This window comes from Nostoc sp. DSM 114160 (genome assembly GCF_053470305.1).
Map to the genome: position 1 here is coordinate 922,844 of NZ_JBPFGO010000004.1, position 57,671 is coordinate 980,514.

24 protein-coding genes and 5 pseudogenes (2 of these 29 running past the window's edge) are annotated in these 57,671 nt (G+C 41.4%); 10 read left to right on the plus strand and 19 right to left on the minus strand.

Going from position 1 to position 57,671, the window contains the following annotated elements; translation table 11 throughout:
- The 7 genes and pseudogenes from NSTCB13_RS35885 to NSTCB13_RS35915 form a co-directional block, all read right to left on the minus strand.
- Positions 1 to 4,517, minus strand: partial view of a trifunctional serine/threonine-protein kinase/ATP-binding protein/sensor histidine kinase gene (locus NSTCB13_RS35885; protein ID WP_448275756.1) — the 5' portion only. It extends 1,354 nt beyond the left edge of the window; the window shows 4,517 of its 5,871 coding nt (coding positions 1-4,517); it begins with the start codon at positions 4,515 to 4,517; the stop codon falls past the left edge of the window.
- Positions 4,518 to 4,590: 73 nt separating this feature from the next.
- Positions 4,591 to 10,419, minus strand: a complete 5,829-nt coding sequence (locus tag NSTCB13_RS35890) for an AAA family ATPase (protein ID WP_448275758.1) — start codon at positions 10,417 to 10,419, stop codon at positions 4,591 to 4,593.
- Positions 10,420 to 10,494: 75 nt separating this feature from the next.
- Positions 10,495 to 16,303 (minus strand): annotated as a pseudogene (locus NSTCB13_RS35895) (AAA family ATPase).
- Positions 16,304 to 16,378: 75 nt separating this feature from the next.
- Positions 16,379 to 17,215 (minus strand): annotated as a pseudogene (locus NSTCB13_RS35900) (sensor histidine kinase); the annotation flags it as partial.
- Positions 17,181 to 22,169 (minus strand): AAA family ATPase, encoded by a 4,989-nt coding sequence (locus NSTCB13_RS35905; protein WP_448275760.1) that lies wholly within the window; start codon positions 22,167 to 22,169, stop codon positions 17,181 to 17,183. The pseudogene NSTCB13_RS35900 and the gene NSTCB13_RS35905, both read right to left, overlap by 35 nt.
- A gap of 75 nt (positions 22,170 to 22,244) precedes the next feature.
- Positions 22,245 to 27,725 (minus strand): annotated as a pseudogene (locus NSTCB13_RS35910) (protein kinase domain-containing protein).
- 78 nt (positions 27,726 to 27,803) lie between these two features.
- Positions 27,804 to 27,991 (minus strand): annotated as a pseudogene (locus NSTCB13_RS35915) (ATP-binding protein); the annotation flags it as partial.
- 611 nt (positions 27,992 to 28,602) lie between these two features.
- Between NSTCB13_RS35915 and NSTCB13_RS35920 the strand changes: the two are divergent.
- A pseudogene (locus NSTCB13_RS35920) lies at positions 28,603 to 29,689 on the plus strand (ABC transporter substrate-binding protein).
- Between the two features lie 81 nt (positions 29,690 to 29,770).
- Positions 29,771 to 30,664 (plus strand): ABC transporter permease, encoded by an 894-nt coding sequence (locus tag NSTCB13_RS35925; RefSeq protein WP_445632130.1) that lies wholly within the window; start codon positions 29,771 to 29,773, stop codon positions 30,662 to 30,664.
- 88 nt (positions 30,665 to 30,752) lie between these two features.
- On the opposite strand, the gene NSTCB13_RS35930 is transcribed toward NSTCB13_RS35925, so the two are convergent.
- The 9 genes from NSTCB13_RS35930 to NSTCB13_RS35970 form a co-directional block, all read right to left on the minus strand.
- Entirely contained in the window at positions 30,753 to 30,890 is a 138-nt protein-coding gene (locus NSTCB13_RS35930) for a hypothetical protein (protein WP_448275761.1), read from the minus strand.
- Positions 30,891 to 30,974: 84 nt separating this feature from the next.
- Complete coding sequence (locus NSTCB13_RS35935) at positions 30,975 to 34,595, minus strand: response regulator (RefSeq protein ID WP_448275763.1); 3,621 nt, start codon at positions 34,593 to 34,595, stop codon at positions 30,975 to 30,977.
- A gap of 3 nt (positions 34,596 to 34,598) precedes the next feature.
- A complete protein-coding gene (locus NSTCB13_RS35940; RefSeq protein WP_445632131.1) occupies positions 34,599 to 34,928 on the minus strand; it encodes a four helix bundle protein in 330 nt (109 codons plus the stop codon).
- A gap of 77 nt (positions 34,929 to 35,005) precedes the next feature.
- On the minus strand, positions 35,006 to 38,314 hold the full coding sequence (locus tag NSTCB13_RS35945; RefSeq protein ID WP_448275765.1) for a GAF domain-containing protein: 3,309 nt from the start codon (positions 38,312 to 38,314) through the stop codon (positions 35,006 to 35,008).
- A gap of 115 nt (positions 38,315 to 38,429) precedes the next feature.
- Positions 38,430 to 38,903, minus strand: coding sequence for a chemotaxis protein CheW (locus NSTCB13_RS35950; RefSeq protein WP_448275766.1), 474 nt, complete (start codon positions 38,901 to 38,903; stop codon positions 38,430 to 38,432).
- 124 nt (positions 38,904 to 39,027) lie between these two features.
- Positions 39,028 to 39,390 carry a response regulator transcription factor gene (locus NSTCB13_RS35955; RefSeq protein ID WP_322664528.1) on the minus strand — a complete coding sequence of 121 codons (363 nt, stop codon included), beginning with the start codon at positions 39,388 to 39,390 and terminating at the stop codon, positions 39,028 to 39,030.
- Positions 39,391 to 39,883: 493 nt separating this feature from the next.
- Positions 39,884 to 41,083 carry a response regulator gene (locus NSTCB13_RS35960; protein ID WP_445626401.1) on the minus strand — a complete coding sequence of 400 codons (1,200 nt, stop codon included), beginning with the start codon at positions 41,081 to 41,083 and terminating at the stop codon, positions 39,884 to 39,886.
- A gap of 598 nt (positions 41,084 to 41,681) precedes the next feature.
- On the minus strand, positions 41,682 to 42,608 hold the full coding sequence (gene murQ, locus NSTCB13_RS35965; RefSeq protein ID WP_445626402.1) for an N-acetylmuramic acid 6-phosphate etherase: 927 nt from the start codon (positions 42,606 to 42,608) through the stop codon (positions 41,682 to 41,684).
- Positions 42,609 to 42,781: 173 nt separating this feature from the next.
- Positions 42,782 to 43,228 (minus strand): DUF3110 domain-containing protein, encoded by a 447-nt coding sequence (locus tag NSTCB13_RS35970; protein WP_289795635.1) that lies wholly within the window; start codon positions 43,226 to 43,228, stop codon positions 42,782 to 42,784.
- A gap of 260 nt (positions 43,229 to 43,488) precedes the next feature.
- Here NSTCB13_RS35970 and NSTCB13_RS35975 point away from each other — a divergent pair, with 260 nt between their 5' ends.
- On the plus strand, positions 43,489 to 48,759 hold the full coding sequence (locus tag NSTCB13_RS35975) for a translocation/assembly module TamB domain-containing protein (protein ID WP_448275768.1): 5,271 nt from the start codon (positions 43,489 to 43,491) through the stop codon (positions 48,757 to 48,759).
- Positions 48,725 to 49,495: a translocation/assembly module TamB domain-containing protein gene (locus NSTCB13_RS35980; RefSeq protein ID WP_448275770.1), complete on the plus strand. Its 771-nt coding sequence runs from the start codon at positions 48,725 to 48,727 to the stop codon at positions 49,493 to 49,495. Before NSTCB13_RS35975 ends, NSTCB13_RS35980 begins: the two co-directional genes overlap by 35 nt.
- Positions 49,496 to 49,509: 14 nt before the next feature.
- Here the strand turns inward: NSTCB13_RS35980 and NSTCB13_RS35985 are convergent, their stop codons facing one another.
- Together NSTCB13_RS35985 and NSTCB13_RS35990 are read right to left on the minus strand one after the other, a co-directional pair.
- The gene (locus tag NSTCB13_RS35985; protein WP_445626404.1) at positions 49,510 to 50,337 is read right to left on the minus strand and encodes an Rpn family recombination-promoting nuclease/putative transposase; all 828 of its coding nucleotides are present in this window, start codon (positions 50,335 to 50,337) and stop codon (positions 49,510 to 49,512) included.
- 65 nt (positions 50,338 to 50,402) lie between these two features.
- A complete protein-coding gene (locus NSTCB13_RS35990; RefSeq protein ID WP_448266618.1) occupies positions 50,403 to 51,329 on the minus strand; it encodes a carbohydrate ABC transporter permease in 927 nt (308 codons plus the stop codon).
- A 168-nt stretch (positions 51,330 to 51,497) separates the two neighbouring features.
- On the opposite strand from NSTCB13_RS35990, the gene NSTCB13_RS35995 reads away from it, so the two are divergent.
- The 3 genes from NSTCB13_RS35995 to rtcA all read left to right on the plus strand — a co-directional run bounded on the left by NSTCB13_RS35995 (position 51,498) and on the right by rtcA (position 54,878).
- The gene (locus tag NSTCB13_RS35995) at positions 51,498 to 52,160 is read left to right on the plus strand and encodes a GIY-YIG nuclease family protein (RefSeq protein WP_448275771.1); all 663 of its coding nucleotides are present in this window, start codon (positions 51,498 to 51,500) and stop codon (positions 52,158 to 52,160) included.
- Between the two features lie 177 nt (positions 52,161 to 52,337).
- Positions 52,338 to 53,684: an FAD-binding oxidoreductase gene (locus NSTCB13_RS36000; protein ID WP_445626407.1), complete on the plus strand. Its 1,347-nt coding sequence runs from the start codon at positions 52,338 to 52,340 to the stop codon at positions 53,682 to 53,684.
- 144 nt (positions 53,685 to 53,828) lie between these two features.
- The gene (gene rtcA / locus NSTCB13_RS36005) at positions 53,829 to 54,878 is read left to right on the plus strand and encodes an RNA 3'-terminal phosphate cyclase (RefSeq protein WP_448266615.1); all 1,050 of its coding nucleotides are present in this window, start codon (positions 53,829 to 53,831) and stop codon (positions 54,876 to 54,878) included.
- Positions 54,879 to 55,383: 505 nt separating this feature from the next.
- Here the strand turns inward: rtcA and NSTCB13_RS36010 are convergent.
- Entirely contained in the window at positions 55,384 to 55,764 is a 381-nt protein-coding gene (locus tag NSTCB13_RS36010) for a hypothetical protein (protein ID WP_448275772.1), read from the minus strand.
- Between the two features lie 91 nt (positions 55,765 to 55,855).
- On the opposite strand from NSTCB13_RS36010, the gene NSTCB13_RS36015 reads away from it, so the two are divergent.
- The 3 genes from NSTCB13_RS36015 to NSTCB13_RS36025 form a co-directional block, all read left to right on the plus strand.
- Positions 55,856 to 56,104 carry a hypothetical protein gene (locus NSTCB13_RS36015; protein WP_448275774.1) on the plus strand — a complete coding sequence of 83 codons (249 nt, stop codon included), beginning with the start codon at positions 55,856 to 55,858 and terminating at the stop codon, positions 56,102 to 56,104.
- Positions 56,101 to 56,445, plus strand: a complete 345-nt coding sequence (locus tag NSTCB13_RS36020) for a hypothetical protein (RefSeq protein ID WP_448275775.1) — start codon at positions 56,101 to 56,103, stop codon at positions 56,443 to 56,445. Before NSTCB13_RS36015 ends, NSTCB13_RS36020 begins: the two co-directional genes overlap by 4 nt.
- A gap of 326 nt (positions 56,446 to 56,771) precedes the next feature.
- Positions 56,772 to 57,671 carry the 5' end (the start) of an ATP-binding protein gene (locus tag NSTCB13_RS36025; protein ID WP_448275776.1) on the plus strand. 3,384 nt of this gene lie beyond the right edge of the window, so the window shows 900 of its 4,284 coding nt (coding positions 1-900); its start codon is at positions 56,772 to 56,774; its stop codon lies off the right edge, out of view.

The following is a 57,671-nucleotide window of genomic DNA, read 5'->3' on the forward strand; positions in this document are numbered from 1 at the left end:
CGGGCATTTTCTAAAGAAATTGCCGCTTGGGCGCAGAGTAAATTCAGCAGTTCGACGCGATCTTTTGTGAACGCCCCCGTTGCTAGATTATTTTCTAGATATAAAATGCCCATCAATTTACCTTGATGCAAAATCGGGGTACACAAGATACTTTTTGGCTGCTGACGCATGATATAGGGGTCGTTGGCTAAGGTCGGATCGGCACTCGCATCAAATATTACAGCAGTCTGTCTATCGTGCTTCACTTTGTAAATCAGCTTCAGGGGAATGTCTTGACTGTCCTCAACGGGAAGGCGTTGCAACACTACTGGCTGCATCCCCACGGTAATTGACCCTTTAATTAGCAGATGTTCGCCTTTGGTATCGCCTAGCGAATCGTTTCGCAACAGCATAAACACGCATTTATCAGCCCCAGCATTTTCAATGACGATTTCAAGCAACGATGAAAGCAGTTTTTCAAATTCGATTTCGCCGGAAAGAGTGTGAGAGGCTTTGAGAATAGCAGCTAAATCTAAAGCAACAGAAACACTACTACTGTGGGAAGTGCCGGAATTCGTTGGTGTAACACTTGCTAACGAGAAGATTGTTTCGTTAGTGGAGAAAGGAGAATGGGTTGGCTGGAGGATAGGGGCTAGCAGTTGCGGATAGCGTCTTTCCAGATCGGCAATTTTGGCTTTTGCCCCCCAACGTGCGTAACAGTAATATGCTTCTTGCATATATGCTTGGGCGAGTTTTTCTTTCCCCCAGTTGAGGTAAAATTTGCCAGCAAGTTCATTCGCTAGTGCTTCTTCTTGGATATATGCGTTTTCTTTGGCAGAAGCGATCGCGCGATCGTAGTAATCCATTGCTTCATACATCCGCCCCAATACCTGATACTGCTCTGCTTCAACCAAATAAAATTTGTGTAAATGGTTTTTGGGTACATGGTTTGCCCATTGTTCGAGCTTTTTCTGGTTGTCAACAACTTGCTGGGGGAGGCATTCTTTACCTTGAGCGTTGGGTAACATCGCTAGATGAGTCAATGAATCGTAAAAGTGAAACACCGGAACCATAAAACAGCCGGATACTCCACTTAAATATTGTTTGGCATCAGCCGCCACTTTGATAGCTTGTTCCCACTCATTAAACAAGTAACAAAGAATTAATTTATTGATATACAGTGTTCCCATTGCGTAAAGATCGTTTGCCTTTTGATGCAAGGGCAACATGATTTGTTCGTCATAGATTACACCTTGAATTTCCCAAGGGCACTTGCTCTCGGCGAGTAAATTTAAAACGGATTGGTAAAAGACTCTCAAATAATTATGAGCAACTTCCTGTTTGAGTTGAGCCAATGCCTGATTGTAAACCTTCATCTCTGGTTCTAAGATTGACAAATCTTTTCCGAGAAAATAGGAAAGCGAACAGTAATTGTAGGCACAGTAGGCAGCATATTCTAAAGTACCCATTTCCAGACCGCTGTGGTATCCGTCGAGTAAAGGAGCGAGTGAATTTTGAATATGATGTTTCCAAGGCTTCACGAAGGGATAAACCATGTTAATCGTGCTGGCTTTAAATTCTTTGCTTTGGAAGCGTGATAGTAGTCCCATTGCCAGTTCGCCAATGCGATCGCCTAAATCTATTTCTCCAATACCACACAAAATGACTCCATACCAAGCATAAGCCTGTGCTGATACCGCAGCATTACCGTATTCTACTGATAACCTAATCTGCTTACACACGATTAATGGCAGTAATTCTGGAACCGCTTGATAAACTGCTGCTGTCACCGCCGCTAAAATTCGGATTGTTGCCAGGGCTTGGAAGTCTGTCATTTCCGGCAGTTCCAAGAAATCTTCTAAATGTTTTCCTTTTAAGACATCTTGAGTCTGCTGCAAACTTTCAGTAATATCTGCGTCAGTCGGCTGTTCTGGAAACAATACTCCAAATAATTCCAAAGTCGAAAGAGCGGTTTTAATAGCTTTGGGCTGTTGACTCTGGGCCACCTCGGCCAAAATTCTTACTTCATAGACCTTCACTTTATCTAGTAATTGACGGGCATTTTGCACTACTTCGTCAACTATCTGCTCCATTTGCCTAAAATCACCGCTCAGACAGGCTACTTCTGCGGCTAAATCATGCAGAGCTAACGTTAGTTCATAGCATTGCTGCCAACAATTTGTTGTGAGAAGTTGTATCCCTTTAGTGGCGTATTCAATTGCTGCGACGTAAGCGGTTGCAGATTTAGCTCTTTGGGCAGCAACTAGATTTAGCTTTGCTAATTCCTCACGTTCAATTTCTGCAACAATTAAATCGGCTCCTTTATTTAATTGATTGACAATCTCAAAGATTTTTTCCTCTTTTTCCGTCTCGCTCATTACACTTAAAAGCAATTGCCCAATTTTTAAGTGCGTCAATTGTTTTTGGTCATCGGGAATCAGAGAATAAGCGGCTTGTTGGACGCGATCGTGTAAAAATTTATATGTAACAGTCTGAATATTTTCCGGTGTACGTGCAAGACTTTCTTGCCCAATATAAAATTTATAAACATCACCGTTCGGTAAAATCAACCCTTCTTGTAATCCTTTCCACAAAGTCGCAGCCGTTTCGATTTGAGATTGTTTAGAAACAATTGCCAAACTTGCTAAATCAAACTGATTCCCAATACAAGCAGCTAACTGTAACACCTGTTGAGTTGATAGCGGTAGTTTTCGCAATTGAAAACCCATAAAGGCAACAACATCATCTGTAACGGCTTGAGTCATCACTTGGGTAATGTCACATTGCCAACAGCCTAACTCAATATTAAATTGAATAAGATTTTCTTGATGTAATGCTTTGAGAAACTGGATTGCAAAAAACGGATTTCCTTGAGTTTTCTGATAAATTAATTGAGAAAGAGTCCATGCCGAAGTTTCTGTACATTTAAGTGTGTCACCAACTAACTGATTCACTTTTAGTTGACTCAGTGGTGCTAACGTAATTGTATTAATCGTCGCTTTGTTTTTTTTGATTTCACTCAAAGCCAACATTAATGAATGTGCTGCATTTACTTCATTATCGCGGTACGCACCAATTAACAAAAGATGACCTGTATCAGCCATTAATAGCTGCATTAACTTCAATGATGCCGAATCTGCCCATTGCAAGTCATCTAAAAACATCACTAATGGATGTTTAACACTGGTAAAAACTTGGGTAAATTGTTGAAATAATAAATTAAATCTGTTTTGCGCCGCCGTTCCTGATAATTCTATAGCGGGTGGTTGTTCGCCAATAATTTTTGATAATTCGGGGATGACTTCAATAATTACCTGTCCATTTTCCCCAACAGCATCTAAAATCTTGCTTTTCCATTCCTGAATTTGTGCATCACTTTCGGTTAATAATTGCCTCATTAAATCTCGGAATGCTTGTACAAATGCACTGAAGGGAATATTTCGTTGAAATTGGTCGTATTTGCCTTTGATAAAATAACCGCGTTGGCGAACAATTGGTTTATGAACTTCGTTAACAACCGCAGTTTTGCCAATTCCCGAAAAACCTGCTACCAGCATCATTTCTGTTGCACCAAGGCTGACTCTCTCAAAGGCTTGGAGTAAAGTTGATATTTCGGTTTCTCGTCCATAAAGTTTATCAGGAATGATGAAGCGATCGCACACATCCCTACGAGCAATTTCAAAACACTGAATTTCGCCATCAACTTGTAGCTGATGTAAGCAATTTTCTAAATCAAACTTGACTCCCAAGGCACTTTGATATCGATCTTCGGCATTTTTTGCCATCAATTTCATCACAATATCGCAAATAACTTGGGGAATATCTTCTCTATTTTTTAAAATTTGTGGAAGTTTAGCAATATGACAATGCACCAATTCCATTGGCTCGTTTGATGCAAAAGGTAAATTTCCTGTAAGTAACTCGTAAAATGTCACACCCAAAGAATAAAAATCAGTTCGGTAATCAATCCCCCGATTCATTCTGCCTGTTTGTTCTGGGGAAATATAAGCGAGTGTTCCTTCTAAGATATTGGGATTGACTAGCGTTTGGGTTTCTCGTGGTAGTAAAGATGCAATACTAAAATCGATTAATTTAACTTGTTTGGTTTCGGGATTAATGAGAATATTGCTAGGTTTTATGTCTTTATGAATAATCCGCTCGTGGTAGAGTATATCTAAGGTGTCACACAGGGCGATCGCAATTTCTAAAAACTCTTGTAGAGATTGTCGCCTTCCCTTGATTCCCCATTCCTTGAGAGAAATCCCGCCAAAGTCTTCCATCACTAGCGCATAGCCATTTTGATAGGGTTCTAGGCTATAAGTTTGGACTATTAGCGGTGAGTTGAGATTTTTAGCTATGGTGTACTGATTCCGAAACGACAAGAGTTCGCCAAAACTCGGATGAGGATTTTTCAGGAGTTTAATAACTATAGGTAATGAGTCAGTCTCTCGATACCCTCGATAAACAATGGTTCTAGAACCATTGTAGAGTTCTTCGCTAACCTTGTATCCAGGAATATTGACAAGAGTGCTAACCATACTGCTAAATCTTTAAGACTTCCGGATTTAGTATTCCCAGATGTCTGAAGTTGTTTACTAAACGAGCCAAAAATTACACTGGAAATTCAATCACAAATTCTGTACCTTCACCAAGAACAGAGTTGCAACTCAATTTACCGCCGTGGGTTGATTCAACGATTTGTCGAGCGATCGCCAACCCCAACCCCGTTCCTTTCCCCACAGCTTTTGTAGTAAATAAATGGTCAAAAATCTTTTGTTTAACTGATTCACTTATTCCTTTGCCATTATCAGCAATGGTAATTTTTACAACACTATCTGCAAGTGAAGTATTAATTGTAATGCAATTAGGGTTGGTTTGAATTTCTTGAAAACTGCGTCCAATATTCGACTCTTCTAAAGCATCAATAGCATTGGCAATAATATTCATAAATACCTGATTTAATTGGCCAGGAAAACATTCAATTTGCGGTAAATTACCGTAGTTAGTTATCACTTCAATAGCTGGACGTTGTTGATTAGCTTTGAGGCGATGTTTGAGAATAAGAAGGGTACTATCAATACCTTCGTGAAGATTAAATTGCACTTTATAATCTCGATCGGCACGAGAAAAAGTGCAGAGTGAAGTGCTGATTTTTTTCAGCCTGTTGCACGCCATCGCCATCGATTCAATTACCTTAGATACGTCTTCTAAGCTATATTCCAAATCAATTTGCTCGGCATGGTCAATAATTTCCTCACTGCTATTTGGGAAAGTTTTTTGATAGAGTTTCAGGTGTTCGGTAAGATCGGCAATAACGGGTTTAGTTTGTTGCAGGCTAGCAGCAATAAAGCCCAAAGGATTATTCATTTCGTGAGCAACACCAGCAACTAAGTTACCCAAAGCAGACATTTTCTCACTTTGGATCGTTTGTAATTGGGCGTTTTGCAAATCGGTTAGCGCCTGTTGTAATAAGAGCGATTTTTCCTCTAAAGCAAGTTCTGCTTTTCGGCGTTCGCTAATATCCAACAAGAATCCATCCCAAACTATAGTTCCATCGGCTTTTTGTTCTATTCGGGCTTGGCAGTGAATCCATTTAATCATCCCAGATGGTGTAATAATTCGCCCTGACCAGTCAAAATCAGTTAAGGTTTGCATTGAGTCAATAACAGACTGCTGGTAGCTTGCGACATCATCTGGATGCATTCTCTCCAAGAGCAGCTGCACATTAGCGATCGCTTGTTCGGCTGTAATTTCGTATAGTTCATAACATTCTCTACTCATATAGGTGAGAGACATTGCACCATTAGCAGATATCTGGTACTGATAAACAACCCCAGGCACGTTGTCTACAAGTTTCTCAAAGCGAGAGTTACTCGTACTCAATTCGACAAGCGATCGCTCTAACTGTTGAGCATATTCTAAGGAACGTTCGTAGAGTCGAGCATTTTCCAGAGAAATGGCGGCTTGAGCGCAGATTAAATTCAGCAGTTCGACGCGATCGCTGGTAAATGCTCCCATTGCTAAATTATTTTCTAGATATAAAATGCCCATCAACTTGCTTTGATGCAAAATTGGACTGCACAAGATACTTTTCGGCTGTTGACGAACAATATACGGATCGTTGGCCAAGGTGGGATCTGCTGTCGCATCCACTAGGACAACAGTCTGCCTGTTGTGCTTGACTTTGTAAATCAGCTTCAGGGGAATATCCTGGCTTTCTTCAATGGGAATGCGCTGCAATACAATTGGTTGTGACCCCTCAACAATCAACCCTTTGACCAACAAGCGATCGTCTCGCAACAGCATTAACACGCATTTATCGGCCCCTGCATCTTCGATGACGATTCTCAGCAACGATGAAAGCAGTTTTTCAAGTTCGATTTGCTCTGAGAGAGTTTGGGAAGCTTTGAGAATAGCGGCTAAATCTAGGGAATCAGAACTGCTGCTAGAAGTGGCCGAACTGGTGTATGTAACGCTCCCCAAAGCGAAAATGGTTTCGTTAATTGAAACGGGAGAACGGGTTTGCTGTAATATCGCAGCAAGTAGTTGAGGATAGCATTTTTCTAAATCAGCGACTTTGGCTTTGGCTCCCCAACGAACATAGCCATAGTAAGCTTGAATCATATACTCCTGAGCAATCCGCTCCTTATCCCATTCCAGGTAAAACTTTGCTGCTAGTTCGTTGGCAAGAGCTTCAATTTGGGTAAAGTGATTTTCTTTGGCGGCGATAATGGCGCGATCGTAACAGGCGATCGCATCTGCGTAATTACCAGAAACTCTTGCCATTTCAGCCCCAAGCAACAGCGATTGATGCAAAAAGTTCTCTGGACAGGTCTTAGTCCAGGTTTCTAGAAGCTGGCGGTGCTGCTGCATCACATCCCAGTAGTGCTGTTGATTCTCTGGGGTTGCTTGGGGATAAAGCGCGGCTAAATTCAGCGGGTAATAGAAGTGGAATAAAATAATCGGAAACAGACCAAGATTAGAAGCCAGGGTTTTTTCAGCAATCGCAGCAACTTCCAGGGCATCAGCATAGCGACCGTACAAGTACAATAGCTGGAGTTTCAAGAAGCAATACCAATTGATCCCAGCTTCAAAATTATTCTTCTGCCAAGCATCAAGACAGACAATCTGGCGATCGCCGCGATCGACTAGCAGATCGGGTTCGGCCAACAAACCTTGCAGGTGCAACAGAAATTGCTGCTGGAGGTTAAATGTCAGCGTCATGTTCGCGTTATTTACTTGTTGCACATAGCTCAAGTATTTCTCGGTTTCGGCATACACCTCTGATAAGCAATCACCCTTCAACAGCATCGTCCAAATCAGACATACTACTGCCCAGATGCCAAATCCAATATCACCTGTTTCATAACTAATCTGAAGAGATTGTTGGTAAACTGCGAGGTTTTCAACCAGTGGCCTGTTGTAGGGATTGATTGTATGACCAAAAACGTTATTGGTTTTGGGAATGAACTTGGCGCTATTGAATTGGCGATCGAGCTTTCGCCCCAAGGTAGCGAATTCATAAGCACTGCGATAGTCTCCTTGAATTGTCAGCATCATCCCATACAAACAGTAAGCGCAGCCCGAACTTTCGGCATTGCCATAGGTGAAGGAAGTCTGAACCATTAACAGGATACTGAGAATTGTTAGCGCTTGATTGCCACCGACATAAGCAGCCCCCCAGAGATCGGGGAGGATTGACATACATACCTTCTTCGCCGGATCGGTCATCGCAGGCAGATCGAATAAATCTGCGGGTTGTACAGTTTCCAGTTTGACGCGGATCTCCTTGAGTATGCTTTCAATCAGCGCTTGCTGACCTGCATCAGTTGCCGGAATGCTCATCCCCATAACACTCAAGCCACTCAGTGCAGCCTCATAAGCGGCGAGTAAATTCTCTCCCTGATTGGATCTCAGGGCTAATTGCAGTCCATAAATCTCTGCTAGCTCGAATTTATTCTCGACGTACTGTAATGCCTGATGGAAGAGTCGTTCTGCTTCGTCAAAGCGTCCTGTAATGTATTCGCACTCTGCACATTCCCGATAAAGCTGAAATGTGAGATCGTAGGCAGTCTGCCAACTATCTTCCGGAAGGATTTCCATGCCGATCGCACAGTATTTAATGGCTGCCTTATAAGCTGTGGAAACTTTTGCTTTTTTGCCAGCGATCAGATTCAACTGCGCTAACTCATAGCGATCGCCGATCCGATCGATCAGAGCAATTCCATTGTTCAACTGATTAACAATATCAAAAACATTCAGTTCTATGGCTTCAGGTGCGGTATTTTGCAACAGCAATTGCCCAATTTTGAGATGAGTCGCTTGCTTTCGATCGTCAGGAATCAGAGAATAAGCAGCTTGCTGGACGCGATCGTGCAGGAACCGATAGGTCGGATTAACTGTCTCCCCTTGGGACTTTTGGGCATCCTGAAAAAACTTGTAAATCTGACTCGTGGGTAAAATTAAGCCTAACTGCAAAGCTTTCCACAATGCTGTGGCTGCATTGGTTGGCGATCGTTCGGAAACGATCGCCAATGTTTCCAAATCGAACTGTGCCCCCACACAAGCAGCCAGCTTCAGTATCTCTTGAGTGGCTTGTGGCAACTTTTGTAATTGCTGCGCCATGAATTCAACCACATCATCAGTAAGCGAGAGCAATTTCACCGACACCATATCGCACTGCCAGTGTCCAACTTCCAGGTTATATGTAATGTAGTTCTCCTGATGCAAAGCTCTGAGAAATTGGGTAGCAAAGAAGGGATTGCCTTTGGTTTTTTGATAGACTAACTCTGCTAGGGGTTGTGCTAGAACTGTGGAACAACTGAGGGTGTCGGCAACCAAACAATCGATCTGAGATTGACTTAACGGGGCGAGGGTAAGGGTACTGATAGTTGCCTCAGCTTTCTTCATCTCCTCCAGTGTCAGCATTAGGGGATGGCTGGGAAAGACTTCGTTATCTCGGTATGCCCCGATTGTTAGCAGGGAATCCACCTCGCTTTGACTCATCAACACTTGCATGAGCTTCAATGAGGCTGAATCTGCCCACTGCAAGTCATCGAAGAACATCACTAACGGATGTTCTAGTGTAGCTAACGCGGCAATGAATTTCACAAATACCAAGTTGAAGCGGTTCTGGGCGGCACTACCATTGAGTTCTGGGGCTACTGATTGTTTGCCGATAATCTGCTCTAGTTCGGGAATAACTTCAATTAGGACTTGCCCATTTTCACCTAAAGCACAGAGGATTTTCTCTTTCCACTGCGCCAGTTGCTCATCAGTTTCGCTTAACAATTGTTCCATTAAATCTCGGAATGCCTGTACAAAGGCACTCAACGGGATATTGCGGTTAAACTGGTCAAATTTGCCTTTGATAAAGTAGCCGCGTTGTCTGACAATCGGCTTATGCACTTCGTTGACAATAGCAGTTTTGCCAATCCCCGAAAACCCAGCAACCAGCATCATTTCTGTTGCGCCAAGACTGACTCGCTCAAATGCTTGCAGGAGAGTTTGAACCTCCATGTCTCTGCCATAAAGTTTATCGGGAATGATGAAGCGATCGCACACATCCCTAGTTGCTATTTCAAACTTGTGAATTTCCCCAGTTTCTTGCAGTTGTTCTAAACAATTTTCTAAATCAAACTTTAATCCCAACGCACTCTGATATCGATTTTCGGCGTTTTTCGCCATTAATTTCTTGACAATCTCCGAGAGTACAAATGGGATTTGTGGGTTAATGTCATATACTAGCGGTGGAAGTTTTGCAATATGACAATGCACCAACTCCATCGGATCGTTTGATGCAAAAGGTAATTCTCCCGTCAGTAATTCGTAGAAAGTTACGCCGAGTGAATATAAGTCTGTGCGGTAGTCAATCCCCCGATTCATTCTGCCTGTTTGTTCGGGGGAAATATAAGTAAGTGTCCCTTCTAATACATTAGGATTGATTACTGTCTGCGTTTCTTGTGGTAGCAAAGATGCAATACTAAAGTCGATTAATTTAATTTGTTTGGTTTCGGGATTAATTAATATATTGCTAGGTTTGATATCTTTATGAATAATGCGCTCGCGGTAGAGTAAATCTAAGGTGTCACACAGGGCGATCGCAATTTCTAAAAATTCTTGTAGAGATTGTCGGCTTTGGCTGAGGAGCCATTCTTTGAGAGAAATCCCCCCAAATTCCATTACCAGCGCATAGCCATTTTGATAGGGTTGGAGGCTGTAGCTTTGGACGATTAACGGTGAGTTGAGATTTTTCGCAATGGCGTACTGATTGCGAAACGACAAAAGTTCGCCAAAACTGGGATAGGGATTTTTCAGCAGTTTGATCGTTACTGGTAAGGAGTCAGCTTCCCGATACCCTCGATAAACTAGGGTTCTCGAACCATTGTAGAGTTCTTCAGTTATGTGATATCCGGGAATCCTAACAAGAGTGTTGACCATACTGCTGAAGGAATGACGATTTATAGATATAGTGTTCCCAGATATATTGAGTGTTTGATAAACAAGAGCAAAGATTTACATTGCAATTTCAACGATAAATTCTGTACCTTCACCGAGAACAGAGTTGCAACTCAATTTGCCACCGTGGGTTGATTCGACGATTTGAAAAGCGATCGCCAACCCCAAACCCGTACCTTTTCCCACAGATTTCGTAGTAAATAAATGCTCGAATATTTTCTGTTTAACTGATTTGCTCATCCCTTTACCATTATCTGCAATGGCAATTTTCACGAGTCGATCTGCCATTGAAGTGGTAATAGTAATTCGGTTGGGATTAACTTTAATATCTTCAAAACTCCGCCCAATATTCGACTCTTCTAATGCGTCAATGGCATTTGCCAGAATATTCATAAATACTTGATTGAGTTGCCCAGGAAAACATTCTAATTGAGGGAGATTGCCGTAGTTGGTGACAACTTCAATCGCGGGACGTTGTTCGTTAGCTTTGAGACGATGTTTGAGAATGAGAATGGTACTATCGATACCTTCGTGAATATTAAACGGCACTTTGTAATCGCGATCGGCACGAGAGAAAGTGCGTAAACTGGTGCTAATATTTTTCAGTCTGTCGCAAGCCATCGTCATGGAATCAAGCATTTTCGGTAAATCTTCTAAGCTATATTCCAAATCGATTTCTGATTCGTGGTCTTGGATTTCTTCACTCTTATGTGGAAAAGTTTCTTGATATATTTTCAGGTGTTCAACAATATCAGAAAAGGTGGGTTTAGCTTGTTTAATACTGGCAGCAATAAAGCCCAAGGGATTATTCATTTCGTGAGCTACGCCAGCAACTAAGTTACCCAACGCAGACATCTTTTCACTTTGAACAATTTGTAATTGAGCTTGTTGCAAGCCAAGTTCTGCAAGTTTTCGATCGCTAATATTCAAAAACAATCCATCCCAAACCAATGAGCCATCCGATCGCTGTTCAACTCTGGATTCACCGTGAAGCCATTTGACGATTCCTGACGGGGTAACGATTCGTCCTTCCCAGCACCAGGAAGATCGAGCTTGAACGGTGTCAGTGTAAGTTTGCAGGTAAGAAGCCAGATCATCTGGATGTATCATTTTGTCGAGAAAATCGGGATCGACAGCAGCTTGTTCTGGGGTGATTTCGTAAAAATTGTAACAGTCGGCACTGATGTAGTTTAACGAGAGGATGCCATCAGCACTCATCTGGTATTGACAAACCACCCCAGGCACGTTGTCTACCAGATTGTGGAAGCGAGACTGGGCCGCATTCAACTCCGATAGCGATTCTAAGGAACGTTCGTAAAGTTGGGCATTTTCCAAGGAAATGGCAGCTTGAGCGCAAAGTAAGTTGAGAAGTTCGACGCGATCGCTCGTAAATGCCCCCGGTGCTAAATTATTTTCTAGATATAGAATGCCGATCAATTTCCCTTGATGCAAAATTGGGCTGCACAAAATACTTTTGGTTTGCTTACAGATGATATACGGGTCGTTTGCTAAAGTCAGATCGGCACTGGCATCAACTATTACAGCAGGTTGCCTGTTGTGCAAGACTTTGTAAATCAGCTTTCTTGGAATATCCTGAGAGTCTTCAATCGGAAGATGCTGCAACACGACGGGCTGTGTTCCCTCAGTAATCGAACCTTCAATTAGCAGGCGCGAGTCTTGCAACAGCATTAACACGCATTTATCAGCCCCCGCATTTTCGATGATGATCGAAAGCAATGATGAAAGCAGTTTGGACAGTTCGATTTCGCCAGAAATAGTTTGGGAAGCTTTGAGAATGGCAGCTAAATCTAAAGCTACAGAAGCACTGCTGCTGGAAGTAGCAGATGTAGTGGAGGTGATACTTCCCGAAGCGAAGATAGTTTCGTTAGTTGAGAGGGCCAAACGGGTTTGCTGTAATATGGGGGCGAGTAATTGGGGGTAGCGTTTTTCTAAGTCGGCGACTTTGGCATTCGCACCCCAGCGGGCATAGGCGTAGTAAGCATTCGTGATGTATTCTTGGGCAATGCGCTGTTTGCCCCAGTCAAGGTAAAATTTGGCAGCTAGTTCGTTGGCGAGGGCTTCTTCTTGGATATAACCGTGTTCTTTAGCCAGAGCAATGGCGCGATCGTACAAGTCGATCGCTTCAGCTTTTTCACCTAACACTCGATGCTTTTCTGCCTCCACCAAATGCCACTTATGCAAGTAGTTCATCGGTGCATGATGCGATCGCTTCTGCAACTTTGCCTGATTCTCTGCTACCCGTTGCAAGCGATCTCCCAGATCGGAATCCCCACTACAATCTCCAGTTAAAGCAGCAAGAGAATCATAGAAGTAAAAGATTGGCACCGTAACCAAACCTGCCCCTGCTGTTAAATACTGTCTGCCCTCAGTCGCAATCTCTAACAGGGATTGTGCCGTTTCACCAAACAAGTAGCCAAGAATCAGTTTGTGCAGATAGAAGAAATGAAGCCCCATCAGATCGTTCGCTGCCAACAACTGGGGTAGCAACTGCGCCTCGTCGCACAGATCGCCCACAGAAAGCTGGGGATTCTTACCGTTGCCCAACAGGTTAAAAACCGCCTGTCCGAGCATTTGAAAGTAGTTAAACGTCTGAACCTGCTTGAGATTCTTTGGCATCTGGCTGTAGGCGTTGATGTCTTGCTCCAGCGTTCCTAGTTCCTGACTGCTGAAGTAGGCATTTTTGCAGCTATGAAGTGCGGCATAACCCGCAAATTCCAAATCTCCGGTGTCTAATCCAATTTGGTAGCCTTCCCGTAGAACTTGCACTGACGTTTGCAGATGAGTAGTTCCATGCAGAACCAGCGCCCCTGCTATAACGCGGGTTCTACATTCAACTTCCTTAGCATTGAGTTTTTCGATGACCGCTAACCCTAGCTTGCCAGCCCGCTCTGCCCCTTCCATGTCTTCTAAAATGCCATTCAACAGCAGACCCATAGTGGGCATAAAAGAAGGCAGAGAATGGCGCATTGCCGTATTGAATCGAGGCATTCACCTGCGACAGAATTAGTAATGGATATAAGGATGGATTTGTAATATAAATAGCTGATGCAGCGCTGGCGGCAATTTTTATCGCTGCTAGAGGTTCACCTGCCGTCATGGGAGGCAGGTATAATAACTCCTCGATCGCTCTACCCGCCAACAGGTTCACCGTATGCTGAAATCCCTGCTGGATATCTTCTTGCGTGGGGCTATCGGGCAATTGAATACCTAATTGACTTAGCACTTGTTTCGCCAGGTCGCTCGCATCCAACAGTTTATGCTGCAATGTATGGTTTTGAATCTGAATTTCGTAGATTTTCACCCGATCGAGGAGAGTTTTTCCTTGCTGCAATACTATCTGCGCCCAATGTTCCATTTGCTCGAAGTCTGCGGCAAGAAAAGCATTTTCAGCTGCCAATTCGTGCAACATTAGCGCCAATTCATACTGACTTTGCCAGCAATTGGGGGTTAACAGAGCGATCCCCGTATTTGCGTAGGTTATGGCAGATTCATAGGCGGTTGCAGACCGAGCTTTTTTAGCGGCGAGTCCGTTTAACCGGGCAATTTTCGCTCGTTCTGCGGGTTCAACGACCAATTTCAATCCCCTGTTCAGGTGATTGACGATATCGAATAGTTTGTTGTTCTGTTCTATGTCAGATGTATAGTCGAGCAGCAGTTGACCTATTTTCAGATGGATCGAAGCTTTTTGGTCATCGGGAATTAGGGAATAGGCGGCTTGCTGGACGCGATCGTGTAAAAATTTGTAAGTAACTGTCAATTGTTCTGGGTCATCGCTCGTTTGTTGTACTTCGTCTGCGAATGACAAATGACTATTGACTAAAGACTCTTGTTGGTAAAACTTATAAACTTCACTAATTGGTAAAATCAACCCTTCTTGCAAGCCTTTCCATAACGCTGCCGCTACGTCTGTTTGGGATTGTTCTGAAACAATTGCTAGAGTATTGAGATCGAACTGCGCCCCGATGCAAGCTGCCAATTTGAGAATTGTTTGGGTGTCTAGTGGCAATTTCTTTAGTTGCACTGCCATGAACTCTACGACATCATTAGTGAGCGAGAGCGATCGCACCTGAGCAATGTCACATTGCCAATAGTTACCGTCAAAGTTAAAAGTAATTAATCCATCTTCATGCAATGCTTTGAGAAATTGCGTAGTGAAGAAGGGATTACCTTTTGTCTTGCTCATCACCAGTTCGGTCAACGGTAAGGCCAAGTTTAGAGAACAACTCAGCGTATCTGCAACTAACTGATTTATTGATGCCCGATTCAGGGGAGCTAAGGTAATAGTATTAATGGTTGCCTTTGCTTTTTCCAGGTCTTGCAGCATCAACATTAATGGATGGGCTTGTGAAACTTCGTTATCCCGGTATGCGCCAATCAGTAAGAGATACTGACTATCAGCTTTACTCATCAACAGCTGCATCAACTTCAGCGATGCCGAATCTGCCCACTGCAAATCATCAATGAAAATGACTAGAGGATGTTCTTTTGTAGCGAACACCTGGATAAATTTTTCCAACAGTAAGTTGAAGCGATTTTGAGCAGCACTGCCAGAGAGTTCGAGGACAGAAGGTTGTTTGCCAATAATGCGCTCTAGTTCGGGAATCACTTCGATAATTACTTGTCCATTTTCTCCAAGTGCTGCTAATATTTGATTCTTCCATTGCTCTAGCTGAACATCGCTTTCGGTTAATAATTGCCCCATTAAATCCCGAAATGCTTGGACAAAAGCAGAGAAGGGAATGTTCCGTTGAAATTGGTCGAATTTTCCTTTGATGAAATAACCGCGTTGCTTGACAATTGGTTTGTGAACTTCGTTGACGACGGCTGTTTTCCCAATGCCGGAAAAACCTGCTACCAGCATCATTTCTGTTGTGCTTTGACTTACTCGATCGAATGCTTGTAATAGAGTTTCTACTTCGGTTTCTCGTCCGTAGAGTTTGTCGGGAATGAGGAAGCGATCGCACAGATCCCGACTCGCAATTTCAAACTTGTGAATTTCTCCTGTTTCTTTTAGCTGACATAAACATTTTTCTAAATCGTATTTTAGTCCTAAGGCACTCTGATAGCGCTCTTCTACATTTTTTGCCATGAGTTTCATGACAATTTCTGAAATTACTAAGGGAATTTGTGGGTTGATTTCATGTATTAATGGTGCTGCTTTGGCGATATGGCAATGCACTAATTCCATCGGGTCATTTGATTGAAACGGCAACTCTCCTGTCAATAATTCGTAGAAGGTGACACCCAAGGAATAAAAATCTGTGCGATAGTCAATCCCTCGATTCATTCTGCCTGTTTGTTCGGGGGAAATATAAGCTAGTGTCCCTTCTAATACATTAGGATTAACTAGTGTTTGAGTTTCCCGTGGTAAAAGTGATGCAATACTAAAGTCAATTAATTTAACTTGTTTGGTTTCGGGATTAATTAATATATTGCTGGGTTTGATATCTTTATGAATAATGCGCTCGTGGTAGAGTAAATTTAAGGTGTCGCACAGAGCGATCGCAATTTCTAGAAACTCCTGTAGAGATTGGAGATTTCCTGTGAGTTTCCATTCCTTGAGAGAAATACCGCCAAAGTCTTCCATCACCAATGCATAGCCATTTTGGTAAGGTTCCAGATTATAAGTTTGAACTATCAGAGGTGAATCCAGATTTTTGGCAATGGTGTACTGATTGCGAAACGACAAGAGTTCGCTAAAACTCGGATAGGGATTTTTCAGCAGTTTAATGACTATAGGTAATGAGTCAGTTTCTCGATATCCTCGATAAACTAGGGTTCTGGAACCATTGTAGAGTTCTTCAGTTAAGCGATATCCGGGAATCCTAATAAAAGTGCTGACCATACTGCTGAAAAAGTGAAGATTTACAGATATAGTGTTCCCAGATATCTCAAGTTATTTAGAAACCAGAATAAAAGTTTACACCGGAATTTCAATGATAAATTCTGTACCTTGACCGATAACAGAATTACAATTCAATTTGCCGCTGTGGGTTGATTCGACGATTTGTTTTGCGATCGCCAATCCCAACCCCGTACCTTTACCCACACATTTCGTAGTAAATAGATGGTCAAATATTTTTGATTTGACTGATTCACTCATCCCTTTGCCGTTATCAGCAATGGCAATTTTCACGAAATTATTTTCGATTGAAGTTGTAATGGTAATTTGGTTGGGATTATCTTTGATGTCCTGAAGGTTGCGCCCGGTATTCGATTCATCTAATGCATCAATAGCATTAGCCAAAAGATTCATAAATACCTGATTTAATTGTCCAGGGAAGCATTCAACTTGCGGTAAATTTCCGTAGTTTGTAACAACTTCAATCGCCGGACGTTCAGGGTTAGCTTTCAAACGATGTTTGAGAATGAGAATAGTGCTATCGATACCTTCGTGGATATTAAACATCACTTTGTAATCGCGATCGGCACGAGAGAAAGTTCTCAAACTGGTGCTGATATTTTTCAATCTTTCGCACGCCATCGTCATGGAATCAAGCATTTTGGGCAAGTCTGATAAGCTATATTCCAAGTCAATTGATTCTGCATGGTCTTCGATTTCTTCACTTTTATTTGGGAAAGTTTCTTGATATAATTTCAGGTGTTCGGTAACATCGGCAATGGTGGGTTTAGTTTGTTGAAGACTGGCAGAAATAAAACCTAAAGGATTATTCATTTCGTGAGCAACACCAGCAACTAAGTTACCCAACACAGACATTTTCTCACTTTGAACAATTTGTAATTGAGCTTGTTGCAATGCCAGTTTCTGCTTGCTTGCGATCGCTAATATCTAAAAACAATCCATCCCAAACGATCGAACCATCATCCTGGCGATGGGTTCGCGTTTCTCCGTGAATCCACTTGACGATTCCTGAAGAGGTGATGATTCGCCCCTCCCAATGCCAAGAAGATAGCGTTTGAACGAGATCGCTTGTGGACTGCTGGTAAGAAGCGAAGTCCTCTGGATGCACCATTTGTGTGAGAAAATCTACATTGGCAGTAGCCTGCTCTGGGGTGATTTCATACAGGTTGTAACAGTCGGCGCTGATATAAGTCAGTGTGGAAACCCCATCAGGAGTCATCTGGTATTGATAAACTACTCCAGGCACGTTATCTACTAAGTTGTGGAAGCGAGACTGGGCCGTATTCAACTCCGACAGCGACTGTTCTAATTGTTGGGCATTTTCTAAGGAATGTTCGTAAAGTCGGGCATTTTCCAAGGAAATGGCAGCTTGAGCGCAAAGTAAGTTGAGAAGTTCGACGCGCTCTTTTGTAAAGGCCCCCGTGACTAAACTGTTTTCGAGATATAAAATGCCCATCAACTTCCCTTGATGCAAAATCGGGCTGCACAAGATACTTTTCGGCTGCTGGCGCATGATGTATGGGTCGTTGGCGAGAGTCAAATCGGCAGTTGCATCTAGTAGCACAACAGTCTGCTTGTCATGTTTGACTTTGTAAATCAGTCTGTGGGGAATGTCGTGACTATCTTCAATGGGAATACGCTGCAAGACAATTGGCTTTGAACCTGTGGTAATCGCTCCTTTGATTAACAGGCGCTCGTCTCGCAAGAGCATAAACACGCATTTATCAGCCCCCGCATTTTCAATGACGATCTCAAGTAACGATGAAAGCAGTTTTTCAAATTCGATTTCACCTGAGATAGTATGAGAAGCTTTGAGAATGGCAGCTAAATCTAAAGCAACAGATACATTACTACTGTCGGAAATGCTGGAACTGACGGATGTAACATTTGCCAATGTGAAGATTGTGTCTCTAGTGGAGAAGGGAGTATGGATTTGCTGGAGGATAGGGGTTAGCAGTTGCGGATAGTGTCTTTCCAGATCGGCAATTTTGGCCTTTGCACCCCATTTTGCGTAACAATAGTAAGCTTCTTGTATATAGCCTGCGGCGAATTTTTCTTTGCCCCATTCGAGGCAGAATTTACCTGCAAGTTCGTTTCCTAAGGCTTGTTCTTGCAGATAGCCATTGACTTCAGCAAGAGAAATAGCACTATCAAATAGTTCAATTGCTTCTGTTTTCTGTCCTGATAAAACGCTTAAAACTGCATTCACGAGATCGTACTTATGAGCAAAGTTTTCCGGACAACTAGCTGCCCATAGACTCAGTTGCACTTGGTTTGATTTAACTTTTTGGATGTAACTATTGTCTAAACCTAGAGAATGACTCCGGCAGTATTCAGCTATAGCAATAGATTGATAGAAATTGATCGCTGCAACCTGATATTTTCCAGTAATTGTACCAACGAGGTCTTCAGCCCCCTGAGCCGATTTCAATGCCTCCTCATAGCGTCCGTAAAAACAGAGAATTTTAGTTTTTAGGAGCAAATAGTGGCAAATTGCATAATCGCTGTTGTTTATTCTACATACTTCAAGATGCTGCTGCTCAGTCGGGATATCAAGAGCAGAACTAGCTGTCAGTTCAGCAAGCGCAATGTTTAATCCAGAGAGCACATCCACAGTAAGCTGATAGTTAAGTTTCTTGGCACAAAATTCTAAATATTCAGGAAGATTTTGCTGAATTTCTAATAGGTTTTCTCCTGCATAAAATGGATTGAGCAGCTTGTACATCAAAAGATTACCTGAGAAAACCATCTCCCCAGACTGTAGCCCAGCCACTAATCCTCGATCGAAAATAGGCCCTGAGCAACGCAAGGGACGCACCCATGAAAGCAGATTATTCCCCAGCATATAACAAGCTTTGCATAGATTATCTGCTTGCTTAAATCGTTTGGCTAAACTTTCTGCAAGTACTCCAAATTCATAGCCAGATCGATAGTTGCTTTGATAATATCCGAGATACATTCCATAGGCGGAAAATCCGTTTCCTGATTCAGCTATTACGCCAAAATTGAGAGATACTGAAACCATCGATAACGCGACGACAAAGTATAGTTCTGCCTTTTGGAGAACATAAACGGGTACGATTAAATTATTCAATATTTTGATAATCAGGCGTTTTTCTGGATCGGTGGCTTCTGGTTCATCAACGAGCTGCTCTATTGTGCGATCGCCTAATTTCAATTGAATCTCACGTTGGTAAGATTCAAGTTTCTCTAGTAAGTCTATTTCTGATAAATCAAAATTCAAGCAAGACAATGCCTTTTGTCCATACTGAAGTGCTTGGAGGTACTGACCTTGCAATGTGAACATCAAAATCGCTAGGTTAAAGGCTTCAGCTCTTTCAATTTGTTGTCTTGCAAAGCTAGAGATCGCTTCAACAATGGCTAGAGAAGATTGAAAATCTCCAGACAAATACTTAACTTCTGCGAGATTGAAATAAACATCTAAGGACTTCTCATAACATTGCTGCCAACTATCTGGAGGTAACAAGCTCTCAGCTACCGTAAAGTAGTTAACAGCAACTCCATAGGCAGTAGACTCTTTAGCCTTTTTCCCGGCAATAGAGTTTAGTTGTAAAAGTTCTGAACGTTCTTCCTGGCTTTGATGAAGTACCAAGCCCTCATTTAAGTGATTGACGATCGCAAAAATTTTACTGCCTTGTTCTTCTTTTGAAACATTAGCAAGCAGAAGTTTGCCAATTTGGAAGTGGGTTGCTTGTCTCAAAGTCTCAGGAATGAGAGAGTAAGCGGCTTGCTGTACTCGGTCGTGGAGAAACAGATAACTAACAGTAATGTTATCAACCGCTTCTACATCGTGTCCTTTGCCTTGGAAAAACTTGTAGGTTGAGTTTTCTGGAATAATTAACCCGTCTTGAAGCGATCGCCACAAGTCTGCTGCTACACTATCTTGAGTAGCTTCACAGACTACTGCTAAGGTTTCTAAATCAAATCGATTACCAATGCACGCCGCTAGCTTTAATACTTGCTGTGTTGCTTCTGGTAGCCTCTGCAATCGTCGGATCGTAAATTCCACAACATCATCGGTCAGCGCCAACTGTGTCACCTGGGTTAAGTCACACTGCCAATAGCCGGAGGAACGATTGAAAAAAATACATTCTTCCTCGTGCAGTCCGTACAAAAACTGAATGGTGAAAAATGGATTTCCCTGAGTTTTTTGGTAGACCAAGTGCGAAAGTGGCGCAGCGATATTATTTGAACACTGCAATGTATCGGCAACTAAACAAGTAATATCTAATTCATTCAAAGCAGCCAACATGAGAGTATTGAGATTGACACCTTGTTTTCTAATCTCATTGAAAGTTAGCATCAGCGGGTGGGCTGGAAAAACTTCATTATGCCGATAAGCTCCCAGTACGAGTAGATAGCCTGCTTCTGACTCGCTCATCAACAATTTCAAAAGGTTCAAAGAAGCAGAATCGGCCCACTGCAAATCATCGAGGAAGATCGCTAAGGGATGTTCTTTTTTCGTAAATACCCGAATAAATTTGCCAAAGAGCAGATTAAACCGATTCTGAGATGCACTCCCAACTAATTCAATTAGCGGGGGTTGGGAACCAATGATGTATTCTAGTTCGGGAATGACTTCAATCAGAACTTGTCCGTTTTCACCAACAGTCGCCAGGATTTGCTCCTTCCAGCGAGCTAATTCTGTATCGGATGCGCTGAGGATTTGTCCCATCAAGCTGCGAAAAGCTTGGACAAAGGCTGAAAACGGAATGTTGCGATTAAACTGGTCGTACTTCCCTTTGATGAAATAGCCGTACTGTCGGGTGATGGGTTTGTGGACTTCATTCACCACCGCAGTTTTGCCAATACCAGAAAAACCAGCCACTAGCATCAGTTCAGAACCGCCGCTAGCAACACGCTCGAAGGCTTTCAGTAAAGACTGAACTTCATTTTCCCGTCCGTAGAGTTTATCGGGGATAATGAAGCGATCGCACACATCATGCTGTGCTATTTCAAAGCTCTCAATCTTACCCGAAACTTGTAACTGATGCAGACAATTTTCTAAATCTAATTTCAGTCCTAATACATTCTGATATCTATCTTCAGCATTCTTCGCCATCAATTTACTGACAAGTTTTGATAGTACAGATGAAATTTCTGGATTAATTTCGTGTACTAATGGTGCGATTTTGGCAATATGAGAATGTACCAACTCCATTGGATTGTTGGACGCAAAAGGTAACTCTCCAGTGAGTAATTCGTAGAAAGTTATGCCGAGTGAATAAAAATCTGTGCGATAGTCAATCCCCCGATTCATTCTGCCTGTTTGTTCGGGAGAGATATAAGCTAATGTTCCTTCTAAAACATTGGGGTTAACGAGGGTTTGGGTTTCTCTTGGTAATAGTGATGCAATACTAAAGTCAATTAATTTAACTTGTTTGGTTTCGGGATTAATTAATATATTGCTAGGTTTAATATCTTTATGAATAATCCGCTCTTGGTAGAGTAAATTTAAGGTGTCGCAGAGTGCGATCGCTATTTCTAAAAACTCTTGTAGAGAAGCGATATGTAGCGTCTGGTCAGAGGTGAAATAATCTGTCAGAGAAATTCCCCCAAAGTCTTCCATGACTAAAACATAGCCATTTTGGTACGGTTCTAGGCTATAAGTTTGGACGATTAGAGGTGAGTGGAGATTTTTCGCAATCACATACTGATTGCGAAACGACAAGAGTTCGCTGAAATTGGGATAAGGATTTTTCAGCAGTTTGATTGCTACTCTTAAAGAGTCAGTTTCTCGAACTGCTTGATAAACCACGGTTCTCGAACCGTTGTAGATTTCTGCGGTAACGTTATATCCAGGAATTCTCACAAAAGTGGCTATCATACTGCTGAAGAAGTGATGATTTACTGATATAGTGTTCCCAGATATCTAAAGTTATTTAGAAACAAGAATAAAAATTTACACCGGAATTTCAATAATAAATTCAGTGCCTTGACCAACAACAGAGTTACAACTCAATTTGCCGCCGTGGGTTGATTCAACAATTTGCCGAGCGATCGCCAACCCTAACCCCGTTCCTTTACCTACACATTTCGTAGTAAACAAATGGTCAAAAATCTTTTGTTTTACCGATTCACTCATTCCCTGACCATTATCTGCAATAGCAATTTTTACGAAATCATTTTGCACGGCAGTAGTAATAGTAATTCGGTTGGGATTGGCTTGAATATCTGCCCCACTTCGCCCAATATTCGACTCTTCTAAAGCATCAATAGCATTAGCAATAATATTCATAAATACTGATTTAATTGTCCGGGGAAACATTCAACTGGCGGTAAATCGCCGTAGTTAGTGACAACTTCAATCGCCGGACGTTCAGAGTTAGCTTTGAGACGATGTTTCAAAATTAAAATCGTGCTATCAATACCTTCGTGGATATTAAAAGGTACTTTGTAATCGCGATCGGCACGAGAAAAAGTTCTCAAACTGGTGCTGATGTTTTTCAGCCTGTCGCATGCCATCGTCATCGAATTAAGCATTTTTGGCAAGTCTTCTAAGCTATATTCCAAGTCAATTTCTGACTCGTGGTCGAGGATTTCTTCACTCTTATCAGATAAAGTTTCTTGATAGAGTTTTAAGTGTTCGACAATATCGGCGATCGTGGGTTTAGCTTGTTTAATACTGGCAGAAATAAAACCCAAAGGATTATTCATTTCGTGGGCTACCCCAGCAACTAAGTTACCCAAAGCAGACATCTTTTCACTTTGGATCGTTTGTAATTGGGCGTTTTGTAAATCAATTAGTGCTTGTTCTAAGTCGAGTGATTTTTGCTCTAAAGCAAGTTCAGCAATTTTGCGTTTGTGAAGTGCTGCTTGCTGTTCGCTAATATCCAAAAATAAGCCATCCCAAACCATAGACCCATCAGCAAATCTTTGGACTCTTGATTCGCCATGAATCCACTTGATAATTCCAGAGGGTGTAACAATTCGTCCAGACCATTGCCAAGGAGATGAGGTTTGAATCGAATCAATCTGGGACTGCTGATAACTCACGACATCATCTGCATACACCAGATTGTCGAAAAACTGCCAATTAGATATGGCTTGCTCTGGGGTAATTTCCAGCAAGCTGTAACAGTCGGCACTAATGTAACTCAACGATATAACCCCATTGGCACTCATGCTGTATTGATAAACTACTCCAGGTACATTGTTTACTAAGTTATGAAAGCGAGACTGTGCAGCACTCAATTCGGCAAGCGATCGCTCTAATTGTTGGGCATATTCTAAGGAACGTTCGTAAAGTCGCGCATTTTCCAAGGAAATTGCAGCTTGAGCGCAGATTAAATTCAGGAGTTCGATGCGATCGCCCTTGGCGTTGGCGGAGCCATCGCTGGTGAATGCCCCCGTTGCTAAGTTATTTTCTAGATATAAAATGCCTCTCAACTTGCCTTGATGCAAAATCGGGCTACACAAAATACTCTTGGGCTGCTGACGTATGATATAGGGGTCGTTGGCTAAGGTGGGATCTGCTGTTGCATCCAGCAGGACAATAGTCTGACTATTATGCAAGACTTTGTAAATGAGCTTTTGGGGAATATCCTGACTCTCCTCCACAGGAATTTTCTGCAATACTACTGGTTCTGTTCCCAGAGTCATTGACCCTTTAATCAACAGGCGACTGTCTCGCAACAGTATTAACACGCATTTATCAGCCCCGGCATTTTCGATGACGATTCTCAGTAAAGATGCAAGCAGTTTTTCCAGTTCGATTTCACTGGAGATTGTGTGAGAAGCTTTGAGAATCGCTTCTAAATCTAAGGTATGTGAGAGACTGCTGCTAGAAGTGGCAGAAGTGGAAGTGACAGTCCCCAGGGCAAAGATAGTTTCATGAGTGGAAAGGGTCGAACAATTTTGCTGTAATACTGGAGCGAGTAATTGGGGATAGCGTTTTTCTAAATCTGCAACTTTGGCTTTTGCACCCCAGCGAGCATAGCCGTAGTAAGCTTCAATCATGTACTCCCCAGCAATGCGCTGTTTACCCCAATCTAGGTAAAACTTTGCTGCTAGTTCGTTGCCAAGGGCTTCATCCTGGATATATTCGTTGGCTTTAGCAAGATAAATTGCCTGGTCATATAGCTCAATTGCTTCGGTTTTTTGTCCTAACACTCGACATTTTTCAGCTGCTACCAAATCAACCTTATGCTGATAGTTCATTGGGGCATAGTGCGCCCAGTGCTGTAAAATAGTTTGGTTGTCTGCTACTCGCTCTAATGCGGTTGATACTTCGCCCGATCGCTGAGTCAATTGTGCTAGAGCAATCAAAGAATCATAGAAATAAAATGCAGGTTCGCCAACTGTACTTGCACCTCCCATGAAATAGTTTCTGCACTCAAGCGCAAGATTGTTTGCTGCCTCAAAGTCCCCAAACAAAAAGCCAAGGGTCAACTTATATGAGTAAAACATATATAAGCCATGCCAATCATTTGCAGACCGCAGCAGAGGCAGAAATTCTGTTTCTTGCAATGCAGAGCTAGAAAAAATAGTGGGATGTTCTGCAAAACCCAGTAAATTTAAAATTGCTTGCCAATAGATCAGACAGGAATTTGCCGATCCTAACTGCTTCAATTGCACTAAAGCATGATAGTAATTGCGTGTATTTTGCTCCAACTCAGCAAGGGGTTGACCGCAGTAAAAAGCATTCCGACAGAAAGTTTGAGCGCAATATCCAGCATATTCCAGATTGCCAATCTCTAGCCCCAGCGTGTAGCCCTCCTTCAAGACGGGTAAAGTTTCTGCAATGTGATAGTTTCGGTGGAGAATATAACCACCTAGCAGCAAAAATACTTCAGGTTTCGGCGCTTTATCATCAAATTTTAAAGCGAGATGCAATGCCAACTGGCCAAATTGTGCAGCTAAATCTATATCTTTCTGGATGTTACAGAGAACCAGGCTGTAGCAAGCATAGTTAGTAGCAGAAACAGAGATATTTCCGTGTCGCAGAGATAATTTGACGACCAAGGTCGTTAATAATGGATACAAAAGAGAGCCACAGCTGTAAGCGGTTGCCATGATACTGCTGGCGATCTGGGTAATGGCTATTTTCTTGGCATCGGTCATGACAGGGAGATCGGCAAAATCTTCAACTTTTTGGTCGCCAATGAATTCGCTAATTTCTTGGATTGATTGCTGAATATCTGCCATTGTGGGTGATTCGGTCATCGTTATCCCCAATTGTTGTAAGAGATTGATGCCGATGCCCAATACTTCAGTAAATTGCATTTGGGAAACCTTGGCTTGAATCCTAATGCGGTAAACATTGACCTTTTCTAGTAAGTCATGGGCCTGTTCAATGACAATATTAATGAACTGTTCCATCGCCTCAAAATCACCACCCAGCATTGCCACTTCTGCCGCTAATTCATGGAAAGCGAGGGTCATTTCATAGTGTTGTTGCCAAGCTTGTCCCAACAAAGATAATCCCACGGTGGCATATTCATGGGCTGCTTGATAGGCGGTTGAAGTTTTGGCTTTGCGACAAGCAATTAAATTGAGTTGGGCTAATTCTTCTCGTTGGGTTTGTTGGGTAATTAAAGCAGTTCCGTGATTTAATTGATTGACGATTTCAAAAATCCGGTCAACTCTAGCTTGTGCGGAAATCTGTTGTAGCAGCAGTTGTCCGATTTGGTAATGAGTCGTTTGTTTTTGGTTATCAGGAATCAGGGAATAAGCTGCTTGTTGCGCTCTGTCATGTAAGAATTTGTAAGAAACTGTCATTTGTCCTTGGTCATTGGTCATTTGTTCGCTCTTGTCTAATGACAAATGACTACTCGCCCTGAGCGGAGCCGTTCGACGAAGTCGTTCCCGAAGGGTAGGGATGACTAATGACTGTTGTTGATAAAATTTATAAACATTCACCAATTGGTAAAACCAACCCTTCTTGCAAAGCTTTCCATAAAGCCGCAGCCGTGTCAATTTCCGATTGTTGCGAAACAATCGCCAAAGTTGCTAAATCAAATTGAGCGCCAATACAGGCAGCAAGTTTGAGTACATTTTGAGTTTCATCGGGCAACTTTTGCAATTGCATTGCCATGAACTCTACTACATCATCGGTGAGCGCGAGTGTCTTCACTACTGCAATATCGCACTGCCAATGTCCGCCATTGAAGTCAAAAGTAATGTATCCTTCCTCGTGCAAAGCTTTGAGAAATTGGGTGGCAAAGAAGGGGTTGCCTTTGTGCATTAGCTGAATATCAGTTTCACTCAATAGTTGTGACATCAAGTCGCGGAAAGCTTGTACAAAAGCACTCAAAGGAATGTTGCGCTTGAATTGATCGTATTTGCCTTTGATGAAGTAGCCGCGCTGCCTGACAATCGGTTTATGCACTTCGTTGACGACGGCGGTTTTGCCAATTCCAGAAAACCCTGCAACGAGCATCATTTCTACCCCCCTATGTCCCGATTCAGGGGGGTTAGCGACTCTATCAAAGGCTTGCAGTAAAGTTGCTGCTTCGCTTTCTCGTCCGTAGAGTTTGTCGGGGATAATGAAGCGATCGCACACATCCCGACTCGCTATTTCAAAACTTTCAATCTTACCCGAAACTTGTAACTGATGCAGACAATTTTCTAAATCAAACTTCAGTCCTAATGCACTCTGATATCTATCTTCGACGTTTTTCGCCATCAACTTCATGACGATATCATCTAGTACTTGAGGAATTTCTCTTTCTGATTTGCTCGTCAATTTTTCTGGAAGTTTTGCAATATGAGAATGTACCAACTCCATTGGATCGTTTGATGCAAAAGGTAATTCTCCCGTCAGTAATTCGTAGAAAGTTACGCCGAGTGAATATAAGTCTGTGCGGTAGTCAATCCCCCGATTCATTCTGCCTGTTTGTTCGGGGGAAATATAAGCAAGTGTCCCTTCTAACACATTGAGATTGACGAAGGTTTGGGTTTCTCTTGGTAATAGAGATGCAATACTAAAGTCGATTAATTTAACTTGTTTGGTTTGGGGATTAATTAATATATTGCTGGGTTTGATATCTTTATGAATAATGCGCTCGCGGTAGAGTAAATCTAAGGTGTCGCAGAGGGCGATCGCAATTTCTAAAAATTCTTGTAGAGATTGTCGGCTTTGGCTGAGGAGCCATTCTTTGAGAGAAATCCCCCCAAATTCCATTACCAACGCATAGCCATTCTGATAGGGTTGGAGGCTGTAGCTTTGGACGATTAGCGGTGAGTTGAGATTTTTCGCAATGGCGTACTGATTGCGAAACGACAAAAGTTCGCCAAAACTCGGATATGGATTTTTCAGCAGTTTGATCGTTACTGGTAATGAGTCACTCTCTCGATACCCTCGATAAACTAGGGTTCTCGAACCATTGTAGAGTTCTTCGTTAACCTTGTATCCAGGAATATTTACAAAAGTGCTAACCATGCTGCTAAATCTTTAAGACTCCAAATTTAGTATTCCCAGATGTCTGAAATTGTTTACTAAACGAGCCAAAAATTATACTTAAATTTCAACGATAAATTCTGTCCCCTTACCCAGAACTGAGTTAAAATGCAATTTTCTGTTGTGAGTCTCTTCGACGATTTGTCGAGCGATCGCAAGTCCCAATCCTGTACCTTTACAACCGCTTTTGTAGTAAATCAATGGTCAAATATTTTCGATTTTATTTGTTGATTCATTCCCTTGTCATTGAAAGCAAAAATTTTGCCAATTAGGAATTTGGATAATTCTTCCTTACTGTTGTGAATCCAAAACACGTCACAGTTTTAACTGGTAAGGTAAGGACGACAAACCCTGTAATTTTTGCTAATACAGAAGTGCAGTTCAGCTTGCCACACTGAGTTTCCTTGATAATTTGGCGTTAGCGTTCGCGGAGCGTCTCGAAGAGAAGCTCACCGTTGGCGTTCGCGTTAGCGTCTCTGAAAGAGAAGCCTCTCGTAGAGAAGGTATCGCTAGCTTTGTTAATTTTTATAACTCAAGCTTGATTAAAAACCGTGCCTAACACTAGCTAACAGGGGTAATTTATTAACAGTTGCACAGTTAAATACACTTAAGTTAATCTTTAAACTACCTATGGCAATACTTGTCGGGTTTTGGGGAAAAGGGGAAGAAGAAAGGGGAAAGAAAAAACCTTTACCCTTTAACCTTTACCCTTTAACCTTTACCCTTTAACCTTTACCCCAAACCCAATGCCGAGTTAAAAATGGTTAACCGAGCAGTATTGCTACCTATGGGCACTCCAATTAAAGGCATATTTAGAATCAATCGACAACAATACAAAAGATGATTAACTATTAACTTAATGATTAACAGACGCCAATTTTTAAAAGGGGGTGACAGCACTTTCTAGCTTATCTTTAGGTGGTTGTGGCTGGAGGCTAGCTGAAGTACGTGCTAATTCTAATACCAATAGTCAGCGCGACCAACTTTATATCTTTACCTGGACGCAATATACTGACAATCAATTATTGAAAACTTTTAGCGCTCAAACTGGCATAAAAGTGCTGGCAGATGTCTATGATTCCAATGATGTCATGCTGGCTAAATTGCAAGCTGGAGGCGGTGGCACTTACAGCATCATCAATCCATCTGATTATATGGTGCAGAAGATGGTAGACAAAGGTTTGCTAACAGAAATAAATCACGATCGCTTAATCGGTCTAGAGAATTTATTTCCTCGGTTTGAAAATCCTAGTTATGACCCCAATAACCGCTATAGTATCCCTTTTAATTGGGGAACAACAGGTTTACTTTATAATTCCGAAAAAATTAAAGATGCACCCCAAGACTGGGATTACCTTTGGCAAAATCAAGAGCAACTTAATCAACGAATGACTTTGCTCAATGATGTTCGAGAAGTGATGGGTGCAACCTTACGAATGCTCGGTTATTCTTATAACTCAAAAAATGAACAAGAAATCAAACAAGCTTATGAAAAATTGAAAGTTTTAAAACCTGCGATCGCCCGTTTTGACACCGACGCTTGGCAAAATCAAATTCTGGCAGGAGATTTATTATTGGCAATGTGTTATTCGGCAGATGCAGTGAAAATCTCTCAAGAAAATCCTAAATTCAAATATGTGATTCCTCGTAGTGGTTCTTCATTATGGACAGACACTATTGTAATTCCCAACACAGCCCCCAACCAAGCTGGAGCCTATGCTTGGATTAACATGATTTTGCAACCAGAAATCGCAGCCCAAATCACTCAACGCCTGAATATTTCTACGCCGAATAGCGCCGGATTTGAGGAATTACCAAAAACAATTCAAAACAACACTAATTTGTTTCCGCCAGAGTCACTGTTAAAAAATTGCGAACGTGTTACACCTGTAGGAGAATTTGAAGAGGTTTACGATCGTTATTGGACTCAATTAACTAGCAGTTAAAAGAGTTAGAAGTTAGGAGTTGGGAGTGATTAATTCAATTAACTAGCAGTTAAAAGAGTTAGGAGTTGGGAGTTAAGAGTGATTAATTTGGAAAAAAATGAAATTTCTAAAATAGACAAATTGCAGCACCCCGTTAGAAATTGGCTGCAACCCTTGGTATTGCTTGCACCATCTGGGATTTGGCTATTACTTTTGTTGGTGCTGCCATCTTTGCTCATTTTCGAGTTAAGTTTAGTTGCAGATATCCGACCGGGAGATTTGGTCAACCCCAACGGATTCAAAAACTACATCCGAATATTTGACTCCCTTTACGTGCAAGTAATTTGGCGATCGCTATTTTTTGCGTTTGGTACTACCATTATTTGTTTAATTTTGGGGTTCCCCGTCGCCTATTGGATTGCTCAGATAGCGCCACAGCGTTGGCGAAATTTACTGCTATTAGGCTTTGTTCTACCTTTGTGGACTTCTTCCTTACTCCGTTCTTATGCATGGATTACAATTCTTCGTCCTACTGGTTTATTAAACAGTTTACTCAGCAATTTAGGCTTGCCTACTTGGGAATTACTTAACAATAGTCAAGCTGTATTGATTGGCATGAGTTACAGCTTATTACCTTATATGGTTTTGATTTTATATGCTTCTCTTGAAAAGCTAGACAAGCGGTTGTTAGAAGCTGCGGCTGATTTAGGTGCAAATCCGGTGGAAACTTTTTTCCAAGTAACCGTACCGCAAATTTTTACGGGAATTGCGGCTGCTTCCATGCTTGTATTCATCACAGGCTTAGGGGATTTTGTCGATCCAGAATTACTCGGTGGTGCTTCTAGTATGACGGCGGCGCGGTTAGTTTATAATCAGTTTCTTGGAGCAACGCAAAATTGGGGATTTGGTTCAGCCTTGAGTATGACGTTAATTTTGCTAGTTAGTATTGCGATCGCACTTTTAATCAAGTTTGGGGAAGCTACACCCAAACGCTAAACTTTTGGTCGCTCACTTATAATAAAGGCATCAAACGCTAGCGAGACAACGGTTATGCTCTCACCCGATCTCAAAAATGCGTTACCAACTACTGACGAACTTCCCTGTTCAGACGATACACCAGTGGATAACGAAGATTAAAACACAGATCCAGAACAGGCACAACAAGAGCGATCGCGGGCTGAACAATTAGCCGAGTATTTACGTTCTCTAGGTGTAGATCCAAATAATCTACCTGGTAATTAAGTAGGGCTATTTGATTGTTGTGAAATAGCCTTACTTAATTAAGGCGATCGCATTGTCAAAATTATCAATTATTTTTCACTATGAGTAAACGATCTAAATCATCTGTATTATTGTTAATTAACTCCTTAATTTTAGAGATCAACTCATGCTCTAAAAAAGGTTTGATTAAGTAAGCTTTTGCACCTAATTCTTTAGCAAGCTGGCGATGTTTTTCAGCGCTGCGAGAAGTAAGAATCACAACAGGAATTTTTGCTAAATTTGTGTATTGGCGGAAATTGCTCAACAACTCAAAACCATTCATTCTTGGCATCTCTAAATCGGAGACGACAACTTGAATTTCAGGATGTAACTGCAATTTTTCTAGAGCTTCTACACCATTTTGAGCTTGTATTACTTGATAGCCAGATTTTTGGAGAGTTAGAGAGAGAGTTTGCCGGAGACTAATTGCATCATCTACTACTAAAACAACTTTTGGTGATTTATAATCTGGCTCTTGAGAATAACTGGGTTGGGTTTCTATAGTTGTTGTGGAAGTCGATGCCGCAAGTAATGGTGTAGATGAAAAAGTATGCCCTGATATTGGCAAGGCTTTTATATTTGACGCAGAAGCTACTGGTAGCGCCCTGATATCAAGTGTTGTTTGTTGGATTTCGCTAGATCTTATCAACAACAAAGCATCAATTACTAAGATGAGATTACCATTAGCTAAACTACTACAACCATAAATGTATTTTGGCGGTGCGATCGCATTTCCTAAAGGTCTGATTACCAGTTCTTGTTCGCCGATTATCTGGTCAACTTCTAAAGCAACCTTTCCCTGATTTCGCTGTAGCAAAAGCACCGGATTCTTTGCTATGCTTGGGTTTTGGGTATTTGAAGTATTGTATGAAGTCTCGTTATTAATGAATGATCCATTATAATTAATCAACTTTGAAAGTTGACGAAGGCTGACCATAGTCTCATCATTGTCTATATTCAAATATAAGACTTTTTTACCTTCAATTTCTTTAATCTGCTGTTCAGAAGGAATCAATATTTTTTCGATACTGTCCAACATCAGACCATAAACAACACCTTTGGCTTGAACTAGCATTAACTTCTCTGTAGTCATAGAAAAAGGAATTTTGAGGATGAATATTGTTCCTTGGTTGGGTAAAGATTGAACTGAAATCGAGCCGTTGAGAGCGTGCATTTGAGTACGCACAATATCTAAACCCATACCGCGCCCAGAAATTTCACTTACTTTATTTGCAGTAGTAAATCCAGGCGAAAATATCAAATCTAAAAGTTCAGGTTCAGCCAGACTAGAAGCATAGTTTCTAGTTTTTTCTTCAGTTTGTATGGGATAAAGTTCGGCAGCTTTTCTGCGAATTCTGTCTAAATTCAATCCTTGACCATCATCTCGAACTTCGATAACAGTTTGGCTACCCTGATGATAAGCGTAGATTTCGATTAAACCTTCTTCTGGTTTACCAAGCTCTCGGCGAACTTGCGGAGCTTCAATACCGTGGTCAAAAGCATTACGCACTAAGTGTAACAAAGGATCGTAGAGCTTTTCGGCGATCGCTTTATCTACCAGTACTTCACTACCAGTAAGTTTCAATTCAACAAGTTTGGCATGAACATTCCCCAACTTGTTTACCATCTGGGGGAAACGGTTCAGAATATTACCCAAAGGCGACATTCTTGCTTCGACTAAGCTATCTATAATATTAAGAGTTAAATTCTCTTTTTGATCGCTAATTTGAGTAGCTTGTGTCAGAAGCAAGTCAAGAGACTCTGTGGTTTCTTGTAGTTGCAGTGTCTCTTCTATTGCTTCATGCAATGTCATGTGAAATTCTGTATATACATCCATTTCTAGAGAGTCAAAATCCACTGCAAAACTTTGCGTTTGTTCCGATGTAATGTTTTGTATTTGTAAAGGTAAATCGCGTAACTCATTTAAAGTTGTTTGGTGTCTAGTGAGTTGCTGTACTAATTGCTCAATTATTTCTTTGATTTGTTCATCTTTTAAACTACGTCGTTTTTGGTAAATCAGCAATTCTCCTGCCAGATAATTGAGATGTTGCAGTCTCTCTGTATCTACCCGAATAAATGAAGGTTGGCGAAAGTTTTTAGTTTGAACATACTGTGATTTATCTTCTATTTCTTTGTTGATTTGTGTAGCTATCTCAGGCATAACTTCAATAGCTGTTTCCGGAATATCTACAACTACCTGTTCGCTGACAGTTAATGAATCAAGTTTTCCTGAATAATTATCAGTCTGGGTTGTTACGACTTCAACAGCAAGATTTTGCCTAGTTTCTTCTCCCCATATTGCTTCTAGCAAATTATCAGTTGATTGAGAAGATACAATTTCTTTAATCACTAACAGGTTTTGTAACTTTGGACTATCAAGCCAATTTTTCTCTTCCTTAGTAACAGGAGGATAATTTTTATATTCTTTTGCTAATTTGTGAATTTGGTTTTGTAATAATTTAATTCCTGAAAGGTGACTATCAGATGCTTTCAGAGAATATTGAAACTTGGCAACGGCAAATAGAATAATTAAGATTATGCCACGTCGATAAATACAAAGGCTTTGACTATCTTCTTCATCTTGAACAAAACCAAGAAAGTCTTTCAGCCAGTTTTCAATATAATTAAGCAGATTTTCTCTTTCTAATCTGGGAACTAGTAAAGTCAAACTGAGTTCAGCTTCTGGTATTTGCATCTGGTGATTAAACCAGCCATAAATGTAGCGAATTACTTTTAAATAAAACTTGGCAGTTTTTGGTTTTACCGATTCGCTCTTATTGTTATCAGATGTAGTGAGAAACTGATAAAATTGTTCTTCATCAATGATAAATCTGTCAGTAAATGAATTATTTGGAAATTCTTCAGATAACTGATGATTCTCCACTACTGCGAGTTTTTGCAAACCTGATGAAGGTTCTCCACCAGATGTGCGATCGCCTGCTAATACTAATTTTTTTGCTTGTTGTAAATCTACTAAGGCAATTTCTGCAATTTGCTGTACCTGACTGGGATTTGCTTGCAGCGCTGAGAGAATAGTTTGGGAAATCTCTCCTAATCCAGGTAAATTTAAAGATTCTGCCAAGCCCAGAAATACTTCAGCTTGAGAGTGTAAAAAATCGATAAATTCGTCATTATTTGGGTGATTGTTAATAACGTCAGCAATACTGTTTAGACGTTGTTCTACTCCTACTTCAAAAACAGATTGTACAATATCAAAACCCAATTCTTCAGAAGTAGGAATATGAGATTCAGATCCAAATGCATCACCCAGCTTTTCTTGCAACTGCGCGAACACTGAAGTCGCTCGGTGAAGCAGTTCTTCGTCATTAACAGTACTACCTATTAATTCAGTATTTAATGCTATACTCAAACACTCATAAGCTTGTAATAAAAGTGTTTGTAACTCTGCATCAACTACCATTTTTGGATTGTATAAAGCCTTAAATACATCTTCTAAAAAATGGGCGATCGTCTTAATTAATTCCAGCCCAACGTTAGCTGCACCACCTTTAAGTGTATGAGTGGCTCGCATTAGATTGTGAATTTTAGCAATGCTATAATCTTCCGACAAGCTAAATAGTTCTTGTTCAATAATTTTGACTAATTCTGGGGCTTCAGCTAGAAAGTAGATGTAACCTTGTTGCCGAATTTCGTTATCTGTAATCATATTTTAGATTTTTGATTTTAAATTTTGGATTTTAGATTTGTTGCGTAAAGTTTTAATTGATGCAACTGTCATTGCCAGAATTTCGGTATTTTCTAACATCAAGCTTTTCACTTTTTCCAGTGGTAATAAACCAACCTCAACAACAAGTTCCATCCAATAAAGACTTTCATCGGCTTCTTCCTCTACCAAACTGAGTTTAGCAATGACATCGGCGGTTGACTTACCACGACAAGCTGACCGATAGTTAGCTCCCACAGATGTTGCTGAACGGATTAGCTGCTTGCCAATTACATCTGCCGTTCTGCTCTGTGGGAGAGCTTCTACTAAGCGGATTGCTCGCTAGCTGCTTTGTTCTCCGCTTAAAATCCTCCTCATTCATAATCTAAAATCCAAAATCTAAAATCTAAAATTCATTTGACTTTAAACTTACTAGCAGTTGTTAATAACTCTTGCGCCATTCCTGATAGCTCTTGGAACACAGTCGCAATCTCTTGAGATTCTGCAAAAGTTTTATCGGCAATTTCTGCGACATCTTGCATTGATTTGGTGACTGTTACAGATTGCGCCATTTGTTTTTGAGTCGCTGCGGTAATTCGCTCGATTAGCTGACTAATTTCGGCAGTCGCAGAAACGATCGCATTTAAGTTTTGGCGAGTGTCACTAACAAGATTTGTGCCTTCTACTACCTGCTGAATACCAGTTTCCATTGCTACTGCAACTTCTCCAGTTTCTGCTTGAATCTCCTGAACTAATTTTTCAATTTCGATGGTTGCTGCTGCTGATTGGCGAGATAAAGAACGGACTTCATCAGCCACAACTGCAAAACCTTTGCCATATTCACCAGCACGAGTAGCTTCAATGGCTGCATTCAAAGCGAGTACGTTTGTCTGTGTGGCAAAATTACCAATCAAATTCACCACTTTGGAGATTTTTTGCGAAGATTCGCTGAGGCGTTTAATCTTTTTGCTGGTTTGAGCAACGGTTTCACGAATTCCTTGGATTGCTTTTACAGTCAGGTTCATGGCAGTATCGCCAGACTCTACAGTTTGATTGGCTTTTTGCACTGCTAGTTGTACTAACTCAGCATTCGCTACTACAGCTTGAGTAGAGTCCACCATCTGTTGAATGTCACCTAAAGCTGCGGTAATGTCCTCAGACTGTTGTTGTGCCAGATTGGTTAGTCCCGTTAGTGAAGACTCGCTATTGCTAGAAGTTTGGGCAACTTGTTGAGCAGCCCCTTGTACTTGAACAACAATTTGCCGCAGTGCTTGCAAAGTATTATTGTAAGCATCTGCGATCGTGCCTAGTTCGTCTTCTGTAATCGGTGCGCGTACTGTTAAGTCGCCGTTGAGAGCAGGTCTCAGGGCTTTTAAGAGTTGAATAGATCGTTGTTGGAGTAACTCCTTGGCTGCCTTTTCTCGTGTTGCTGCTTCTGCTAATTTTGCTGACTGCGCTTGTACTTGTTGCAAATATTCGGTGTGTTGTAATGCCAATCCTAACTGGCTGCCAATACGTGCTAACAAAGTAACTTCTGATTCTTCCCAATCACGAGTTCCCGAATTCTGATAAGCTGCCAGCAATCCCCACAATTGTTCGCCAGCAAATACAGGAACAATTACATAAGCTTTGGCTTCAAATTGCTCTAAAACTTCAATGTGGCAAGGAGAATGACCTACCTGATAGATATCATTTACAACAAAGTTTTCCCCTTGGGCATATCGACCTCCTTGAGTTTCTTGTAAGTGGGTATCTTCCCAGACAGTTTTGATATCGGGGCCTACCAGTTTTACCCACAGATGACCTGCTGATTCTGCGACAAATTCACCACTCCAGTTAGGATTGAAACGATACACAGCGACGCGATCGCATCGCAGTAATTGCCTGACTTCTTGAGTAGTTGTTTTGAAGATTTCTTCTACATCTAAAGATTGCCGGATGCGGTTACTTATTTTGGTGACAGCTTTCTCTTGTTCTGCTATTTGAGCTAGTTTCTCAGATTTAACTCGCACTAATTCCAAATAGTCTATCTGTGATTTAGCTAAACTAAATTGCAAGCTAGTCTGAACCAAAAAGTTAACTTCCCAGCTTTGCCATTCACGGGAGCTAGAGTTTTGATAAGCTGCCAGCAATCCCCACAATTTATCCCCGAAGAATATCGGAACAATTATGTAAGCTTTGGCTTCAAACTGCTCTAAAATCTCAATATGGCAAGGAGCTAACCCTACTTCGTAGATATTATTAACGATAAAGTTTTCACCTCTGACATACCGACCTCCCTTGGTTTCTTGTAAGTAGGTATCATCCAAAACGGTTTTAATATCAGGGCCTACCAGTTTTGTCCAACCAGTACTCACAGACTCAGCCACAAATTCACCACCCCAGTCAGGGTTAAAACGATAGACAGCAACGCGATCGCATTGTAGTGATTGACGCACTTCTTGAGTGGTTGTTTTGAAAACACTTTCTACATCTAAAGATTGTCTAATGCGGTTGACTATCTTAGTGAAAACTTTCTCTTGTTCAACTATTTGAGCTAGTTGGTTAGATTTTGTCTGCACTTGTTCGAGATATTCCCCTTGTGAGATAGCTACACCAAATTGCAAGCCAATTTGAGTTACAAAGGTTTCTTCCCAAGGTTGCCAATCACGAGGCCCAGAATTTTGATAAGCTGCTAACAAACCCCATAATTTTTCTCCAGCAAATATAGGTGCAATGATGTAAGCCTTCATTTCATACTGCTCTAAAATGTCAATGTGACATTGAGCATGACCCATTTGATAAATGTCATTGACTACAAAGCTTTCACCTTTGGCATAACGTCCTCCTTGAGTATCTTGTAAGTGACTATCTTCCCAAACCATGTAAAAATCAGGGCCGACCATTTTTATCCAGCCGTTACCCACTGACTCAGCAACAAACTCACCACTCCAGTCAGGTTTGAAGCGATAGACACCGACGCGATCGCATTTTAGTAATTGGCGTACTTCTTGAGTGGTGGTTTGAAAAAGCTTATCGACATTTGATACCCGCAGAATTTTGTCGATGACTTTAGCTACCGATTTTTTTGCTACTAGCCGCTGTTGCTGTTCTTTTTGGAATTCAAAGCTTTGCAACTTGTAAATTAGTTCTGTTGTCAGTTGAGATAGTAGGCTAATTTCTACTTCTTGCCACTGCCGCGTTGAGTAGCAATTATTGACTGCTAGTAAGCCCCACACTTTACCTTCTACTACAATCGGTAAACTCAAACTAGCTTTAATTTGAAATTTATCTAGCAGTTGCTTTTGATAAGGGGTAAGTTGAATCTGATTGATATCGTCAATAACTACAGCTTCTACATAGTCTTGATTGGTATATAGACCAAAAATAATTCCGGGAATATTTTCGCCTAAAGTTGGAGTCCAACCTAATGTTCTCGATTCGGCTAAAACATTACCTGATTCTCGCGAAGTAAACTGATAAATTAAGGCGCGATCGCAGCTAATTTTTTCTCTAATTTGTGCTACAGTAATTTTCAGTAATGTATCAATGTTTGGGGCTTGGCGCATGTGAGTTGCGATATCTTTTATTTGTCGCCGCCAAGTTTTAAATTCTTGAGCGATCGAACTTAACAAAGACATTTCACTACTAGCAATATTTGCTATATTAGCGTTACCATTCTGATTTTCTAATTCAGAAATTAAATGCTCGTTATCATGGCTATTGTTATACAAAAATGTCATTTGATTAAACCTCAAAATTGCGATTGGTGATAAATAGATATATGGGAAGCGATATTTATCTGGTATTTACCGACTAATAATTATGACTTTTCAAAACTCACATTTTACTAAATCTTCAATTATGAATCCCCCATGCTGGAGCTTGAATAATACTTGTCGCATCCAAATTAAAAATTATATTTTCTGAATCATTAATAAAGTATCCCTGTAAAAAAGGTGATAATTTAGGATAAAATAATTCAGCAGTTGCAGCTTTCATTTCTTTAGTATCTAGCCACTCAATATCTATTAGTTGTCGCACTAAAAGTCCTAAATACTTACCCTTATTTTCCAAAACAATTGCCATCATTCTTGAAAGTAAATTTGAGCCTTGCGAAATAGGAGGATAACCTAACATTGCCTCTAAATCAACTAACCAAAGCATCTCACCACGCCAGTTATAAATACCTAAAATGCTGCTTGGCATCTGAGGAACGCCACATACTTCTGGTAATGATACTTGCAAAACTTCTGTGATGTGTTGTAGAGAAATGACGGCTGTATCACTTACTCCCAAATTAAAACTTAAAAACTTTTGCTGGGTTTCCAAAGCTATCGATCCTTTCTAGTTGATGATTTATCTCTAGCCACTATTTGCAGTTATTGTTGATTTTTGGAAAAATTATATTTAAAAAATAGTGACTTTTAGGATTTGTTTAATTGTGAGATTTTTCCTAATTAAGTAATCGCTTTAAAATTACCACTAGTTCGTCTCGATCGATCGGTTTTGATAGATAACCATCAGCGCCTAACATATTACCCCAAATTTTATCTACATCACTATTCTTTGTAGAGCAAAAAACCACAGGTATCTTGCTAGTGTCGGGATTGTTTTTCAGTTCTCGGCAAATTTCAAAGCCACTTTTACCTGGTAAAATTACATCAAGAAATATTAAGTCTGGCTTATTTTTATCTATTTTGTCTTGAGCCTCTTCACTACTAGTGGCGCTAATCACAGAATAACCTGCCTGTTGCAAGTAACGGCTGATTATTTCCATATCTGTTAAGCCATCTTCAACAACTAAAACAGTATTCATGGCAATTACTCATTAACTTTTTCTCAAAATGTAAACAAAATATACAAATCCTCAATGATTTCTCAAAAAGACATGGAAGGGACTAGAGACTAGCCCTAACCCCTTTGCCCTAACCAATATTTCACAAATCAAATAGGACTGCTATAAATACAAAAAATTGTATTTGTCTAATTTTGATTCAATCTTTATTTATCAACCTCAGAAAAAGTACGTAATAAACATCATTTTAGATAATATTTTTAATAAAAAATAGTTTAATAACCTAATTTAAATTTTCAAGTTTGGATTGAATTTTCAAACTTGAAACATGACTAATAGTTAAATAATTTAAAGGTAATAATATATCTAAAAGCCTAAATCAATGACAAATAAATGATTCTCTTAATAGAGGAAATCTAAATTGTGGAACCTCAATAATTTAATTCTTACTGAGGTACAAAACTCTTTAAATTTTGAGAAATAATTGAGAATCAAAAATTGCCTCTAACTCTCCCTACTTACAAACCTCTAAATTAGATTTACTCTTATCAGTGGATACGCTCTGTGTAGGTAAATATTTACGTATTATACTCATTAGCTTATCAGTCACTACAGGTTTAGTGAGAAAATCTGTAGAACCAACTACTTTGGCACGAACTCTATCTAAAAGACCATCACTGCCTGTTAATATAATTATTGGTGTGTTGGAAAATGTAGATGTTCTTCGTAACTGAGTACAAATTTCGTAACCACTAGCAACTGGCATAATCAAATCCAAAAAAATTAGGTCTGGTTTATTTTGAATTAGGGTTGGTAGAGCTTGTACAGCATCTTGAATTTTGACAAACCTCAATCCATTAGAAGTGACAATATCCTCTACCATTTTGCATACTTGAGGGCTATCATCGACGCAAGCTACTAGTGGAGCAATCCGTTTTTTTGGTTGGGTAGTGGTAGAGTTATTATTAACTTCAGTAATTCCTAAAGGCAAGTCGGGTACTTCTATCAATTCGATGATTCCTTTAAGGATATAAGGAAGCAATGAACGGGTCAGTGGCAATACACTTTGCTTCATTTTCATGGCTAAATCTCGTAGAGTGAATTTGCCATTGATTAAATTCACAAAGTTTTTGTAGACAGATGGACTTACCATCTGCTCAAGTTGTTCTGGTCGCCGTAGAATTGGTGCTAAGTCAGGAGAAAAATTTGCTAAACCTGCTTCTGACCAAATTTTCCATGAGTCTTGCATGTGCTTTACAGACATTTCTGAACTTGTGAAGCTCATTGGAGTTTCTAAAATAACTTCTTGGTTGCGATTGCAACTTAGAGAAGCAAAGTTTCCTTGCAAAGCTAGGTCAAATAATAGCTCTGCTATCGTATTTTCCGCAATAGATTGAATCTGTTCCCTCTGAATTTTCTGTTTTTTATAAAATACTTCTATCAGTTTATAGTCCCAGTAATCAATTGATAGGTCTTGTCCACGTAACTGCAACTTATCAACATCAATCTGGGGACAATTCTGGGCGATATGTCTGCGCCAACGTCGGAAGGGATGAGTTCCGCCTGTTGCCCAAACTATCCGTCCCAATCGATAGTAAAAAGTCCATTGACTGCCCTTGGAACTTTTAATATTTAACTTGCCATTGTATTGCAACTGAGTACAAGTTTTAAATTCATTTACTAGGTTATTTGAAATAAGTTCTTGATGGGGCATAGTTTGTTCCTTTTATTAAAAAGTTAGCTATTAAAAACCGATACTAGTAGAACACAGCGTAAATCTACCTACCATCTCAATTAATCAGACAAGTTTCTTAAGTCACTTGTTCAAGGTAGGCAACACTTCTGCTACAGCGTTCTAGCTATATAGCGATTGGCAGATATGTGAATCAGTGCAAATGGATTTGGGATATAGCAGTCTAAATCAAGATTATTAAAAGCAAGGCAGATGTTAAGATAGCAAAACTATTGCTAGCAAAGAATTTATCTAGCATAAAGTTGTATTGGCATTTACTTTTCTGTTAATATTTATGACTAAAGGAGGTTGCCATAGTCGATATCATAGTGTAATAACAGATCATTTTAATAATTTTCATATAGAATCATATCCGTATAAGTTCTGAATTTTTGTTTAAAGAAGTAGAAAGCTGTGCTTTATTTATTGAAATTGACAATAGAGGTTAAAATATTTATTTAAGTTTACTATTCTTAATTATTCTAATTAATGTCAACTTTTCTAGGAATATTTAAAAAAAAAGGCGTGCTACTAAAACAAGTAGCAGCCAGATTAGAAAGTATTTATTTAGAAAATTTCTTCAAGATTGCTTATGGTTTTGATAACTGACAACAGCTGCCCTGAGATTACTTTGGTGTTCTGAAAGTAGCCGATCGCCTTCGTCTTTTTCCAAACCAGTCCAGTGCATCAATAGCGCCAGCTTAACCCATTTACCACTACGTTCTAGTAAAAAACCAGCAGTTTCGCGACTTAAACCTGTGAGGTCTTGCAAAATACGCAAAGCGCGATCGCGTAATTTTTGATTTGTTACTGCTACATCCACCATACGATTGCCATAAACTTTGCCGAGCTTAACCATCACGCCGCTAGAAAGAATATTTAAAGCTAATTTAGTGGCTGTACCAGCTTTCAGGCGAGTTGAGCCGGCGATTATTTCTGGGCCTGTTAATAAGCGAATGTCAATATCGGCATCAAAGCTAACTTGTTCAGCAGGAACACAGGCGATAAAAATAGTTGTAGCTCCTCGCCCACGAGCAGCATGAAGCGCACCGTGCACATAAGGCGTTGTCCCACCAGCAGTAATGCCAACTACGACATCTAATTGGGTAATATGTCGCACTGCGATCGCAGCCTCGCCATCTTCAATGCTGTCTTCCAAATCTTCAGAACTACGTACTAGTGCGCCAGCACCACCAGCAATAATCCCCTGTACCAACTCTGGGGGTGTACAAAAAGTAGGTGGACACTCAGCAGCATCTAACACCCCTAATCTGCCACTTGTACCCGCACCAATATAAAATAGGCGTCCTCCGTGGCGCAAACGCTCTGCGGTGCGCTCAATTGCTTCTGCTAACTGAATTTTCGCCGCTGCAACTGCTGCGACGGCCTTTTGGTCTTCGTCATTAAACAACTCCACCAATTCCAGAGAACTGAGCTGGTCTAAGTTCAGACTATTAGGATTTACCAGCTCAGTTAAAAGATGCCCGCGTTCTTGCAAATTTGTCATTTGTCATTTGTCCTTTGTCATTTGTCTTTTGTTCTAGCCTACGCCGCCCTTTCTTTGGGCATCTATCTATGTCCGTTGTCATTAGTCAGTTAGCGACCAATGGCTAATACTTCGGCTACGCTCAGTACAAGTGACCAATGACTAATGACTAATGACTAATGACTAATGACTACTTACAACAATCCTTCCAATTTGCGACGCATCTTCTCTAATTCAGAATCAGACAATTCTGGTTCTTCTAGCGGCTGTTGATTGAGAGGGAAAGTGTCTTCAACAGTATCCTCCTTCTGGGCATCTTCTTGCCAGTCGGTTTTTTCGACGTTAAGTTCTGGGGGAGTTACAACTAAATTGCTGTTTTCTGGGATGATTTCCCATTCATACCCAGCACTTTCGCAAAATTCCTTGATTTCTTCAGCATCCATCGGCTCTGGTGTGGGTGCGGGGAAATCCTGAGCTTCTAACATCAGGGCAAACCGTGTCGCATCGTCTTCTGACTCGAACATCAGAATTTTATTGCGTAGCTTGCCGCTTTTGGCATCGCCTTCCCGAATCGTGTGAATCCCCTCATTTTCCGTTCGAGCATTAAAAATTAACACAAAAACACGCATTGGTGTAATCATCTGTCCTTTTTAAGGTTTATTCATATTAAAGTTCGAGATTGTGCCTCAAGGAAAGTCACAGGAATAATTTTCACTCTATTCAGATTTTCCTGAAAACGCCAATATTATTCAGCATAAGTATTGGATCGAGAAAATACCGTAACTCAACCAATGGGGTCTTGGGTTTAGTTGGCGTATCCTGGAAATGGCATACTGAACCAATGTGCCAGTTAATGCTTGTGTGTGCCAACGACATCCGGCAATTAATACAGTGAAAGCAAATGACTAAATCTACCAATCAAGATATTCATTCCCCCTCCCCTATCCGCAAACGTTTGTGGTTGCAGGTGTTGAGCCGGGGTAGCATTGCCTTGAGTGGACTTTTACTGTTAGGAGTTATCGTTGGGATTTGGCGGTTGTGGACTTTTGTCCAAACAGAGTTAACACCCTTGGCACAACAAAGTCTAACTACTACACTCAACCGTCCGGTAAAACTAGGAAGAGTCACACAATTTTCATTGACAGCAGTACAGTTTGGGGCTTCAGCTATCCCAGCCACACCCACAGATGCAGACCGGGCCACAGTCGAATCTGTAGAGGTGGGTTTCGATCTGTTACAACTAATTTTTAATCGCCATCTAAAGCTAGATGTAACTTTAGTCAACCCAGATATTTACATTGACCAGGATGACCAAGGACGTTGGATTTCCACTACCATCGCGTCGTCAGGTGAAAGCACTGCAATTAAAACCGATTTGGACTACCTGCGGTTTCGGAATGCCAAGCTGGCCTTAATGCCGGATGAGAGAGTCGAGGGAGATGAGGGGGTAGAGGAGCAGGGGGGCAGAGGAGCAGGGGGGCAAAGGAGCAGGGGAGCAGAGGGGCAGGGGAGCAAGGGAGAAGACCCAAATTCTAATTTAGTCCTGGATAAACGCCCTGCTACCGCTAACAACACTCAGCAATTACCGGTGCTATTTTCTCAACTTAATGGATCTGCTCAACTTTTAGCAAATAACCAGTTGATACGGTTTGAAGTTGGGGGTCAAGCAGATAGTGGTGGCAATATTTCCATTCAGGGAGAGACACGTTCTAAGGTGCTAGCAGGGACTTTCCAGGTGCAAGCACAAGATTTTCTGGCTGAGAATATTACTCGGTTGATTAAGTTACCAGTGAACTTACAAGCGGGTCGAGCCAATGGCGATTTGTTAGTTCGGTTGACACCAGGACAGCAAACTTTATTGTTTGGCAACGCTACTGTGCAAGGGGTAACGCTGCAAATACCCAAAGTCCCGCAACTGTTGAGCAATAGTCAAGGAAACCTGCACTTCCAAGGAACGGAGTTGCAGTTAAATAATGTGACTAGCAACTACGGCAAAATTCCTTTAGTGGCTACGGGAATCATCGACACTCAAGCAGGCTTGAAGTTGGCAGCGCGTGTAAATGCGGTGAGTTTGGCGAATGCCCAGGAGACTCTCAAGGTAAAATTACCTGTAGCGATCGCTGGACAAGTAAAAGCTTCTTTGCAGATTACCGGATCGACAAAAGAGCCAATACTCTCCGGCTCAGTTGCCACAATCCAAACTGCCAGAATTGACAAAGTTGATTTTAATAGCATCAGTAGTAAGTTTGAGCTTGCTACTAGTTCCTCTTTACTTACCTTAAAAGATATTCAAGGTAAAGCCAAAGTTGGTGGTGATATCACGGGCGCTGGTACAATTAGACTTGGTAAAAATCCGCGACTGGATTTAAATTTCGCTGCCAAGAATGTTCCAGGGGATGCGATCGCCAAAGTTTATGAAACAACACCGACCTTTCAAATCGGCAATGTCTCTGGTACAGCTCAACTAACTGGCGCTCCTACCAATGTCCAAACCGTGGTACAGTTTCAAGCTCCCAATGGAACTTACCCCGGAACAGGCGAAGTTGCGATCGCTCCAAATCGTACCGTCTCTTTCCGCAATGTAGCTCTGAATATCAGTGGTGGTACAGTTCGGGCAACTGGTAGTTATGCCAATGAGCGTTGGCAAGCTGTGGCTGTTGCCTCTGGGGTAAAATTAGAACCCTTTGTAGACAAAAGTCAACTGCAAAATGTCTCTTTGGCTGGGGCACAATTCAATGGTCGTCTCATTCTCTCAGGCAGCACAGCACCATTTGAAATTGCTACAATTCGCAGTGATGGTGCAGGAGTTCAAATTGGTGGCGGCACAGTTGCAGTTTCTAATATCCAACTGCAAGACCAAAGTTTCTCGGCTCAACTGGTAGCTAATGGCGTGCGGTTGGGACAAATATTAAAACAGTCTCCCCCAGCTTTAGATAATCCTTTGGCGGGAACGTTCCAAATCGCAGGTAGCAGAGATGATTTCAGTCTGAAAACCTTCCGTGGCAGTGGTGAGGGTCGCCTTGCTATTGATGGCGGTACGGTTACAGCCTCTAATATTCAAGTAGCGAATGGTTTATATCAGGCACAAGTTCAGGCTAAGAATGTGCCTGTGCAAAAGTTGGCAAAAGTACCAAAGCAGTTTCAAGGGGCGTTAACTGGTAAGTTCGATGTAGCGGGTTCTGTTGATTCTTTTAAACCGCAAACTATTCAAGCCAATGGTCAGGCGCGGATAAATGTTGCAGGTGGAACGATTACAGCCTCTAATATCCAAGTGGGTAATGGTGTATACCAGGCGCGAGTTGAGGCAACTAATGTACCTGTGCGGCAGTTGGCAGCAGTACCACCGCAGTTTCGAGGGAAGTTAACTGGTCAAGTAAACGTGGCAGGTTCTGTTGAATCCTTGCAACCGCAAACAATCCAAGCCAACGGTCAGGCGCGGATAAATGTTGCAGGTGGAACGATTACAGCCTCTAATATCCAAGTAGGTAATGGTGTATACCAGGCGCAAGTTGAGGCAACTAATGTACCGTTACAACAGTTAGCAGCAGTACCACCACAGTTTCGAGGGACGTTAACTGGTCAAGCAAACGTGGCGGGTTCTGTTGATTCTTTCCAACCACAAACTATCCAAGCTAACGGTCAGGGACGGCTGGATGTTGCAGGTGGAACGATCGCAGCCTCTAATATCCAAGTGGCTAATGGTCGCTATCAAGCTGTAGTTGATGCTGCTGGTGTGGAATTAAATCGGTTAAATCAGCAATTGCGGGGACAGTTTGGCGGTCAGTTGCAATTAGCCGGTACGCTAGGATCGTCCAAATTAGCTGATGTGCGTGCTGCTGGACAGGTGCAATTATCCCAAGGTATCCCTGGTTTAGAGCAACCCTTGACGGCTGCGATCGCTTGGAGTGGTGAAAGGCTAACTATTGAGCGAGCCACTGCTCCCGGTTTAAGTGTTACTGGTAATATATTAGCCAATGCCAAACAAACAGGGATACCGGAAATTACTGCCTTAAATCTCAATATCCAAGCGCAGAATTACAACTTAAAACAGTTACCAATCAATCTTCCCAATCAAGTTGCTGTGGGGGGGAGAGTAGATTTTAATGGTCAAATCACAGGTAAGTTGCCCTTACCAAATGTAGTAGGGCAAATCAACTTACGAGACTTGGTTGTGCAAGATATTGCTTTTGAGCCGTTGTTAACTGGAAACATCGATTCAGTACAGGGACGTGGGTTGAGTTTGAACTTGGCAGGTAATAGCGATCGCTTGAACTTCAATTTAGATGCCAATAATCGCCCGAAATCTTTCTTAGTCAAATGGCAGCAAGCATCAGCTACAGGTAATGTTCAAGGAAATGATTGGGCGCTGAAAGTTGCCAATTTCCCCTTACAAATATTGAATTTGACTCCGCCACCAATTACTCGATTGGGTGCTGGTAAGATAGCTGGGTTGTTAACTGGGGATGTGCTGTTTAATCAGCAGACATTGGCAACAACGGGAAATTTAGCGATCGCTAATCCCCAAATTGGCCGGGTTAAAGGCGATCGAATAGCTGCTCAATTCCGCTACGGTGACGGTAAAGCTACACTCATTAGTAGTGAATTTCTCAAAGGAAAAAGTAGCTACGCCCTTGTCGGTACTGTGGCTCAAAGCCCCAAAGGGCCTAAATTACAAGGTAAATTGAACGTCAAGCAGGGTGAGATTCAAGATGTTCTAGCTGTAGCCAAGGTATTTGATTTGCAAAATTTGCCTGGTGGTTCGCCAGAAATTTACGGCACCGCAGCGGATCTGACTACCAATCCCCAAGGAGCGCCAAATGAACCCTTATTAACCCAAATCCAACGGTTTTCTGAAATTGAAGCTTTGCTGGCAGAACAGGAAGAACAACGACTTAATTCCACTCCAATACCAGATTTGGCAGATTTAAAGGGGACTTTCAATGGAGAAGTGGCTGTAAATACAGCTACAGCCAATGGATTATCAGTGGATTTTAATTTGAATGGACAAGACTTTGCCTGGGGTAAAAAGGAAGAAAGAAATCGTTTTTATACTGCCGATAGAGTGATTGCCGAAGGTAACTTTGAAAATGGTGTTTTGAGTTTGCGACCATTACGAATCCAGTCTAAAAACAGATTGATTGCCTTTACGGGTAACGTTGGCGGTGATGAACAATCTGGTCAGTTGCGGGTGAATAATTTTCCAGTACAACTATTGAATAATGTTGTCAAACTACCAGTTGGAATCACAGGTAATCTTAACGGTACAGCAGCTTTAGCAGGCAGCATTGCTAATCCCCAAGCTAGAGGGGAATTGCAAATCACCGAAGGAATACTAAATCAGAGCAAAATAGAGTCAGCAACAGCAAGTTTCAGCTATGCCAATGGACGCTTAAACTTTGGTAGTACCGTAGCAGTTGCTGGGCCAAAACCTGTTGATATTACTGGTAGCATTCCTTATAAATTGCCTTTTGCTTCCGTCGCACCAGACAGCGATCAAATCAGTTTGGATATGAAGTTAGAAAACGAGGGATTGGGGCTGTTAAACGCATTGACTAATCAAGTGTTATTTGAGAAAGGTGAAGGAGAAGTAGACCTCAAAGTGCGGGGAACACTGCAAAAACCTCAAGTAGACGGAATTGCTACTGTCAATAATGCCACTTTTTCAGCCCAGGCTTTGCCAGGTAAGCTCAGACGCGTCACAGGTAGAGTGCTGTTTAATTTTGACAGCATCTTAGTAGAAAATCTTCAAGGTAGATTTAGCCGTGGGAAAGTAGAAGCTGCTGGAGAAATTCCCATCTTCAACAATGAGAACGTAACTATCAAAAATCCCCTGACTGTTAATCTCGAGCAGCTAGCGTTGAATCTCAAGGGACTTTACCAAGGAGGCGCTAGTGGCAATTTGCAGATTACTGGTTCTGCCCTTAATCCCATAATTGGCGGTAGAGTAAATTTATTTGATGGTAAAGTATTACTGGCAGAATCTACCGACGCCACGACATCTGCAAATGGTAGTATTGGCGTATCACCCACAAAAGACAATAAGCAAAGCAAATCTGGAATTGGAAATGGGACGGGAAATACTAACGCCAGATTTAATAATTTAGATTTGGAACTAGGTAAAAACGTCCAAATTACCCGTGACCCCTATTCTCAACTTCCGCGCCAGCGGTAATCTCATCGTTAACGGCTTAATCAATCAGCCGATACCCGATGGCACCATCCAGTTAGAAAAAGGAGGGGTAAATTTATTTACTACCCAATTTAACCTTGCTCGTGGCTATAAACACACCGCAACTTTTAGTCCTTCTCAACCCCGCGACCCCAACTTAGATATTCGGCTATTTGCCAAAGTATTAGATGTAACTCAAAGCAATGACTTCAGCCGGGTAAATTCTACAGGTTTATCAGCGTTAGAGAGTGTTCGAGTCGAAGCTACTATCAACGGTTTAGCTAGCAAACTAAATGAAAATCTAGAATTAACAAGTAGTCCGTCACGTAGTCAAACTGAAATTGTTGCTCTTTTAGGAGGTGGATTTGTAGACACCCAAGGGCGTGCAGACAGTACTTTAGGTCTGATTAACATCGCAGGTTCGGCTGTGTTTAACAATTTTCAGTCAGCTTTTAACCAGATTGGGAGTACTTTTGGCTTAAGCGAACTGCGGATATTTCCTACCGTGATATCTGAGAATCCTGAAGCTGGAAGAAGCAATTCAACTTTAGAATTAGCAGCGGAGGCTGGGGTTGACATTTCTTCCAAAATATCTGTTTCCAGTATCAAAATTTTGACAACAAACGACCCCTTCCAATGGGGTATTAATTACCGAATAAACAATGAATTTCGCGTGCGTGCCTCCACTAACTTAACCGATGACAGTCGTGCTGTAGTGGAATATCAAAAGCGGTTTTAAATAAATCTCTTCAATTACGAATTACTTTCTGTTCCCTCTTCTCCTTGCTTCTCAATAGCTTTTCGTACCTGTTTAACATCCAATTCTAATGCTTCCGCAATTTGCTCTATACTTAAACCCAACCTAAGCAGACGGGGTATAGTCTCCAGCTTTGTTTCTTCACGAACCTCCTCTTTTACTTCTTGCTTTGTTTCTTCCTTGACTTCTTGGTAAAATTTAGTTTGTCTCCAATCGGTTAATCCAAACATTGCTTCTAACTCCTGCTGACTTTTGTTTACAAATTTGTAAATAAGCATTCTCTCTACTAATTCTAAGAGATTGCTCCGATTAGCTTCATCCGTTTGTTGTACTTGTTTTATCAAGTTTTTCGCTTGCTGTACGGCTCGATCTTCTGCTGCAACTACTAACTTAATTACGCTTAACCCAATCGAAGATGATGGTACATTATCTAATTCGTCTAAATAAATTATACGAATTTGCTGTGGAGCTAATGATGTTTGGTAAATGAATGGTATACCTGGGTCGAGACTACGTTGAGCAAAAAGTAATACTGCTTGCCAGCGACGTTGAGGTTTATATTGATTGATATATAGGAAAGCTTCTGTAATTATTCGCCAGTATATCTCATCATCTCGCTGAAATTGTACCTCAACAAAATAGATTGTGTCTTCTGGGAATTCAGGTTTGGGTAAGAATAAGCCATCAATGCGACGTGCTAGTTCTTTGATTTCTACTGAGGTAAATTCGTAGTGTAATGCTAAGGCTTGCGATTGTTCTAAAAGTTCAAATAAGACACCTGGAAGAGTTTGGAATAAGGTGTAAAAAATCGTGTCTGTTTTCATGCACTCTCGATATTTGAATATTTTTAGATTATCGGGGCTGAGAAAATATGATTTTTCTAAATTAATTAAATTGTGATATCATCACCTTGCTGATTAATAGCTAATCGCAAAATTGACAATCCTAAAATTATCAAAAATAGCACTAGACCAATCGTGCAAGCATAGCTAATTTCCAAGTTATTGAAAGCTTGCTCATATAAATAGTAAACAATCGTTTTCGAGCTACTGAGTGGGCCTCCTTGAGTCATAATGTAGACTTCTTCAAATACTTTGGTCGCAGAAATAGCCGAAATTACTGCCACTAAGGCTAAATATGGCTTCATTAAAGGTATGGTAATATCCCAATGTTTGCTAATACCATCAGAGCCATCAATGGCAGCAGCTTCGTACACATCAGCGGGAATTGATTGCAACCCCGCTAAATAAATCACCATGTAGTAGCCTAATCCTTTCCATACGGTGACAGCCATGACGCTGGCAAGAGAAATTGGTACAATGCCAAAAATTTTTGCTGGGCTAGTTAGCCAAGGAATACCTTCTGGAAAAAGACCTAAAGCTTTAAATAACTGATTCAGTAATCCGTTTTCTGCATACAGCCATTTCCAAGCTATTCCCGCAACCACCATTGAAATTACTACTGGAGTGTAGTACGCTGCTCTAAACCAATTCATTCCCCGCAGTTTCTGATTTACCAAAATTGCCAGTACTAAGGGAGCGATTACTAAAATTGGTACTACACCTACAAGATATAAAAAAGTGTTTTCCAAAGTTTTCCAAAAAACTGCATCCTTCCAAAGCTTGAGGAAGTTGGCGAAACCTATCCATAGTGGCGGCTGGGCAATGTCTTCATAGTTAGTAAAGCTGAGGTAAAACGCTTGTAGTGCAGGCCAAAAGACAGTTAAGCCTAAAAGAACTAAGGCGGGTAGTAAAAATAAATAAGGGGTAAGCCGCTGTTTGATGAAAATCCAATTTTTAGGTATCAATTGATTCATAAGAATAATAGTTGTTTTTGCTTTTTCAGAACAAGGATTTGGAGATGTGAGTAGATTTAAGCTTCAATATTTTAAAGGCATATATTTGCTTGCGTAAGTATTGGTGTAGCCTCTCGTAGAGAAGTTCGTCGTAGACATCGCTAATTAATAAGTCGGAGATAAACAGTAATGGAAACTCAGCACAATCCGCCAATTGAACATCAAAATGTCCCCATAAACCACCGTGGACTGCATGATTTTTTGTATAGTTCTGACAACGAACACGCCGCCATTGAGGTGAGTATAACTCCTGAACTGGCAAACAATGGTACTGAAATCATTGAGTTTAAGGCTTGGAGTGTAGCTGCTCAGAACGCTAAAATTGCCGGAGTTTATGCAGTATTAGATGCAGAACGTCGCACGCAGTATATTGGCTATTCTCGGAATGTGTTGCTTTCCCTAAACAGCCATCTTCGCCAAAATGGCGAGCAAAAGTGTGCTTTTGTACGCGTGCAAGCATTCAAGTTTCCCAAGCGTCAAGAAATGGAAGATTTGCGAGATGCGTGGATAGCAGAACTCGAAAGTACGCCACCTGGTAATGCAACTGAAAGCGGAATGTGGGCTAGTACGGTAGGCGAAGCGACTAAGGCGGTAATGTCAGAAGCCCAACTTCAAGCCTACGAGGAGAAAAAGCTAAAACTGCGGAAAGCAATGGCTGATACAACCCTTTCTAAAGAGTTAGAAACAATAGATGCGAGTGAAGCCGAACGTCAGCGTCAACTTGAAGCTGCTGTGAAAAACGATGACTGGAGTGTAATTATTGACGCACAGACACAGGAAACTAAGTATTGATTTTTGTCTGCTATCTGACTTTTTGAGTAAGTGGCATGAAAGTTTTGTGAAAGATGAGAGTTAAGATTTTAAAACGCAGAGGGGCGCTGAGGGAAGCGCAAAGGTTCGCACAGAAGTTAATTCTTTGCGTTCCTTTGCGTAACCTTTGCGTTCTTCTGAGTAAAAAAAAGGATATATATGACGAGAAAATTAGATGCTCTGATTAATTCTCTAGAAGGTATAGAAACTATTACCGATTCTAGCCAAGTCGCAAAATTATCCCAGGATTATCACACTTTTAGCCCTGTGTTAGTGTCGAAATTAGAGGGGAAAGTTGGAGATATTGTAGTGCGTCCCGCGAATGAAGCAGAGGTTTTAAAAGTTGCAGCTGCGTGTGCAAAACATCGTATACCTGTAACTGTGCGAGGTGCGGGAACTGGGAACTATGGGCAATGTGTACCGTTGCACGGTGGCGTAATTTTAGATATGACGCGGTTACAAGAGATTCTTTGGGTAAAACCGGGGGTGGCGCGGGTAGAAGCTGGGGTGAAGTTGGCAGCTTTAGATAAAAAAACACGAGAAATCGGCTGGGAAATCCGTATGGCTCCCTCTACGTACCGCACAGCCACAATTGGCGGATTTATTGCTGGGGGAAGTGGCGGTATTGGCTCGATCCAATATGGGTTATTAGCCGATCGCGGTAATATCTTAGCACTGCGAGTAATAACTGTAGAAGATGAACCTCGGGCGATCGCATTACGCGGCGATGATGTCCAAAAGGTAAATCATACTTGGGGAATTAATGGCATCATCACTGAAGTCGAAATTCCTTTAGGGCCAGCTTATCCTTGGGCAGAAGTGATTGTCACCTTTGATGACTTTATGACAGCAGCAAAGTTTGGTCAGGCAATTGGCAATGCTGATGGCATGATTAAGAAGTTAATTTCTGTCTTTGCATCCCCAATTCCCCAATATTTTCACGCACTACAAGAGTATATTCCTCAAGGAAGTCACTCAGTATTTTTGATAATTTCCGAGCCAAGTTTGGAATTCTTACCAGCTTTGGTGCAGCAATACGGCGGACAAATTACATATCAAAAACCAGCCGAGGAAGCAGCTAAAGGTACACATTTAGCGGAATTTAGCTGGAACCACACTACCTTACTTGCCCGGAGTGTAGATACTGGTATTACATACTTACAAAGTCTGTTTCCTAAGGATTGTAGTTTGCAACTAGTAGAGCAGATGTATAATTACTTCGGCGATGAGGTAATGATGCATTTAGAATTTTTTCGGGTGAATGGTGTCGTAGTTCCTAGTGCATTACAACTTGTGCGCTACACCACAGAAGAACGCCTCAATGAAATTATCCGCTATCACGAAGAACAGGGTGTGAGTATTGCCAATCCTCATACATATATTATTGAAGACGGCGGCAGAAGATTTATCGATCCCGAACAGTTAAAATTTAAAGAAATAGTCGATCCTTATGGCTTGATGAACCCCGGTAAAAGCAAGGTTATTCAATTCCAAACTCAAAATTAGCAAACTACAGAAACACATATCAGAAATTTCTCTGTATATTTGTGTAACCTCCCTCTAAAAAGCTAGCTGTTGGGCGTTTATAATTTGTGGTTTGATTTTAACAGCCGTGGGGATAACCCAAAATCCAACATCCCAAAATCGCCCATGATTGAAATTGACGGTTCCTACGGAGAGGGAGGCGGACAAGTTCTTCGCACTTCCTTAAGTCTAGCCGCCATTACCGGCGAACCCATACGAATTACAGGCATTCGCGCTGGACGCAAAAAGCCAGGATTAGCAGCGCAACACTTAACAGCAGTTCGGGCGGCGGCGAGAATTTGTAATGCCCAACTACGAGGTGATGCTTTGGGTTCAATGCTGCTAGAATTCATCCCAGGTAGTGCTGTGCAAGCGGGAATTTATACCTTTGATGTTAGTAAAGCACAACAAGGTGGTTCTGCGGGTGCGATCGCTTTAGTTCTTCAAACAATTCTCTTACCTTTGGCGCTAGCATCTGGCAATTCCCTGGTGACACTAAAGGGTGGAACTCATGTGAACTTTAGCCCGACAGCGACGTATATTGAGCAAGTTTATCTGCCCATACTGCAACGCATGGGTGTAGAAGCCCAAGTCAAGTTAGGCGCTTGGGGATGGTATCCCCAAGGTGGGGGAGAGGTAGAGTTACAGGTGGATGGCGGTGGTAAACTTGGTGGAATCGACTTGCTGGAACGGGGCGATTTACAACAGGTGCGAGGACTAGCAGTGGTGACGGAATTGCCTTCCCATATTCCGCAACGGATGGCGAATCGTGCCGAGAATTTATTACGGGAAGCTCATTTAAAGGTTACTGTACAGACTTTACGAGAAAGAGGTGTGGCACCTGGGGCGGGTATTTTTTTAACTGCTGAGTATCAGAATAGCTTAACTGGCTTTGGTGGATTTGGGCGTTTGCGGTTGTCGGCGGAAACAGTTGCAGAGATTGCTTGTCAGCAATTGCTTGAGTTTCATTACACCGGCGCACCAGTGGATGAACATTTAGCAGATCAGTTATTATTGCCGGCTGCTTTAGCTTTACAAGAAAGTCAGTATCGAGTGGCTGAAGTAAGTAGGCATTTAACAACAAATGCAGCAGTTATTGAACAGTTTGGGCTGGCGCAAATAACAGTAAATGAAGCTGAGAAAATCGTGTCCGTGAGTCCTGTAATTAGTGGATAAGATTAAAGACTAAACACTTTCTTAAGAGCCTTGATTTTTGTAGTATCAATGCCACATTCAAGTTTAGAGATAGGATTTAAGCTTTTCCATTTGCCTTTACTAGCACTGAATATAATATCAGAAAACTTCTTCTTTCTCCCCTGCTCCTCTGCTCCTCTGCACCCCTGCTGCCTCAACGATTTTCTCTTTTCTTAGTGCCATTCGCCTCTATTCCCGTTGACAAAATTATGCGTGGGTGTATAGCAACATAGGAAATGCCTCATTTCTAAGAGTTGAAATGAGGCAAAGGAGCTTATATAAGTAAAAACAGACAACTTGTGATACTTGATCTAGGGGCATTTGCAATCAATCCTGTAAAGTTAGATTTGTTGTAAGAAGAAGCAAATGACAAATTTACAAGGCGATCGCAAGTAGAGTTAGAACTGAGTTTAGTTGTTCTTGATATTTACTATTTAATTCAATATCGAACATAGCCTTTGAATTTACCTCTACTAAAGGTATATATTTAAGTTAAGTCAGTTTGCGATCGCAAATACAAAGTACTGGGAATTGGGCATGGGGTATGAGGCACTAAATACAGAGATATTTTTTGTTGGCTGTGGTTATGCCCAATCAGGTATAGGACTCTTGCATCTAGTAAATTATGCTCTTGCATGAACCTTTGAGCTTTTTGGACAAATGTTTGAACTTTTTGGACGAATGTTTGAACTTTCTGGACGAATGTTTGAACTTTTTGGACAAATGTTTGAACTTTTTGGACGAATGTTTGAACTTTGTGGACGAATGTTTGAACTTTTTGGACGAATGTTTGAACTTTTTGGACAAATGTTTGAACTTTTTGGACAAATGTTTGAACTTTTTGGACGATATGTGGCATCATCTTCACGACTAACCATCTGCCAAGCGCTGAACCTACTTACTTAATATAATTAAACACCATTGAAGTAGCTTCAAGATTCACCGATTTCCTGAACAGTTTGCTCAAGACAGTTGCTACTTCCAATGAAGCCGTAGCAGCCAGCACCCAACCGACACCAGAAACAACAACTCCAGAGTTGGCACAGCTAAGAGAACAGTTAGCACAACAACCAAACTCACCGAATCAAAAAAAAAGCGGTACGTCCCCTTTGCAAATGCAGATTGGTTTGTTTCGTTTGATTCAAGAGCAGCCTACCGCAGTTTTCGTGAGAGTTTCTCCGCCAACCACGAAACTCATTTGCGGGTGAAAAACTTGCCATACAGAATCACTGATTTTGTGGAGTTTGTCAAACAAGCGATCGCACTTTACAAAGCATTAGGTATAGTATCCGAAGATTGCTACCCCGTTCTAGATGCAGTGGTGAAATCGATTGCCGATGAATACGCCCAATTGCAGGAGCGGATTAAAAACTGGCAAACAGTGGCAAAGACACCAGAAATGTTGGCAGAACAGCAAGCGATTTTAGAAGCGCGGAGTAAATTTGCCAATGTCAAAGAAAAGTTTGCTGCCGGAGTCGAGTTTGCAATTACGATCAAAAAGAAAAGTCTCAGCTTGGGTGATATGGGGAATTTTAGCGCAACCGATTAAAACCCGTTTGCTCGTACAGCGTGTCAAACACTTGTGGCTAGCGCCGTTGCAACATTATGGATTGTCTAATGAGAATCGCCCTTGGTAGCTTGAAATATCAATGATATAAAGAAGACAATAAAAATAACCAAAGTAAAAGCTTGCCCCGAAAAGGCAATTTTAATGCTTTGAAAAGTCACAGCATTGGTATCTCACCCTGTATATGACTTTGAATATCCTCTAAAATAAGTGTTTAGAAGCGTAAAGGTCTAATTTCTAGAGGATTTTTTCTAAAAGACAACCACCGATGTAGCCTGTAACTGCACATGACCAATCGAGAGGAATTGATGAAGAACGAATCAACGTTAGCAAGCAATGCCAACGTCAATTTCCTTATCGGTGGAGGTGAAATGGGTGCTAGGATGCGAGAACAGGATTGGTCAAAAACGTCCCTTGGCCCAACACAGCAGTGGCCACAGAGTTTGAAAACTGCGGTGCGAATTATGCTAACTTGCCGTCAACCGATGTTTGTTTGGTGGGGTGAGGAACTGATTAACCTTTACAATGACGCTTATAAGACTATTATCGGCGGCAAACATCCAGAAGCATTAGCACAGCCGGCTTCATACGTGTGGCGGGAAATATGGGATCAGGTTGGGCCTCGCGCCGAATCAGCAATGCTGAAGAATGAGGGTACTTACGATGAAGCGCTACTGCTAATTATGGAGCGCAATGGCTACCCAGAAGAAACCTATTATACTTTTTCATATAGCCCGGTTCCTAATGACCAGGGCGACACAGGTGGGATCATCTGCGCCAACACAGAGGACACGCAGCGGATTATCAGCGAGCGTCAATTGGCACTTTTGCGCGAACTAGCGGCGAGGACAGCAGACGCGCGGACATTCGATGAAGCCTGTAGGCTAAGTGCGAGTTGTCTGGAGAGCAACCCTTACGATCTCCCCTTCGCAATGATTTATCTGGTCGATCCCGATAAGCAGGAAGTTTTTCTGGCTGGAACGTGTCGCATCGAGCCAAACCACGTAGCAGTTCCAGAAACAGTTGCTCTTGATGCTGATGGGGTTTGGCCTTTTGCGGAAGCGATCAAAACGCATCGGCCAAAATTAATTTCTGATTTGGAAGTGTCTTTTAGTAATCTACCCTGTGGTGTTTGGCAGCGATCGCCCCATCAAGCGATCGCAGTACCCATTGCCGCATCCGGTCAAACCGGAAAAGCTGGTATATTA

Bases quoted from the DNA above. Each gene is read 5' to 3' on its own strand.
- NSTCB13_RS35890 (WP_448275758.1), bottom strand. From the start codon at position 10,419: ATGGTCAACACTCTTGTTAGGATTCCCGGATATCACATAACTGAAGAA.
- NSTCB13_RS35905 (WP_448275760.1), bottom strand. From the start codon at position 22,169: ATGATAGCCACTTTTGTGAGAATTCCTGGATATAACGTTACCGCAGAA.
- NSTCB13_RS35935 (WP_448275763.1), bottom strand. From the start codon at position 34,595: ATGATTACAGATAACGAAATTCGGCAACAAGGTTACATCTACTTTCTA.
- NSTCB13_RS35945 (WP_448275765.1), bottom strand. From the start codon at position 38,314: ATGACATTTTTGTATAACAATAGCCATGATAACGAGCATTTAATTTCT.
- NSTCB13_RS35955 (WP_322664528.1), bottom strand. From the start codon at position 39,390: ATGAATACTGTTTTAGTTGTTGAAGATGGCTTAACAGATATGGAAATA.
- NSTCB13_RS35960 (WP_445626401.1), bottom strand. From the start codon at position 41,083: ATGCCCCATCAAGAACTTATTTCAAATAACCTAGTAAATGAATTTAAA.
- murQ (WP_445626402.1), bottom strand. From the start codon at position 42,608: ATGACAAATTTGCAAGAACGCGGGCATCTTTTAACTGAGCTGGTAAAT.
- NSTCB13_RS35970 (WP_289795635.1), bottom strand. From the start codon at position 43,228: ATGATTACACCAATGCGTGTTTTTGTGTTAATTTTTAATGCTCGAACG.
- NSTCB13_RS35975 (WP_448275768.1), top strand. From the start codon at position 43,489: ATGACTAAATCTACCAATCAAGATATTCATTCCCCCTCCCCTATCCGC.
- NSTCB13_RS35985 (WP_445626404.1), bottom strand. From the start codon at position 50,337: ATGAAAACAGACACGATTTTTTACACCTTATTCCAAACTCTTCCAGGT.
- NSTCB13_RS35990 (WP_448266618.1), bottom strand. From the start codon at position 51,329: ATGAATCAATTGATACCTAAAAATTGGATTTTCATCAAACAGCGGCTT.
- NSTCB13_RS35995 (WP_448275771.1), top strand. From the start codon at position 51,498: ATGGAAACTCAGCACAATCCGCCAATTGAACATCAAAATGTCCCCATA.
- NSTCB13_RS36000 (WP_445626407.1), top strand. From the start codon at position 52,338: ATGACGAGAAAATTAGATGCTCTGATTAATTCTCTAGAAGGTATAGAA.
- rtcA (WP_448266615.1), top strand. From the start codon at position 53,829: ATGATTGAAATTGACGGTTCCTACGGAGAGGGAGGCGGACAAGTTCTT.